Below are 57,671 nucleotides of genomic sequence, written 5' to 3'. Positions count from 1 at the left end.
AATATACTGCGTTTGCAAATCATGAAACGTTTAGATTGTGACATTACGTATGGCAGTTGCACAACACCGAAACGAAAAGAGTTAAGTTTAGCCAAAACACATATAAATGACGCTATTGCGATCACAAATCCAAAACGGTTACAAGAATATGACCAAAGTGGCGAATTTCGCATCAAACAATTTAGAAAGAAAAAGCATTCTCTCCATGAAGCAACTGCAAGAAAAGGAAGAAAAACGAAAAATACAAGCGCAAAGCGAAATAAGAAAAATACATCACATGTAGATGGAATTCATTTAGGTGATAAGGTGAAAGGATTTGGGCAAATAGGATTCGTGACGGGGTTTACAGGGAAAATGGTGTACGTACAAGATATCGATGGACACTATATACAAAATCCGTCTAAATCTTATAAGCAGATAAAGATATTGGATATAGAATGTATCCACCATAATACCAACTGGTTGTTTTTACAAGTGAGTTAGGCTGTACCTAACCGAAATTCATTCCCATCTTACCGTTGGGCTACTACCCGTTACATGTTTGAAGATGGGGACTTCTTTCGGAAATAGGTTAAAGTTTTGTAAGGGAATAATCTCTTAACTGAAGAATCTTATTTAAGAAAATCTCAACAATGTAAATCAATATAAAATAGTAATAAGGAAGAAACAGGAAGGATAGATGGAAAATGGGGAATTTTTCAATATTAAACATTGTTTCAATTATTCTTTTCTTCGCTTTAATACTGTTATTTTTTATTTCGCTTGGTGCATTTATACGTTCACGACTCGTCAATCAATCTAGTCAAAGAGCTTCTTTAGTTGAAATTGAGAAGAAATTAGATAGAGTTATTGAGATGTTGGAGGAAAAAGAGAAAAATTGACAACATGCTTAATAAAACAAGTAAGAAAATATATGAAATTAGAAAAGAACAAGTAATGTGGATAATGCTTATTACTTGTTCTTATATCGGTAATATAAATGCTGTCTGAATGTTTAATTTATAATAGTATTATATAATTCTAGAGCTTCTTTTACATTCAATCCATTTTTTACGATGCCATGAATAGATTGAATCATAGCAACTGGATGATCGGATTGCCAAATATTCCGTCCCATATCTACACCGATTGCTCCTTCTTGCAGTGCGTTGTATGTAATTGTTAGCACTGCTTCTATTGTATCTAATTTTGGTCCTCCAGCAATAACGACTGGGGCAGGACATGTACTTGTGATTTTCTCAAAGCCTTCACAGTAATACGTTTTAATAATATCAGCGCCCATTTCAACACATACGCGTGAAGCTAGTGCTAAAAAGCGTGCTTCTCGTTTTTGAAGTTCTTTTGCTACTGCAGTAATTCCTAATACGGGCAAACCGTAATCATGCGCTTCAGATACAACATTGGCAAGGTTTGTTACAGTTTGTGTTTCATAATCAGATCCTACAAAGACAGATACGCCAACTCCAGCCACGTTATGGCGCAGTGCCTCTTTTATTGGAGTAACAATTGTTTCATTAGCAAGATCCTTTCCAACTACAGTGGCACCACCTGACACACGAAGGACCATTGGAGTTTTACAATCTTCCGGTATACAAGAATTAAGAATACCGCGAGTTAAAAATAGGGAATCTGTGTATGGGAGTAAGCTTTTTACTGTTTCATGAGGCTGTTCTAAACCGTGAATTGGTCCTAAAAAGTATCCGTGATCAACTGCCAACATAACTGCTTTTCCGTCAGGTAAAATAGTATTTAAGCGATTTTGAAATCCCCAAGTCATAGGATATCACTCCTTAATTACATTTTGGATTTTCTGTTTGTACAGTATCTTTTTCTTGCAAGTGAGGCGATTTAATAAAGAGCGCTTTAAAATTTTGAGAAGAACGATTGATGAGATAGTGGGATTCATGAGGACGAACTTGTAAGACATCGCCTTGTTTAATAGGAACTTTTACATGATTAATATAGAAATCTATTTCACCTTCTAATGCGTAGAAAATTTCTTCACAAGTTGTATGATAATGGTTTTGAAAATCTTGCCCTGGTTTAATGACAACAACACCTATATCAATATTAGGTCCCTTCACTAAATATTTTGGTCCATTATCACCGAAGCGATAAGAAAAATCTTCTTCATTTACTTTTAGCATGCTTTTCACTCCTTTATGTAACAATTTACAGAGCGCCAGGTGCAATCCACATATGAGAAGTAAATCCTTGATCAGCTAATTGTAGTTGCTGCTGATATACAATTTTCCAGTTTTGATATAATTCTTGATACTGTTGATGGTTTTCGATATTTGGTATATACGTTGTTTCCCATTTTACAAATTGTTCAGAAACGGCTTCCATTGAATGATAAATACCAGCACCAACTCCTGCAACTATTGCTGTTCCTAAAGCAGCAGCTTCTTTTACTACTGGAACTTTTACAGGAACACCTAATACATCAGCTACAATTTGACACCATAACTTTCCTTTTGAAGCCCCCCCAGCAAAAACTACTTCTCTTGGGAAATGTCCTGTTAATTCTTCAATTAATTTTAAATTTCCATATGTTACAAAAGCAGCACTTTCTTCAATTGATCGAAACAGTTCTTTCTTCCCGCATTGTTCAGAATCTAAGCTTAAATTTATAAAAGAGGGAGATGCATGGCGCCAAGAAATATAGTTCATGACATTAGAAAAAATCGGAATGATACCGTGTGATCCAACTGGGACATGCTTTGCTTGTTCCTCTAATAATTCGTAAGCATCGATACCTAGTTCTTTTGCTCTTTGTTTTTCTTCTTGACAGAAAGCGTCCCGAAACCAGCGCATAACAAGGCCGGGAAAAAAGGCAATTGTTTCGTATTGCCAAAGAGTAGGAAGAACGTGACAATTTACACGAATGCGAGCATTTGGATCTGGTACAGGATTGTTTACATTCACTTCTTGTTGCCAAAAACTTCCTCCGCAAATGAATGTTTGCCCGTTTTTGACAACTCCAGAACCGAGAGAAGCCATTTGCGCATCTCCACCTCCAGTAACAACAGGCGTTCCCTCGAATAATCCAGTTTCTGCTGCGCTTTGTTTTGTTACGTTTCCAATAAGAGTTCCGGCTTCATTTATTTGTGGTGAGAGCACAGAGGAAAGTTTGCATTGGGCCACTAATTCTGGAGCCCAATTTCTATTTTGTAAATTGAAAATTCCCGTTGTACATCCATTGGAAGGGTCAACTTGTAATACGCCGCACAGTTTATATAAAATCCAGTCATTTAACATGGTAATAGAATGTACTTTCTTATAAATCTCTGGTTGGTGTTCCGCAATCCATCGTAACCTTGGTAATGCACCTAGAGCGAACGTTTGCCCTGATACCGTATATAGATTATGCTCAATGTGAGGGTGTAGTTGTTTAAGTTGTGTAACTTCAGCAACAGCACGGTTATCAACATTTGCACACGCCCAAATTTCAGTACCATCTTTGTCATATAAAACAAATCCTTCGCGCATACTTGTTGCACTAATTCCTTGAATAGAAGAAGGAGGAATACCACTTGTTTGTAGTACATCTTTTGTACATTCTTGAATAAGTTTCCAGTTTTCCTTTACGTCAAAATCCATTGAACCTGGGTATCGTGGGTTTTCTATGTGAACCCATTCTCGTTGACTAACAGCAAGTTGATTACCTTGTAAATCAAATAAAACAGCTCGGATACTACCAGTTCCGGCATCATAAGCTAATAGAGCAGCCATTATATTCCACTCTCCTTTTCCAATAAAGAAAGGGCAGTTTCTTCATCGATAATCAATGTATGAATGTACCTGCCTTTCAATGCCCCGTAAATCGCATCAACTTTTTGTTTACCGCCAGCTACTCCAACGACGTGTTTCATATTCCGAAGTATAGAAAGAGGCGTACCGATAATTCGTTTATGATGAGATAAACTTAGGATGTCTCCATCGATGGTATAAAATTGTCCTAGAATATCACCAACACCATGTTGATTTCGAATATATGTCATTTCCCGAAGGGTCATTTTTTCTTCTTTTAAAATAGTCGCATCAGAAGATAAGCCGCCAATTCCAACAACAGCAGTATTTGCGAGCGATGCAACATGCAACATGTCTTTCACAGATGGTTCAGATAGTATGCTGTCTGCCATTTTTTGTGTAGAAGCTAAAAATGGAGAAGGGATAATATGGAGATTTCCATGTACTTGATTAAGGTAATTTTGTTTTTTAGGAAGATAGTAACTTACGCCGCCGGTTAACGTGACCATAGAAATATTCATAGTTACATCAAAATTAATATTGTCCAGCGTTTTTGAGATAGTTTCACCCCAGCCAATACCGAGTAAATCGCCGTGTTGTAAATGTGTTTCTAAATATTGCGCAGCTGCTTTACCTAATGAATCAGAAAGATTATCTTTCGGCGTTGGAATAATGAAAGCATCTATTAGTTGAAACGCTTTTACAAGCTCTCTTTCTATACTTAAACAATGTAAACCAGTGCCTTTAATATGAAATGTAACGATTCCTTCAGTCCGTGCTTTTTCTAATAAACGGACAACTTTGTTCCGGGATATATGTAGTAATGAGGCGATTTCTTGTTGGGTAAGGTGATCTTTGTAATAATACCAAGCAGCTTTTGTTAACAAATTTTCTTCAAAGTTCAGCTGTGTCATGCTTTTCATCCTTTCAACAAATGACCGATGTTTAAACATATGTAAGTATATTTTTATTTATACCGTCTGTAATAGGAGGTTTACTTGAGAAAAATAAGTTCTAGATATGAGGAAAAGGATATACAATGCTACAAAACAAGTAGAGCAAAAAATTAACGGTTGAAAAATTGTTTCCTGTTAAAGGTAGGTGAAAGAAGCTTGGAACAAGTTCCTTTATTGGAAGTTAAAAATGTAAAAAAAGCATTCTTACAGCAACCTGTGCTAAAAGGAATCAATTTAACAGTAAAGAAAGGGGATATTTTCGCATTAGTAGGTGGTAACGGGGCTGGAAAGTCAACGTTAATGAAGATATTGACAGGGTTGTACACTTATGATGAAGGAGAAATCAAAATAAAAGGGAGATCTGTTACATTTTCCAATCCATCTGAGGCTCATCGAAACGGTATTTATTTAGTTCCGCAAGAACCGCTTATTTTTCCTAATATGACTATTGAAGAAAATATTTTATTAGGCATGAGGCAAAGTAAAAGAGAGCTTCGGACGAAATTAGATGTACTCATGAGGCAACTTGGCTGGAATCTAAGGCTGGGTGAGCGTGCTTCATTGTTGCCTATTGCACAGCAGCAATTAGTAGAAATAGTTAGAGGATTAATAAGAGAGGCAGAGATTCTTATTTTAGATGAACCTACATCGACGTTAACAGAAAATGAAATTAAGAGTCTATTTGTTGTGATGAAAAATTTGAAAGAACAAGGAATTGGCATGATTTATATTACTCATAGGTTTCCAGAGATTTTTGCAATTGCGGATCAAGTAGCTATTTTACGAGACGGCGTAATTTCTAACCAAGGTAATGTAAATGAATTTACTTACGATATCCTATTACAGGGACTACTACCAGAAGATTATCAGCAAATTCAAAAGAGAGAGAGTTTATATAACGAGACAGCGTCGTTAAAGCAAGTATTACAAGTAAATCATTTATTTAGTCATAGATTTCGAGATATTTCATTAGAAGTAAAAGTAGGAGAGATTGTTGGAATTGCTGGTGTTGTGGGAGCGGGAAGAACGGAATTAGCTGAAGTATTATATGGTATTACATCTGCAACCGAAGGAAACGTTCTATTAGATGGGAATGAAATTACAACGTGGTCAACAAAAAAGAGAATTGATGCAGGAATTATATATGTACCTGAAGACCGAGCGAGGCATGGGATTTTTTCAATTGCTTCTGTACAACAAAATATGACCTCTGTTCTCTTATATCGTTTAAGTGCATTTTTTTTAAATCAAGAAAAAGAAAGCGCTTTAACGGATGGGTATATTAAAAATTTTCGAATTATGGTTCACGATACAAATCAAAGCATAGAGTCTTTATCGGGAGGAAATCAACAAAAAGTAGTGTTAGGGAAATATCTTGCTTGTCAGCCTAAGCTTATTATTTTAGATGAACCAACACGTGGTATAGATGCAAAAGCGAGATTCGAAATATATGAAACAATTAAAGAACTAAGAGAAAATGGTTTAGCGGTATTGTTAATTTCCTCAGATTTAGAAGAAATCATGAATTTAGCAAATCGTGTGTATGTAATGCGAAATGGTAATATCGTGTCACATTTAGAACAGGAAGACATTTCATTGGATCGTATTACACGTTCTGCTTATGGGGGAGAGGAGGTTTCAAATGGATGAAATATGTTACATATATATTGAAAATGCGTGAAACCTCTATTGTAGGGCTGTTATTTCTTTATATTATCTTTGTTAGTGTAATGAACAAAGATTTTCTTCAATTGGATTCTTTTTCGATTATTTTAAAATCAAGTCTTATTTTAATTGTTCTCGCAATTGGTCAATCATTCGTGTTATTCACTAAAAATATTGATGTCTCGATAGGATCGATAATGGGTTTATGTGCTGCTTCGTGTGGAATGTTTTTGACCAGTGGAAATAATCCTTTTAGTGCAATTATAATTACATTTTTGCTCGGTGCGTTTATCGGAATTGTAAATGGCGTAGGTGTGACAAAGTTTCATGTTCCAGCAATTATTATGACACTAGGAATGCTAGGTATTATTCGAGGTTTGATGATTATATATACAGAAGGGAAATGGATCGAAGATATTCCAAATGACTATAAAAAATTGTCTTCCGTAACATGGTTAGAGATTCCGATAACAGTTTGGTTCATCGGACTATTATTAATAGCTGCTTATCTTTTCCTAACAAAGATGTCGTTCGGAAGATATTTTTATGCGGTAGGAGATAATAAAGAAGGTGCAAGACTGATTGGGATTCCGGTATCGTTTGTGCAAATTTTAGCCTTTATGATTTCGGGCATTACTGCTGCAATTGCTGGATGTCTATTTGTTATGAATATTGGGTTTGTACCGAATCAAACAGGAATAGGAATTGAACTGCAAGTAATCGCTGCTGCGGTGCTTGGTGGTATTAGTTTAAAAGGTGGTACGGGATCAGTTTTTGGTGCAGCTTTAGGAGCATTGTTTTTAGAGGTGATTAGTAGTTCATTAGTATACTTAAAAATCCCAGCCTTTTGGAACAACGCAATTTCAGGATTTTTATTATTACTTATTATTATTCTAGATAGTGTAGTACAGAAATGGAGGAAACAGAGGCAGAGGGAGGTGGAAATATGAAGTCTAATCACTGGCTCTTTTGCTGGGAGGGAGCACTCCTTCTTTTGTTATGTATGGAGTTTATCGTTTTTAGCTTATTAAATGTAGATTTTTTAAATATAGGGAATTTATTGTTTAGTATTAATGATTTTATTTTTATTACAATAGCCGCGATACCGATGACATTTGTCATTATGACGGGAGGAATCGATGTTTCAGTTGGGGCAGTTATGGGGCTTACATCTATTCTTATCGGTGTATTATGGATAAATGGGGCATCTATTGGTATTGCGGTAATAATTGCTCTTATTATAAGCGTATTAGCTGGTTTTTTAAACGGTGTTATTATTCAAATGACATCTGTTGAACCGCTAGTTATAACATTAGGAACAATGTTTTTATATTCGGGTATCGCTCTTGTAATTTCGGGTGGATCTAAAGCAACTGGATATGAAGGAATTAGCGGATTGCCAGATTCATATGTCCAGTTTGCAAATGGAATATTCTTAGGAATTCCTAATTTATTTTGGTTACTCCTTATTATGACTGTTTTATTCTCTATTCTGCTGTGCTATACAAAATATGGTCGATATGTAATTTTAATAGGCATGAATGAAAAAGCAGCTAAATATTCTGGAATTCAAACGAAGCGAGTTGTTATTTTAGCATATATGCTTTCTGGTCTAGGCGGTGGATTAGGTGGAATATTTCTAACGGCTTACTTTGGTTCAGCTCGAGCGGATTTAGGAAACGAAGCAATTTTACCAGTCATTACAGCAGTTGTATTAGGCGGTGCTCTTATTACTGGTGGAAAAGGAAGTATTGTAGGAACTGTTCTTGCAAGTATTGTTATTGGAATTATGCAATATGGGCTACAGATGACAGGATTAACAAATGAGCAATCCAATGTTGTAATCGGTATTATTTTAATTCTCTCTGTTATGGTACGCCATTCCAAGATAAGATACTTCTTTATCAAAAAAATTGTTTCACATAGGGAGGAAACAACATGAAAAAGAAGATAAGTGTATTCATCATTTTATTGGTGTTTGTTGTTTCTATGATGGCATGTACAAATACAAAATCAGATGGGAATAAATCAAAAGATGTGAAATTTGCCTTTATTCCTAAATTAACTGGAGTCGGTTTCTTTACATCGGGCGGAGAAGGCGCAAAAGAAATGGCGGATAAGCTCGGTGTAAATTTAAAATACGATGGACCTTCTGAGGCAAGTGTATCAGGACAGGTAAAATATATTAATAACTTTATTAATCAAAACTATGATGCGATTATGGTTTCATCTACTTCTGTCGACGGTTTATCACAAGCTTTGCAACGTGCAAAGAAAAAGGGGATTACAGTATTAACATGGGATTCTGACGTTAATCCGAAAGATCGCTCTTTCTATATAAGTCAAGGAACACCAGAACAATTGGCCAATTTGCTTATTCAAATGACTGCTTCACAAATTGGTGATAAAGGAAAAGTAGCATTCTTCTATTCTAGTCCAACAGTAACAGATCAGAATCAATGGGTTACAAAAGCGAAAGCAATTATAAAAGAAAAATATCCGAATTGGGAAATTGTGACGACCCAGTATGGGGAAAACAATGCTCAAAAATCACTAGCAGTAGGTGAAAGCATTTTGAAAACATATCCAGATATTAATGCAGTCATTTGCCCTGATGCAACTGCATTACCAGCAATGGCACAAGCTGCAGAAAATTTAAAAGTGGATAAGAAAGTTGTTATTACTGGTTTTTCAACACCTAATGTCATGCGAGATTATGTGAAGCGTGGTACAGTTCAACAGTTTGGCTTGTGGGATGTAAAACAACAAGGTGCACTTGCAACCTATGTTGCAAATGAAATGGTTGTAAAGGGTAAAAAGTTAAAAGTTGGTGATAGCTTTGAAGTTCCTGGTATTGGAAAAGTGAAAGTGGAACCAAATTCGATTCAAGGATACGATTATGAAGCAGAAGGAAATGGAATTATTGTATTGCCAGAACGGGTTGTGTTTACAAAGGATAACATTGAAAAATATAATTTTTAATAGTGTGTTTTTAAAGAAAAATTAATTATAATGATGAATATTTTCAAGTGAAGAGCAACCTAATATGGTTGCTCTTTTTTATGAAATAAAAATGAAACTTTTTTGAAAATCGAGAGAATATAGAGTGAAAGCTTTGAGAAAGGAGCCCCGATGCGAGTGAAGTAGAATTACAAGAATGATTGCTGTCCAAAGGGAAAAATAGTTGTAGACTGAAAAAGGGGGCTAGATATAGAAACAAAAGGAGCAGATGCAGCCCCTTTTATTTCTTATCATAAGGCTCTGTTAAACTAAAATGTTGATAAGTGAATATGAACAATGACTGTCTAAATTTCACAGTCATTATTTTTTTAAATCCTTTCTAATTGTTTCTTTCCATTTATTGATGTTGTTTATTGCATTTTTTTCTCCACCATTATATAAATCTTCAATTGTCATTGACCATCTTCTATATATACGTTTTCTTTTGTGGTTTGGCAGTGGATTGGTTATTTTACCTACTTTTGAAACGAGTTCCCTATTTTTTCTAAGAATATAACCAGTATCCCAATTATTATCATAAGCTCCAGTGAATAAGTTTATCAAATGATTATATCCATCTTTAGTATAGTTAGATGGGTGTTGAATCATATAACAAGAAACAAGCCAAAAATGTAAATCATATAATTTAGAGTCGTTATGCTCCCAAACCAGTGGGAATTGAAACATCTCGTAACAGGAAAGTCCATCTATTTCATTTGCTCCACATTCAATACATTTACCAGATTCCATTATTGTATTATTGTCAACCATTGTCGTTAAATCCTCCACTGATATACTTGTTCTTTTTGGGTATGTGGTAATTTATCAATGTGCTTAAGTAGATTACTAAATGCTTTGCTCATTCTTGCTTCCTCCGCGAATGTTTGTTCTTATAACAAATATACTAAGGATTCGAGAATGTATTAAATATCAACACTATACTTTAACAGAGCCTATCATAAAAACGGACAATATTTTATCACCATTTTTACCTTTGATTGTCCCAAAAGTATGATTTTCATTTATTCTCTAGATTTTTATGTTTGCTCATGAGTTTCTCGGTATATTCAATCGATTTTCCTCTAGGAACAGAAAGGCATTTCCATTTCTCATTTTTAAGTAACTTCCCTACATATACAATTTGGCCAATATGATAGGAATAATGTGATATTTGCCTTTCAATAGCTTCAATTACAGAGTGAGCCTCTCCGCGTATATGAATTGTCTTTTCTAAATCGTTTTCTTTCAAACTATTCAATGCTGTAAATAAAACTTTCCATCCTTGATTCCATGCCTCATATAAGGCTGCTTTAGAGGGAAATTCCCCAGTAAATTCATCATCACGGTTTCTAGTTGATTTTTCCCCATCTGTTGTTAAAAAATCAGTCCATCTAGAAAGCATGTTTCCCCACATGTGTTTGACGATAATGGCGATACTATTAGATTCTTCATTCGGATATATATGGAGTTCTTCATAACTTAATTGATCGATAGCATCTTCGCCTAACTTTTTCATAGAATGAAATGTTTTTAATACACAGCGTAAATACTCTTTTTCAATTCCCATTATAAACACCTACCTAAAAAATACTTTTATAAAGGATTCGATATTTACCTGTTGTAACCTTTTATTTGAACGTAGTGGAATATAAAGTTCTTAACAGCCCTTTCTTTCATAAGGAAGGGTTGTTTCGTTATAAGTCGAATACAGTAATGTTGCAAGAGAGGAGTAATCATATGTTATTTCAACAAGGAGAGCTATCTATTCGATACATAACGGAAGATGATGTTCAAACATTATCAAACTGGTTATCAAATCCTGAAGTTTTACGTTTTTATGAAGGGCGAGACAAACCACAATCAGTAGAACAAGTTCGAGAGCGTTATATAAGTAGTTCTGAAGATAAAGAGAAAAAGTGTATTGTGGAATATAAAGACCGAGCTATTGGCTATGTACAAATGTATCCTTTAGATGCAGAGTGGAAAGCGTTATATGGATATGGTAAGAAAGAGAATGTATGGGGGATGGACCAATTTATTGGAGAAACAGCATACTGGAACCGAGGAATTGGTACAGAGCTTGTGCAAGCTGTAATTACATATATCAGTAACAAATTAGGTGCAGTCGCAATTGCGATGGATCCAAGGGTAAGAAATGAACGAGCAATTCGTTGCTATGAAAAGTGTGGTTTTCAAAAAGTGAAATTGTTGAAAAAACATGAATTACATGAAGGAGTATTGGAAGATTGCTGGATGATGGAGTATAAAAATGAGGGGAGAGTTGGTTGATGAAACAAGCACTTATAGTAATTGATGTGCAAGAAGGAATGTATACAGCAGGTGTGCCTGTACATAATGGCTCTGGCTTATTGCAAAATTTACAGGAAGTAATTCAAAAATGTCGTACACATGATATACCTGTTATCTATGTACAACATAATGGAACTGAGGGTCATCCGCTAGAAAAAGGAACACCGGGTTGGCACATTCATTCTAAAATTACTCCGATGTCAAATGAGGTTGTAGTGGAAAAAGAAACACCTGATTCTTTTCATGAAACAAATCTTCGTGCAGTTTTGCAAGAAAAAGGAATTAAACATCTTTTCATTTGTGGACTGCAAACCGAATATTGTGTAGATACAACCGTTCGCCGTGCCTTTAGTGAAGGGTATAAAGTAACACTTATTCATGGTGCACATAGTACGTTTGATTCAGAGCAATTATGTGCAGAAGATATCATTCAGCACCACAATAAAGTGTTAGGCTGGTTTGCGAATATAGTAGATGTAAAAGATATAAAGTTAAATTAGAAACATAGTATGTAGAGAGAAATATTTCATAATCTAAGTGTATTTTGATGAAAGTTAAGCCACCATTTTTAGAGTGAATTGTGGATTTAAAACAAAGTTCAACCGTTTATATATGAGTGCAGTGACATAACTAGGAGGTTTCCACTATGACAGCTTTCTTTGAACCTATGGCGTTCCAGCTGAAAACCGAACGACTTGACCTGAGTATGTGGGAGGAATCCGATGCAGCCTGGTTGAGAAAACTAATTGGTGAACGTGGTGTGGACATGCCGACTCTTGACGCCGCCCGTAGCCGGATTATCGAGATGCGCAAGAGAGCAGTCGAAAATGGCATTTCCCTTCTCACTATTCGCCGCCGAGACGAAGGCGATTTCATCGGATACTGTGGCTTGATTATCGGTCGTTCCACACTTGAAGAGCCGGAGATCGCATATGAGCTGTTCCGCAGCGTTCACCGTAAAGGCTATGTGACTGAGGCAGCATCCGTGGTCCTGGACGCTGCGATTGCTACCGGGCGCAACAGGCTTTGGTCGACTGTAGGCGCTTGGAATTTTGCGTCCTTCCGAGTGCTAGAAAAGATAGGATTTGAGCGGCACCACAGCACGTGGGACGAGCGCGGTGAGATAGTTTGGAACGTACGCGATCTTTAGAGATTTCGACCTTTTCCGAAACTATGGAAAAGGAGAAAAGGTCATTACTTTAGGGGAGAATCCAGATACAGGTAAAAGGGCTGGTTTATAACCCAAATAGTGACAAACTATAACCAATACGAAGCATTTACTCCTGCTGAAGTAGTGACAAAAAAAGGTGGCTGGACAAAAATCTTATTGCACTAACTGAGTGCTTATCTTGAATAAGATTTAAGCGACGATCTTCAAGAATCGGGCGTGGTTGTTGAACGACATAGGTAGAAATGATCAAACTTTTTTATAAAAACCAAACTTAAATCTGCTTAGAAGAATCCATTTTGATCAATCTTCTTTCAAAATGGATTCTGTTTATTTATCGTAAAATTTGGGATTGCGAGGTATTTTTGATCAAACTTTTTTTCAAAGCTACATAAATCCCTAGAGATGATGCTTATTTATAAGTAAATTTAGTTTTTCATTAAGTCCTTACACAGTTCTTCTCGCCGAAATTAGTCAATGTCATGCGGAGTTAAAAAGTAGGAGGAGTAATTGCAAAGATTACTACTGCTTTCTCCTTATACGGATTTTCCCATTTATGCTTCATATAAGATGGGATTTTTACACTATCACCTGTGTATAAAGTTAATGTTTCTTGATTTAAATTTAGAGTAACAGTTCCCTCTAAAACAAATGCGATTTCTTCACCTTTATGCTCTATTAGTTTTTCGGAAGAAGAGGCTTGAGGTAATAAAGTCATAAGAGCAAGTTCAAGGGCTCCCGTTAAATCTGGAGATAGTAATTCATATGACAAATGTTCACTTTCAGGAAAACTAATCTTTTTTCGTTGGTCAGCTCTTACAACTAAGCTTTGTGCACTTGTATCTTCCAAAAAGAAATTAAACATAGGAATATTTAATGCGTTAGATATTAATTTAAGGGTTTGCAAGGATGGGTTTGCAGATCCTTTTTCGATTTGACTTAACATAGAAGGTGTGACATTGACGAGTGTTGCCAGTTCTCGACTACTCAAGCCTTGTGCTTTTCGGTATTCTGCTATTCTTTGTCCGACATTTATATCATTCATGTTGATTCTCCTTGTATATGAATTATTAAAGATTTTTATTAAATTTAATTTAAATTTATTAATATATATTTAATTAATTTCGTTTGTGTGTTAAATTTAGTTTAATTATAATAAATAAAATTAAATTTTAAAATGCTAACATCTAACATTAATTAAATAAGGATAAAGAAGGGAGAATTCACAAATGAAGAAGTATGATAGCACAGCTATACAAATCTTAAAAGAAAAGCACCCTTTACTAAATCAACTCGTTTTGACGGAGGAAGTATTTTGGGTCAATCCTAATAAAGAAGAGTTTGAAACCGGAATTAAAAAAGCACCTCTTACTAAAGACGATGTAAAAGATGCTGAGGAAAGATTAAAACGTTTTGCACCGTATATTGCGAAAGCCTTTCCTGAAACAAAAGATACGAATGGGATCATTGAATCTCCTTTAGTGACAACGCCTTCTATGAAACAACATTTAGAACAAGAGTATGAGCAGCATATAGTAGGGAATTTATTACTAAAATGTGATAGTCAGCTTCCGATATCAGGATCTATTAAAGCAAGAGGCGGAATTTATGAAGTTCTTAAACATGCGGAAGATTTAGCTTTAGAACATCATTTATTAAATAAACAAGATGATTATTCCACTTTAGATAGTGATCAATTCCGCACGTTCTTCTCGCAATATTCAATCGCAGTAGGTTCAACAGGGAATTTAGGGCTTAGTATTGGCATTATGAGTGCAAAATTAGGATTTAATGTGACAGTTCATATGTCCGCTGATGCAAAGCAGTGGAAAAAAGATTTACTTCGAAGTAAAAATGTCACAGTTATTGAATATGCAGCGGATTATAGTAAAGCAGTAGAAGAAGGAAGAAGACAAGCCGAAGCGGATCCTATGTGTTATTTCGTTGATGATGAGAATTCAAAAAATCTGTTTCTTGGATATGCTGTAGCTGCTTCTCGCTTGCAAAAACAACTGCAGGATCAAAATATTGTTGTTGATGCTGACCATCCATTATTTGTTTATTTACCATGTGGTGTCGGCGGAGGTCCTGGCGGCGTAGCATTTGGTTTGAAATTATTGTTTGGTGATCATGTACATTGCTTCTTTGCGGAACCAACTCATTCTCCATGTATGTTACTCGGTTTGCTGACAGGTCTTCACGATGAAATTTCTGTCCAAGACTTTGGCATTGATAATGTGACAGAAGCTGATGGCCTTGCGGTAGGAAGAGCATCTGGATTTGTTGGAAAAGTAATTGAACCGTTGCTAAGTGGCTGTTACACAGTTAGTGATCAAGAATTATATAGACTATTAAAAGCTTTTGTCGATACAGAAGGAATCAAGTTAGAGCCGTCAGCATTGGCAAGTGTATACGGGCCGGTTCAGTTGTTTAAACAACAGCAATATATACAAGAAAATCATCTACAAGAAAAAATGAAACAGGCAACGCATATCATGTGGGGAACAGGTGGAGGAATGGTTCCACCTTACATTATGGAAGAATATTATAAAAAAGGATAAATAGCTTATAAAATCAAGAAGATTTTTTAAGTAATCTTTATTGTAGATTAAAGTAACTTATTTGTATGAGTACATCACTTATCTAAAGTGGTGTACTTTTTGTTTTTATAAGTTTCTTTATGTTTTCATATATTGCCATAACAAAACTGTAGCAATAATGGTTTACCATAATCTTAGATTCAGTTATAATGTAATTGTTTGTAAAATTTTGAAAATTCTCACTGGCGGGGAGGAATTAATTTGAATACATCTCAACTATCCGAACGATTTAAGAACTTTGCCCAAATTGAATGTAGAGGTTCAAGTGAACTGTATGAGTATTTATCTATAAAGATTTCAGAAGATGATGAATTAATGGAGTTATGTGCAAATTCTCGAGAAGGGCAACCAGTTCCTAATTTATTTTTAGGAACTGTTCATTATCTTTTGTTAAAAGGAAAAGAACATGTTTTAAAAGAGTATTATCCAAGTATGACTAAGCATCCGAGAGAAATAGAAGATTCTTTTATTCATTTCAAGGATTTTTGCCGAATATATAGAGGCGAAATCATTTCTATCTTAAAAAACAAGCTAGTACAGACGAATGAAGTAAGACGTTCTGCTTATCTATATCCAATTTTTTGCTATATTTACAATGTTGTAAAGAAGCCCTTATCACTAATAGAAATTGGAACAAGTGCTGGTCTGCAATTGTTATGGGACAAGTATAGTTATTCATATGGAACAAATGAGATTTATGGAGATAAAGATTCAAATGTCCATATAACATCTGAAATAAAAGGAAATCATACACCACCATTTCTTTTAGCTAGTCCTCCAGTAGCTTCAAAGGTAGGATTAGACTTACATATTAGTGATTTAAACGATTCAGAAGACTATTTATGGTTAAAGTCGCTTATTTGGCCTGAACATGAAGAAAGGTTAGCGCTTTTTGAAAGTGCAGCTAAATGCCTTATCGAGAATCCAGTAAAACTTGTAGAAGGGAATGGAGTGGCATTACTTACAAATGTTGTAGAAAAACTTTCAAATGATAATGCTATTTGTATTTTCCATACTCACGTTGCAAATCAAATACCAGAAGGTTCTAAGTATGAACTAATAGAAAAAATAAAAACGATTGGAAGTAAAAGAGATGTTTTTCATATTTACAACAATATGTGGGATAGAAAACTTCATCTTGATTATTTTTTAAATGGTATAGAATATAATCAAACTATCGGAGAAACAGATGGACATGGTAGATGGTTTGATTGGGACTTGAAGTAGATTTTTACTTAATGTATTAAGGAGAAAATTTTTATGGCTAAAATCGCCATGAAGAAAAGATCTTAGTAACTATTGGAGCAGAACATTGTTATTACATTCAGCAGGAATTAACTAAGATAGGCATAAACGTAATTTTCCCGATTGAAATTAAAATTAGTAACTACCGATAACTATAACTTACAGTAACCCCAAAAGTGATTCTGTGTAAGAACACTTTTGGGGTTATTTTTGATAAAGGGCTATCGCCGGTCTGTACGTACTCTGGAACTGTCATGTTGGTAATACATTTGAATATGAACGAAATGAAACGAGTAAAATATGTTAAATAATTGTGTTGATTATAGTAAAAAAACTTGGTATGGTTATACATTGTTATAGCTAATATGGGAAAAAGAAAAGGAAAGCGAAATCAAGATAAGGATTGCTATTCTACTGTGAAGGATTTTAAAGGAACGCTGTTTTTGTATAAATAGAATATTAACTATAAATGAATATTTTCAATATAAGGTACAAGGAGATAATAATATGAAAGACAAACTAAGTACAATCCCCTCATTATCTTCAAACTCTGTTTATTTGGGTGTTTTGCTAGCTGTAGTTGGAGGGTTTTTAGATGCTTACACTTTCATTAGCAGGGACGGAGTATTTGCTAATGCACAGACAGGAAATGTAGTACTACTCGCTATAAGAGCAGCTAATGGGGAATGGGGAAGTGCTTTGCTTTATATCCCGCCTATTTTAGCTTTTATATTAGGTGTTTTAATATCAGAAGTAGTAAAGATTCCTCATATAAGGCATTTATTACATAGTTATAGACGCTCTATTCTTATGCTAGAATGTATTGTTTTAATCATTGTAGGTATCTTGCCAAAAAGTATACCTAACATAGTGGTAACAGTATGTATTTCGTTTGTATCATCTTTACAGATCTCTACTTTTAATAAACTAGACAAGTGGGCCTACAATTCAACGATGACAACAGGTAATCTTCGAATTGCAACGCAGGCAGCATATTTAGCATTCAAAGAACATGATCAGGAAGAGAAAAAACGATTTAAAGAATTTCTTGTTATCATTTTTTCTTTTATATTTGGTGTACTGTTAGGGACTTTTTCCACCACTCATATAGGGATCAGATCTATTTGGATTGCATCTGGAATTTTAGTGATTGCTCTTATTTTGTATCATAAAGATAGAGGTTATTGGAGAAAATCCTTAACGTTGAAATAAAAAAATTTGAAAATGCTGCTTTGATAATCCCTCATGTGGAGTGCAATACGTTGGTAACATTTAAATCGTAGATCGGTAAAAAATCCTGAGAAATAATGGTTCTCAGGATTTTTTCAATTGAATTTAAGGTTAGTAACTACTGACGACTATAACTTTTTCGTTATTTCTGATGGAGTATTATCGTAACTAGCTGTGTGAAATGTATTAGCAGATGTTGTTGTATATTGTATGGAAGTAGAGAGAATGATGCAAAAAGGTTATATCATTTCCGTTTTTTCGCATCTGTAACATTCTGTTCTTCAGCAAACTCTGTTCCATAAGCTAGCGATCGGTGGAAATTAATATCTTTTCTATTGCTTGTTTGCTGAGTAGAAATACGACTGAGTAAATAACTATGAACAAAGACTTCTGCTACTGTAACTACTATTGCTGATAAAATACTTCCCCAAGCAATTTGCATATAATTATCTAGAAGTACGCTGCCGAAAATCCATACACTCATATAAGTGAAAAGAAAATCAACCATGATTGCAGCGGTATTTCCCACCCGTGGTAAGAAGATTAGGTCTCCTAACATATACGAGGCAATCGTGATAAATAGACTGAAGGAAAAGATGTCAACAAATGTTGCATCAAAGAAAAAATCCAAGCCAATTGCAAAAGCAATTATGCAGGATACAAACTTTATAAGCAGAATAGTAATATGATTCATCATCTGAACCTCTCTTTTTCTATTTAGTTTGAATGAAAATAGGAAGTTTATGCATGGAAATTTAAAGTTCAAATTGTAAGGTGGAGTTAAATTAACAATGTATCATTGTAAAAAAGATAAACACCTAATTCAAATACCTAAATAGGAGGAAGATAATGACTCAATTATTAATCAATCCGATGTTCTTAGTACTCATTCTGTTTCCGGTTGTTACGGTAATTTTAAGTGCAATCGCTTATGTAGGGTTAAAAAATTTATTTGTTATGCCCTTAATCATTTTTCTGCTTTCAATAGTCTTTATGATTATGTATGCAAATGAAACATTTCTCTATTGGATAATTTTATATTCAGCTTTATCAATATTGGTTGGGCTTTTGTTCAAATTTATTTTGTCTAAATGAATTTAGTGATTTGAACTGCTGTTTAACTTTAAGTTGAAGGATTTTTGAATGAACTGAAAGGAAAATGAAATATTATTCTCAAAGGTAGAACTGATTTTTAAAAGTAAAAATTTTTATCACCTTTCATTTATCTGAATGTTAAAAAAACACAAAAAATGTTATATTAAAAAGAGGAAATTAACATTTTTAGGTAAGGAGGGATAGAGATGTGGATTACTTCAGAGGTAGAAATTCCAGATGAATTATTTGATAAACTCGAACAAGGGAAATTGGTGGTATTTGTTGGAGCTGGAGTATCTATGAAAGGTAATTCAAACTTACCGAATTTTGATGACTTAGTTGATTATATTGCGAACGCTCTATATGTAGAAAAGCGTGAGGAAAATGAACCGCACGATTATTATCTTGGAAAAATTGCGAAAACGAAAGATGTTCATCAGATTGCTAAGAATCTTGTTCATGTAGCGTATTCAAAGCCAAATCCATTGCATGATTCTATTTTACAATTATTTGCAGCTGATGAAAATGTTCGTATTGTAACTACAAATTTTGATCAACATTTTACAACTTTACTCGAGGAATCGAAGCGTAAAGTAAATATATATTATGCTCCGGCACTTCCAACTGGAAGAGCTTTTAAAGGATTGGCATACATTCATGGTAATGTGGAACAAGAAAAAGAAAATTTAATCTTGACAGATGGTGATTTTGGAAGGGCTTACTTAACAGAAGGATGGGCAAGGCGGTTTTTAGTAGACCTATTTTCTAATTATACCGTTTTATTTATTGGTTATAGTCATAATGACCCTGTTATGAAGTATTTAGCAACTGGATTACCACCTAGTACGAGAAGGTATGCCTTTGTTGCTCATGGAGAAAATACATATCACTGGGAGCATTTAGGGGTTAAGCCGATTGTATATCCGAATAAGATGCAAAATCATCAGTCATTAGCAAAAGCAGTACAGCGATGGGCAGAGCTAATGGGTGATAATTATATTACAAAAAGAACACGGATTCGTGATATCGTAACGGTTCCACCATCTTTAGAGCAGGAGCAGCTGTCTTATATTAAACAATCTGTAAAAAAGATTGAAACACTTCGATATTTTGTAGAGTTTGCAAGAGACTACGAATGGGTGGAATGGCTAGAAAAAGAGGGGCAGTTACGGAATTTATTTTCAGAAGAAGCTGATACTTCTGAGAAAGATCAGTTGCTTGCACAGTGGATTGTTGATCATTTTTTATTAAGTCATCAAAATGAATTATTTCAGTTAATGTATAAAAATAATACGAAGATATCTGCCTTGTTATGGAATACGATATGCACGTTTTTAGTAGATATGGAACAACCGATACATACGATTTCCTTTGCAAAATGGCTTATATTATTGTTAGAAAAGGCGAAAACAAAAGAATTTTTTATTGGCAATTTGCCTTCTTTACTTCATAAATGTACGTACCCGGAGCATAAAGAAATTATGGTTCTTTTACTAACTTGTATATTAGATGGAAAACTGAAATTGAAGCGACTTCGGCAATGGGAACAAGAGACGCAAGATGTTGTAGAGTTAGCGGAAACAAATCACCTGTCAGCTGCAACTTTTTCAAAAATGCAGCACATATGGGAAGTGAAAATAAAGCCGCATCTTTCTTATTTTGCTATACCAATTTTGCAGATTGGATTAGAAAAATTACAGAGATTAGCTCTAAAACAAAAGACCCTTCAAATCCATGATACAATCAGTGAATTACGAAGTGCAATCGAACCGCATGAGCAAGATAGCCAGCCGCGTGAATTTTCTTTTTTAATTAATATTGTTAGAGATTGTATGAATTATATTTGTGCACATGATGAAAATAAAGCAAATTTTTATATTGCTTATATGCTTGAATTTGGAAACACACTGCAAAAGAGAATTGCAGTGCATAGTATGAACCATACTGTGTTCCGAACGCAAAATGAAAAAATTGAATGGTTATTACAACATAAATTGCTTATTGAAGACTCTTGCAAGCATGAGGTATTTCAACTGTTAAAGAATCATTATGAACAGGCATCTGAATCTTCAAAACAAAAAGTGTTAAAAAACGTAATGAAACACTTTGAAGTAAAAACTTGTTACGCGGCTTGTAACTTAATAGATTGGCTTTACATGTGCGCTCCAGATAACGAGTCTACGAAACAAACATATGAATTTATGAAACAGAAATTCCCTCATTTTTTATCGAGAAAGTATCCCGATTTACAAGAAGAGCGGACGTTACAGCCGATTACATGCAATTTAACAGCAGATGGTTTGTTGCATATGAGAGAGGAAGAAATGGTAAGGCAAGTTCTTCAATATTCACATGAAGGATTGTTTGAGAAACATCATTTTTTAGAAATGCTTTCCAAGGCTTGTAAAACAAATGCACAATGGAGTATTTCTCTTGCATATCAATTAGTTAGATATAAAGAAGTGAGTAAAGAAGTATGGTTTGTATTAATGAGGGAGTGGCGCAATAATCGAAAATTAACAAATGAGCAAATACAAGAGATTTTACCATTGTTACATCAATTTGTACGATATGCTACTTATCAATGGCTTATTAGTAGTTTTCTGTATGAAAAGAGCAATCGGTTAGAGGAATTTCAAGAAGACACAATTCGAGCAGTAAAGCAGCTTGCTTTTTCGTTGTTCCCTCATGTTATGAAAGGTGAGCAAGGAGGAAGAAAAGAGCAAACGGATTACTACAATGAGGCTGTTCAGCATCCGGTAGGGAAAATAACAGCAGTTTTATTAAAACTTCTTGCATATGAACATCTATATGATCGAAATATACATGCTTATTTGTATGTATTTGAAGAGCAGATGCGAAAAAAATCATACTACGTAAATGTTATGCTTGCTAGGCTCACAGCTGATTTAACATTTCTCTATCATATCGAGAAGCAATGGTGTAGAAAGCATATGATTCCTTATTTAGATTTGCAGAAAAATGAAGAGGAAACAAAGTATGCATGGGCTGGGTTTGTAAATACTCAAATTAATTTGCCTTTATTTATACAAACAAAGAAATATATTGCTTTTGCTGTTCGCCATTTACATTTGTTGAATGAACAAACACAAGAAGTATTTATGAAGTGGCTGAGTCTCGTCTTTCTAAAGTGTATTTTATATTGGGATGAACAAATAGATTGGTTATACACTCTTTTTATACAGGGAGAAGAGCTAGAAAAAGTAAAGTTTGTCGGAAATGTATCTTACTATGTAAAAACATTAAGTATAAAAGAACAACAAAAGTTTTGGCAAGACTGGCTTGCAGATTTTTTAGTAGAACGTCCCAAAATGAGTATAATATTAGGGAAAGAATATATCATCTTTCTGCGGTTTGTGTTACACATGGATGCTATTGCTGAAAAAGGGATTGAAGCTGTTTTATCGTATTTTTCTATATCTTCACTGCATAAAGAGAAACAAGAAGTGAAATATTTGTTCAAACAGATGCTGGAAAAAAGTGAGCTAATTCATCAAAATCCTAAAGTGTATGCAAATTTATTTTTCGTTTTATTAACAAAGCTAAATGATGCAGAGTGTATTGAAAATGAAATCATTAATCTTCAGAAAATATTTGATGAAACAAAGCTTGAAAATACACTATTTGAATGTATTCAAAATGAGATGATGCGCATCGGATTGATCAATCGAAATGCAAATGATTCACATTTGTTATTATGAAACATACGATGCAGTGTGAGTAGAATTTTTAAAAAATAATGAAAAAGTGTTGACATGGTTAAAAATAACACTTTATAATACAAATCAATACTTAATAAAAATAAAGCATTGAAGGGAACATAGTAGTGTTTATCTCCCTGTAACAGAGAGCTGATGGTTGGTGGAAATCAGTACAAAGGTAAACGTGAATTACAGTCCTGGAGCATCTTTTTCGTAGTAAAGGCAGATGTCTTTATAAAGGAAAAGACGGTCGATATGATCGTTAACAAAGAAGAGAGGTAGACATATTTGTCTACAACTAGGGTGGTACCGCGATAATAATCGTCCCTACTGATTGAATCAGTAGGGATTTTTTGCATATATGCGGACCTATATGACAATAAAATAATAAGCGCGATGATAGGAAAAATAGTAGTGGTTGTTTCCCTGTAACAGAGAGCTGGTGGTTGGTGTGAACCAGTACATAAACAAACATGAATTACAGTCCTGGAGCATCTTTTTCGTAGTAAAGATGATGTCTTTATGAAGGGAAAGACGGTCAGTGTGATCGTTAACAAAGAAGAGAGGTAGACAATTTTGTCTGCAACTAGGGTGGTACCGCGATAATAATCGTCCCTACTGATTGGATCAGTAGGGGTTTTTTGTATATTTTTCACAAGGAATCGTTACCAACCTTCTTTTGTTACAAATATTAGGTTCAGAAAATAGGGAATTTTCAATCCCTTATTATAAATTTTCAAATGATACAAGGAGGAATTTTCAATGGGAAATCATGAATTAGAACAATTACGTAAACAGGTGGATGAAATTAACTTACAACTTCTGCACTTATTAAATGAGCGTGCAAAGGTTGTTCAAGAAATTGGTCAACAAAAGAAACTGCAAGGTACGAAACGCTTCGATCCTGTTCGTGAGCGTGAAGTACTTGATATGATTGCTGAACATAACGAAGGGCCATTTGAAACATCTACAGTGCAACATATTTTCAAAACAATTTTTAAAGCAAGTTTAGAATTGCAAGAAGATGACAATCGTAAAGCATTATTAGTTTCACGTAAAAAGAAACAAGAAAACACAGTTGTTGATGTAAAAGGTGAATTATTAGGTAGCGGTGTACAAACATTTATTATGGGACCTTGCGCAGTTGAAAGTTTAGATCAAGTTCGCCAAGTTGCTCAGGCAATGAAAGAACAAGGTATAAAATTAATGCGCGGCGGTGCGTTCAAACCGAGAACATCCCCTTACGATTTCCAAGGATTAGGAATAGAGGGTTTGCAAATTTTACGCCAAGTAGCAGACGAGTTTGATTTAGCAATCATTAGTGAAATCTTAAATCCAAATGATGTAGAAATGGCGCTTGATTATGTTGATGTGATTCAAGTAGGCGCTCGTAATATGCAAAACTTTGATTTATTAAGAGCTGTTGGAAAGGTAAATAAACCAGTATTATTAAAACGTGGTTTAGCAGCGACAATTGATGAGTTTGTCCATGCAGCAGAATACATTATTGCACAAGGAAACGATCAAATTATTTTATGTGAGCGTGGTATTCGCACATACGAAAAAGCAACGCGTAATACACTTGATATTTCAGCAGTACCAATTTTAAAGAAAGAAACACATTTACCGGTTGTTGTGGATGTAACACATTCAACAGGACGAAAAGACTTACTTCTTCCAACTGCGAAAGCAGCACTAGCAATCAGTGCAGATGCAGTTATGGCAGAAGTGCATCCAGACCCAGCGGTTGCATTATCAGATTCCGCACAGCAAATGGATATTCCACAGTTCCATGCATTCATGGAAGAGTTAAAAGGATTTAAAAATAAGTTATCATAATTAAATAGATATTGCGTTGAAAGGAAAACAGTAGCATTTATCTCCTTGTTACAGAGAGCTGATGGTTGGTGGAAATCAGTACAAAGGTAAATGTGAATTACAGCCCTGGAGCATCTTTTTCGTAGTAAAGATAGAAGTCTTTATGAAGGGAAAGACGGTCAATATGATCGTTAACAATAAAAAGAGATAGACATACTTGTCTATAACTAGGGTGGTACCGCGATATCATCGCCCCTACTGAGCTGAATCAGTAGGGGCTTTTTTATAGGGTGAACTTCCAGTAGTGGAGAGGCTACATATAAGCTTTCGCTGTCTAAAAGTAGCAGGATAAAATCGTAAAGGGGAAACAAAGATGAGATATATAACAGCTGGAGAATCACATGGTCCGCAGTTGACAGTTATTTTGGAGGGTGTTCCTTCTGGTCTTTCTTTAACTGCGGAAGATATTAATATAGAGTTATTAAGACGACAAAAAGGTCACGGCCGCGGAAGACGTATGCAAATTGAAACGGATACTGTTGAAATTGTAAGTGGTGTGCGTCATGGCTATACGCTTGGTTCGCCAATTACATTAGTTGTGAAAAATGATGATTTCAAGCATTGGACAAAAGTAATGAGCGCTGAACCGATTTCTGAACAAGAAAGTAAAGAAATGAAACGAACGATTACAAAACCACGTCCAGGGCATGCTGATTTAAATGGAGCAATTAAATATGGTCATCGTGATATACGTAATGTATTGGAGCGTTCTTCAGCAAGAGAGACGACTGTGAGAGTAGCGGCAGGAGCTATTGCAAAAAAGATTTTAACAGAATTAGGAGTAACTATCGCAGGGCATGTGCTTGAAATTGGTGGTGTGAAAGCCAAGCAAGTTCCACATGTATCATTAGCAGAGCTGCAGGTTATTTCAGAAAACTCACCTGTTCGCTGCTTAGATCAAGAAGCAGAGCAAGCGATGATGGAAGCGATTGATACAGCGAAGAGTAATGGAGATTCCATTGGCGGAATCGTTGAGGTAATTGCTGAAGGAATGCCGATTGGTGTTGGGAGTTACGTTCATTATGACCGGAAATTAGATGCAAAATTAGCTGCAGCCATCATGAGTATTAATGCGTTTAAAGGTGCTGAAATTGGCATTGGTTTTGAGGCATCCTGGCAACCAGGGAGTGCTGTTCATGATGAAATTTTATGGGATGAAGAAACGGGTTACACACGAAAAACGAATAACGCTGGCGGGTTAGAAGGCGGGATGACAACAGGTATGCCAATTGTTGTGAGAGGTGTTATGAAACCAATTCCTACATTATATAAACCACTGGCAAGTGTAGATATTGACACAAAGGAAACGTTTCAAGCAAGTATTGAACGTTCAGATAGCTGTGCAGTACCAGCAGCAAGTGTAGTAGCAGAATCAGTTGTTGCGTGGGAGCTGGCAACTACATTAGTAGAACAGTTTGGGAAAGATCGTATGGATCTTATTAAACATAATATTGCTCAGCATAACAAGTACGCAAAAGAATTTTAAAAAGGAGGGATTTTCGTGAAAGTAAAAGAACAATTAGGAACACTGCAACCATATAAACCGGGTAAATCGGCAAAACAAATGCAAGAAGATTATGGTTTTCACTCATTTGTAAAATTAGCTTCAAATGAAAATCCATTTGGCTGTTCACCTCGTGTTATGGAAGGGTTACAAGGAGAGTGGAATGAACATGCTTTATACCCAGACGGGGGAGCGGTTGAACTCCGTCAAACAATTGCGGAAAAACTACATGTTAAAAAGGAAGAAATTTTATGTGGAAGTGGGCTTGATGAAGTGATTCAAATCATTAGCCGAACGATGCTTTGTCAAGGAGATAATGTCGTTACGGCTGGAGAAACATTTCCGCAATATCGTCATCACGCAGTAATCGAGGGGTGTGAGGTGAAGGAAGTTCCGTTGCAGAATGGAACTTATAACTTAGATGAAATTGCGTCAGCAATCGATGGGAAAACAAAGATTGTTTGGATTTGTAACCCGAATAATCCAACAGGAACATATGTAAATGACCGAAAATTACGTGAATTTATGAGGGAAGTTCATAAAGAAACATTGGTTGTGATTGATGAAGCATATTATGAATATGTCACAGCGAGTGATCTTCCAGATACAATTTCATTACTAAAAGAGTATAAGAACCTTCTTATATTAAGAACATTTTCAAAAGCGTATGGATTAGCTGCATTTCGAGTTGGTTATGCAATTGGGAATGAAGCAATAATTGAGAAATTGAATGTCGTTCGCCTTCCATTTAATGTGTCAGCACTTGCACAAAAAGCAGCAGTGCTTGCATGGAACGATAAACAGTTTTTACAAAAGACAATTCGTGCAAATCGAGAAGGCTTGGAGCAATATGAAAGATTTTGCAAAGAAAATGAAATTTCGTTTTATTCGTCTCAAACAAATTTTATCTTTCTACCGTTAGAAGATGCACAAACAGTTTATGAACTTTGTGCACACGCTGGGTATATCATTCGTCCGTTTCCGAATGGTGTTCGGATCACGATTGGCACGAGTGAGCAAAATGAAGGAGTGATTGCAGTGTTAACACAACATTTTAATAATAGTAGGTCTCGAGATGAGGCGCATGTGTAAAAAAGTTGTATTAATTGGAACAGGACTAATTGGCGGTTCACTTGCTTTAGCAATTAAGCGAGAACATAGTGTAACCATTACTGGTTATGACATTCAAAGTGAACAAGTAAAACGTGCAAAACGATTGAATGTAATCGATGAAGTGGGAGTGGACTTAAAGACAATGTGTGAAGAAGCACATTTAATTATCTTTGCATCTCCTGTCGAAGAAACAACAAAGTTGCTTAGAAAACTTGCTTCATATCAATTGCGTGAAGATGTTATCGTTACGGATGTCGGGAGTACAAAAGGAACAATTATGAATGAAGCTGAGACGTTACTAGAAAACGGTATTACGTTTATTGGTGGGCATCCGATGGCAGGATCTCATAAAACGGGTGTAGAAAGTGCGAAGGCACACTTATTTGAAAATGCCTACTACATTTTAACGCCAATGAATACTGTTCAGACGGAGAAAGTCGAACAATTAAAGGATTGGTTAAAGGGAACGCGTTCGCATTTTCTTGTGTTAAATACAGAGGAACATGATTATGTAACAGGTGTTGTGAGTCATTTTCCGCATTTAATTGCTGCAGGCTTAGTTAAACAAGTAGAAAAACATGCGGGTGACAACCCATTGATTCATATGCTGGCAGCTGGCGGTTTTAAAGATATTACCCGCATCGCTTCTAGTAGTCCGAAAATGTGGAGTGATATTGTAAGACAAAACCGTACTCATTTATTACAGTTATTAGAGGAATGGATTATGGAAATGAAGCAATTACAGCATACAGTCGCAGAAGGAGATGCAGAAGTACTACACACTTACTTTGCGAATGCAAAAGAATACCGTGATTCCATGCCTGTTCGTAAAAGCGGTGCGATTCCTGCTTATCATGATTTATACGTTGATGTTTTAGATAAAGTAGGGGCGTTAGCGCATATTACAAGCATACTTGCAAAGCAAGAGATTAGTATTACAAACTTGCAAATACTAGAAGCGCGTGAAGGATTACTCGGGGTGTTACGTATTAGCTTTCAAACAGAAGAGGATCGTATGAGAGCAACGCAATCTTTACAGCATGAACAGTATCAAACATATGAAAATATTTAAATGAAAGAAGGTGCCGTAACAAATATGAAAACTGTACAAACAGCTATAGAAGGTTTGCAAGGAAAGATTATTATTCCAGGTGATAAATCAATTTCGCATCGTTCTGTCATGTTTGGCGCAATCGCCCACGGAAAAACAACGATTAAAGGTTTTTTACCAGGAGCAGACTGTCTAAGTACTATTTCTTGTTTTCGTGAGATGGGTGTATCGATAACGCAAAACGGAGATGAAGTAGAGGTAATTGGAACAGGAATTAAAGGATTACAAGAAGCAGAGCGCGTACTTGATGTTGGAAATTCTGGTACAACGATTCGTTTATTGCTTGGAATATTAGCGAATACAAATCTTCATTTTTGTTTGCAAGGTGATGCTTCAATTGGAAAACGACCAATGAAACGCGTTACAAAACCGCTTAGTCTAATGGGAGCAACAATTGATGGAAGAGAAGACGGAACGTATACACCGCTAACGATACGAGGAGGAAATCTTCAAGCGATTGATTATATTTCACCTGTTGCAAGCGCTCAAGTGAAATCTGCTATTTTATTAGCAGGCCTTAGAGCGCAGGGTGTAACAAGTGTTACAGAACCTCATATATCACGAGATCATACGGAAAGAATGCTTCAAGCATTTGGTGTACAAGTAAAACGAGATGGAACAAAAGTTTCAATAGAAGGTGGGCAACAGCTAAAAGGTACGAACATTCATGTACCAGGAGACATTTCATCGGCTGCGTTTTTCCTAGTAGGCGGTGCCATCACTCCGAATAGCAAACTTACATTAAAAAATGTTGGAATCAATCCAACAAGAACAGGAATTATCGATGCTCTTACAAAAATGGGAGCAAAGTTAGAAATTGAACAATATGATACAGATGCTGCAGAACCTGCTGCTAATCTTATAATTGAAACATCAAAGTTAAAAGGAATTGAGATTGGCGGCGATATGATTCCAAGATTAATTGATGAAATTCCAATTATCGCTCTTGCAGCAACGCAAGCAGAAGGTATTACAATTATTAAAGATGCACATGAATTAAAAGTGAAGGAAACAAATCGAATTGATACCGTTGTAGAAGAATTAACAAAATTAGGGGCGCGTATAGAAGCAACGAACGATGGTATGATTATTTATGGGAAAACATCATTAAAGGGAAATACCGTAAATAGTCATGGTGATCATCGGATTGGAATGATGCTTGCAGTGGCTGGATGCATTGCTGAGGGAGAAACATTAATTCAGGATGCGGAAGCTGTTGGAGTATCGTATCCGGGATTTTTTGAAGAAATTGAGAAATTGAAGTTAGAAACCCGGTAGATTGATATAAAATCTATCGGGTTTTCATTTGCAAAATTTATGTTTTCTGATTATTATGTTATATTTTATTGTGCATGTGCAGTTAGTAATACGATGGAGGGAGAGCGGGAGCATGGAAGTAACTCAATTATTAGAAGAACAACATCGAGAGGCAGTCAGACTATCTGAATATGCCTTTCAATATAAAGTACCAGAAGATCAAATTGAAAAACGTCTTCAGCTTTTTAAAAAGTATCATCAAATATTTGGGATATTAGAAGGAAAAGAGCTTGCCACAAAATTACACCTAATTCCGTTTGAAATCTTTTTAGGTGAAGAAAAGTTCAAAATGGGTGGAATTGCAGGAGTAGCTACATATCCAGAGTTTAGGCGAAATGGGTATGTAAAAAAACTGTTAAAATATGTATTAGAGACGATGAAACAAGATGGTTATAGCGTTTCAATGCTGCATCCATTTTCTGTTTCTTTTTATAGGAAGTATGGATGGGAATTGTTTGCGAATCGCCTTGTTTGCTCATTATCAAAAGCTGATTTAATCATGAAAGAACACGTACCAGGAAGTATAAAACGTTTTAAGAAGGAATCACATTTGAAAGAGGTTGAAATTGTATATGAGCAATTTGCAAAAAGATATTCTGGTATGTTAGTTCGTAATCAGGATTTCTGGTTAGATTTTGTTTATGGTGATCTGCATGCAGCTGTTTATTATAATCAAGTTGATGAACCTACAGGTTATATACTTTATAAAATAGAGAGTTCTAAGATGAAAGTAGAAGAATTTGTGCCATTAAACAGTGAGGCTAGAAGCGGTTTATGGAATTTTATTTGTCAGCATGATTCGATGATTCAAGAGCTTGAAATGATTGTTCATGAAAAAGAACCATTGCTGTTTTCACTGCAAGAGCCTCGTGTTAAGGCTGAAATAAAACCTTACTTTATGGTTAGAATCGTAGATGTTGAGCGTTTTATTAAGCAATATCCATTTGCTTGGGAACATAACGAGGAAGAGCTTATTTTACATATTTCTGATTCATTTGCACCTTGGAATAATCAGACAGTCTTATTACGAGATAAAGAGGTAGTTATGGTAAAAGAAGAAGAAGCTATAGCATTGAAAGAAAAAGGCGTACACCTAAATATTAATGCTTTGTCTACAGCTCTTTTTGGCTATAGAAGTCCATGGGAATTAAATCAAATAGGTATCATTTCCGGAACAGAAGAAGACATAAATCAATTTGAAAACTTGATTCCTTCCCAGCAACCATTTATTTATGATTTCTTTTAATTGTTGTAAATAGATAAAGAACATAAAAAGTGCTATGTGAAAGTAGCGCTTTTTATGTTCTTAAAATTAAGCAGTTCATCAATATTTTCTATATATTGAAGGAATGTGATGGAAATGATAGATGACTTGTGGATGTGTTACCGATAAGTGGATGGGTGGATATGGCCAGATGAATGGCGTTACAATTCCTACAACGGGAGTTGCCGTATGAATAGCGGCAACGTGAACGGAAGGGGTTACTACAGGAGTACCAGTAACAACCCTTGTTGGAAAGAGGTTCATAATATGTTCACTCCAATGGATCATGTATGAAATAGTATATTCATTTGTTTGTTTGAAATGTGCAGGTGAATTTTAATTAGGATTGTAAAGGTTCTTTTTCTTGTTTGTAATCTCTACCTTCAGGAAGTGGTTATTTCACTTTTACTCCATCGATAAGAGCATTCAATTGTTTACAGTTCATTAAAAAAAATGCTATGTACTCATATCTTCAGTTTGTATTCTGAATATATATAGCGCCCGTTCAATTCCTATTTATTTTTAATAATATTTATTTTATAATAATTATAATTAAATTGTATTTCTTATTTGGAGGTGGCGATGAAAAATTATAGATTTTATTCATTTTGGATAGCTCAAACAAGCATCTCATTAGCTGATGTCGTATACATCATGGTCATTATGACTTATATTTATCAGAAAACAGAATCTGTATTATTCGCTTCTTTATTTCCTTTTTTTAAGGCCCTTACAAGATTAATAGCTGGCTTGTCAGCACCACTAATCCTACAAAATACTTCTATGTCAAAAACACTTGTAAACTTACAAATTACTAAAACCATTTTGATCACTTTATTACTATTAGGATTTACATTCTTAACTTCTCATATTTATATTTTATTCGCTTACATATTGATACTTTCTTTCGTAGAAGGATGGGGGAGTCCTTTATTAATGTAGTGTAGTGCTTTCCGAGAGGAAAATAAAAAATCCCTCTTGGAAATAGCACTGTTTTTATACCGTAAACAGTTGTTTTTTATCTTTTAAAACACTTACAGGAAATTAGTTTTTTTAAGTCTTAATCTACCTCTGTTTCAATTAATTCAACATCGTCAGATGTTGAATCCCCTGCAAGCTTTAATGCTTCTTGATAAAACTTCTCCGAGTTGACATTTTTTGTTCTTTTGTCGTAAACAGAATCCCAAGGAATACCTGTTGCTTGTGCATGTTTTACAGGGTCATACTTTTGCCCTGTTTTAAGCATCATATAAAGGATTTTGGCAATCTTGCCACACATATGCCCAATTGCTGTTTTTCCATTCATTTTACGCTCTACAAGACGATGATAATAGGAGCTGAATACGGACGGTTGTGATTTTGTCGCAATGATAACCATTGCCATTTGAAAGAGAACTCGACGTGCATCTCGAACACCACTAAAGGTCATTCTCGTACCCTTTACTGATGTCCCTGATTGTTTATTTTCAGCCGAAACACCAAGATACTTTTTGAACTCTTTATATGTATTAAACCGTTCAACATCACCAATGGCTCCGATAAGGGCACAAGCCCAATTATCGCTCATAAAAGGGAAAGAGTATAATAACTCTGTATAAGGGTGAGCTTTAATACCTTTGCTTGAATTTCCGTGAAGTAGTTCTTGAATGTGATTGTCAATCCCTTTAATACTTTCTTCAATACGTAACGCTTCTTCAATTACCCAATTTTGTCTTCCAACTAAATGAGGGACATCAATTGTTATAGACTTTGCTGTAACTTCTGCTAGTGCCTTAGACGCCTTCGTAGCTATTCGCTTTGCACCAGATTCAATCATTGTTTGTCGTAGTTCTTCCTGTGTGGCTAGCTTTAGATCTTTACCAGTAGGATACTTCAATACGAACTTCATCACAGAAGTGGTACCAAGCTTTTTAAATGCTACTTTGAGGTCTGGGTGCGTAACAGTTAAAAGTTGCTGCACCTGATTTTTACGCCGTGTTAACTGAGTATTTAATAACCATCGATCACGGGTTAACGAACGAAAAATAGATTGAGTTACAGAAGCTGGTTTAAGTAGGCTAACCCCTCTCATATGAGGGTGTAAAGTCTTATGCCATCCCATATAGGACATTACCCTTGCGTCTACCGCATCTGATTTTTCAGTAATTCCTAAATGCTTTTCGCGGAAGTCTTTTACTGCGGAATTTTCCACTAAGTATACATCAAAATTTTCGTTCAAAAGGACTTGTTGAAGCAGATAAGAGTAGTGACCACCTGTTGGTTCTAGTAAAACTAGGAAATCCGCCCTATGAATTCCTAGTTGTTTTTCCATTTGTTCTAAGGCTTGTAAAAACTGTGTCATTCCCAGGCTGTCCGCATTAAACTTCATTGTTTTTGCCCGTTTCCATTCACGTCCCTTTGGGTCTAAAAAGGTTTGGAAGGGGATACAACTAGCAACGTGAAAAGAGGCACCAATGTCAATTCCCACAAATAACTGGTACATTATCCTCTTAGTTTCTTTTTCTTTTTCTTTGGATTCCTCTATAAAACTAAAGGGTACTACTGTGTTTTCACTCATACGTAAATCCTCCTAGCGATATATACATCTGACTGTCCAATTTTCCGTTAGAGCTTAATGCCCAATGTAGTATGTCAGGACTATAACGCCAGATGGTAAATCTCACATTAAGTAAAGAGGTCTGGCCAAGAACCAGCCCCAAATTATCAAAGAGTTTCAATCGCTAATTTAATTAAATACTATATACGTTTTTGAATTTCACTTGCATATAGTCTTTTAAATTTCTAAAAGAAAAATTCTTTATCTAGTATCCTATTCCCTGCCTAATTCACAGAATTTTTTTATCTTTTTTGTTTAATTTGTTATAATGAGTGTGTGCAGTGACCTTTTAAGGTGTTTCCGACCATAACTGGATTGGGGCTAGCATTATATATCCTAGACCTCTTATATGCAATTGGGGCACTCCACTACTTGTGGGTACAAGGCTCTGCACACCTTAGATAAATCTCTTATCTGTTTAACTAATTTACTGGGATAATGAGTTTACTACCAATAAAAACCTTTGTCTATATTCATTGTAAACGAACCTATTTTCTTATGATAAGTAAGAAACATAGAAAAAAAGACCCCTTTTTGAAGGAGTCTTTTTTTTATGTACGCCAATGCTCCAAAACTCTTTTAAGAGTTACTGCTCGAAAGCGTACCCACATTAAAAAAAGAGATGTATTGGCATTATTATTATAACTCACTTTTTATTCTATTGCCTAGTTCTAGTTGTTAGCACTATCATTGGAATAAAAGGCATAAAAAAAGACCCTCTTGTACAGAGATAATAAAGTTGTTTAATTTACAATAAAGTCGTTTAAAACATAATAAAGTTGTTTAAAAAACGCCAGTCATGTTATTCAACAATCGGGCCATATTGTGGAATAAGATTAGGAGGGTAGTTAAAAAGCAGGATGTATATTTAAAAATGTAGAATCTCAACAGAGTTATAAGGATTTTTTTGAAACTCTAACTATTTAGGGAGGAGATTACTTTGAAACGAATTGACTTGCTTTTAAACGTGCTAGATTCAACATTCGATAAAGAAAGTTGGTATGCACCGTTTAAACATGCTATAGAAGGACTTACAGCCGAACAGGCTATCTGGAAACCATCTGGAGAGGCAACTAAAACCATTTGGGAGAACGTTAATCATCTCATTTATTACAAAGAGAGACTTGCTGCAAACTTGGAAGGCCGTGAATGGACACATAATCTCGACGGTGATGAAACCTTTTATCTTACCAATCAATCTAATGATGATAAGGAATGGAAGAAAGTCGTTGAACGTTCTGAAAACGCTCAAAGTAATTTAAGACAGGTATTGAGTGCAATTTCCGAAAAAGAGCTTGAGCAAAATTCACTTGAGGGGAAATTACTGGACATCATGCTTCATGATGCTTATCATACAGGTCAAATTATTCAATTAAGGAAAATACAGGGGTCATGGCCATCAAATCGTTGACTGAACGTTCTAGTTATTCCATTAAAGGGCGCGATTGTGAAACAACATAGATAGAAAGGATCAAACTTTTTTATAAAAACCAAACTTAAATCTACTGGAAAATAATCTATTTTGATTAATCTTTTTTCAAAATGTGTTGGTTTCTTCTATTATCTAAAATGAGAGGAAAGGTTTTAAAAGGTGACCGCCAGGGTTTAGAAATTTACTACAGCATTAAATATCCAAAAGCTGAAGAAATTATGGGGTTATTAGGTCCTATACAATAGATTTTTGTTTTTATTAATTACTAATGTTGATTTATAATAAAGTTCGATAATTTATAAAAAAGATTGATAATTTAAAACAAAGTTTGATAAAACCCTGTATAATAGGGTTTTTCTTTTGACCCTTTAACTTCATCTGGAATGTTCAATTAAAGGGCCAGTTTGTAGAGGATTTTAACAGGTTTTTTTAGAGTTATTATTTAAATAAGGATTTTGAAGTCTTTTGGTGAATATTAAATGTTAATCTAAAAGATGGAGGTTGTTGTGATGTTGAAACTGTTTCAATATAACTGGCACGTTCGTGATGATTGGTTTACATTGTACGAAGACATACCGGATGAAGAACTATTAAAGAAACGGGTCGGTGGGTTCGGCAGTATCCTACATACCCTATTTCACATTGTAGATGTGGAATATATGTGGATCTTAGGTTTGCGAGGTGAACCAGTGCCTGAGGAGCCATTGTTTGAAGATTATGCTAGCTTACAAAAAGTGAAAAATCTTTCAGCTCAATACCACGAGAAAGTGAAGCCATTTGTGACATCTTGGACAAATGAAATGGATTCTCGGAAACTTTCAGAAACTGATTTCAATGAAGAACCGATTAGCTCTAGAGACGCACCAATCAGGCGCCGAGTCATTGAATGTACACACGGAGAGATCATACGTCATGTCATTGTCCACGAAATCCACCATATCGGCCAGTTATCTATATGGGCACGTGAAATAGGAAAGGAGCCTGTTTCCGCAAATCTGAGAGGAAGAGGGCTATTCGATAATTAGACTGCCTTTGCCAATTTCACAATCGGGCGCTTTAATGGCACAAGGATCAAGAAATGATCAAACTTACTTATAAACGAATGGTTTAATTGAATATATTTAAAGCGTGTTTTGATCAATCTTTTTTTCAAAACACGCTTTTTCTATTTACTATTTTATCAAGATTTATAGAGTTAATTTAATCAAACTTTTTTCAAAGCTACAAAAGGATTATTCGTAAGTAAATCGAAGTTAATCAGAAAATGTTTTTTTAAAAAAATTTAGCATCGGGTAATTTACCAATATTGCAAGGTCATAAAAATATTCGAGGAGGATATATGGGAAAAATAATTGCAAACGTGAGCAACACATTGGACGGTATTTTTACGGGACCGAAAGGCGAAGAAAGTAACATGGTAAGCTGGGCGATGCCTGGCATCATGGATGCCACAAATGATGCTTTAGAGATGTTCCAGAAGGCTGAAGCAATCTTGATGGGTCGAGTCACATATGAGGGTTTTGCAGGTTATTGGCCGTTTCAAGAGGGAGATTGGGCTAACGCTATGAATAAGACTCAAAAGTTTGTAGCAACAAATAATAGTGAGTTTACGGAAGTTCACTGGGGGGACTACGATGATACAATTTCTCTGCTTAACTCTGATGTAATGACGAAAGTAAAGAAGTTGAAAAGAGAAATCAATGGTGATATCATTGTTTCCGCGAGCGCAGGTCTTGTTCAGAGTTTGATTAATGCTGGATTACTAGATGAACTACGAATCATCATTCATCCGGTCATATTGGGAAGTGGCAGAGGCTACTTCGAAAACATTAAATCACGTCACGACTTGAAATTGATATCCACCAAGCTTTACGAAACAAGTGGTTCAATACTGATGAGGTATGAGATCATCAAATGATAGCTATTGGAAGCAAGAGTAATCTTTTCGGAAAAATTGATCAAAATGAATTCCACAATTATGAAGGATGATTTATAAAGGAGTTTGATAATTTTGTATGCTTATTAAAGTAAAGAGGGCTTTACTTTAATAAGGTCTTTGAAACGATCTTCAGCAATCGGGCGCGATTGTGGAGCAATATAGTTAGGAAATGATCAAACTTTTTTATAAAAGAATGAACCAACTGAAAATATTAAGAGCGTGTTTTGATCAATCTTTTTTTCAAAACACGCTCTTTTCTATGATTGTTTATCAAGATTATTAGTATCAATTTGATCAAACTTTATTTTAAAGCAACAACTAACTTCAAATAATACAATTAAAAGTAAAATAATATTCCATTTGAGAGCCAGAACTAAAAAAAGACGCCAGACATAGCGTCTTTTTTTAGTTTAGGATACCTTACTTAAGTTAAATAGTTTGGAAAGATTGAATCTACTTGCCAAAATCCTTAGTGGGAATAATCATTCTTGATAGAATGTAGGCAGTAAAAAATAATACATATCTCAGTTAGGAATCTGTTTGTAGAACTTTGTCCTGTCCGTAAAGATAAATTTGTTGTCACTGATGCAGTTCCATGGCAAACATTCGATTTATATAAGTATTCGGAATTTTATCTGCCTGATGATTTAGAAGAAAATAAACGATATGAAATTGAATCTATAGATGGAATGAGTTTACTATATACTGCAACTGACTTTTACAGGTTAAAAAACTTTTGAAAAGCAAATCGGTTTAAGAAAAAATTGCTGACATTTCCGGTGATAATTCTGAATTTTTTTATTGTTAAATAGATTATGTGGGGTTCCGCTTGATATAATTATATAAATATATAATAACAGAGGTGTGGAAATGGCAAAGTTGTCTAGTACAAAATTAGAAAGGTTAGCTGTAGAAGCAATAAATGTGCTTGCGAATAAACCAGATGCTCTACTTAGAGCGAATATTCCAGTAGGAGATAAAGGAATATCGTTTGACGGTGATATTGAAGTTTTTAAAGATCATTCAGAATCTGTAGGATCACTAATTGGTAAAGTGCCAGTACAAGTAAAAGGAACGGAAGTAAAAGAGTTTACTAGGGGAATTCGAACATTTTCAATTGGTTTGGATCATTACCAAAATTACTATAACAGTCATGGTGTAGTATTTTTTGTGGTTGAAATAAAAAGAAATGGGGACTCAAAGATTTTCTACAAACAACTGTTACCTACTGAAATCAACGAAGTTCTTAAAAAGTATGGAGAAGAAAAAGGTCAAAAACAAAGACGCATTGAGTTGAGAGCTCTAAGTGAAACGGATTTAACGAGTGTATGTAGCATGTTCTTGGCTGAATCAAAAAAACAATCAATCATTCTTATTGAAAAAAGTCCCTTTAGTCGAGAGGAATATCATTCATTTGAATTAACAAGTTTAACATACAATCCTACCAAAACACCGACAAGAAATATATTCGAGCATGATTTTACTATGTATGGTATACGTGGTGAACTCTCAGTCCCGCTTAATCAAGGTCGCATAGAGACTCTTTTACTTGAAATGCAGGAAAATGTAATGATAGATGGGTCTACATATGAATTACAAGTAAAGGTAACAGAAGAGTTTAATAAAGTTATCCTACTAGTTGAAGGTTCTTTGGAAATTTCATATGAAAAAGGATCTACAAAATTCAATTTTAAAATTATAAAGTTGCACTCGCTAGCGAGTCAGCTAAAAGTATTACCGTTGCTACTACATATTTTTTCTGGAAATACCATCACATTTGAAGAATTAAAGTTAACGTTCGATATTGGGACAATGAAGAAACGTGATGAGACTCAAAGGGCCTTTAAGAATCTGCATGCTACGTTTTTGACTTTGAAGGAAATCTATCAACAATTAGAAATTAATGAGGAGACTCCATTTGGAGAAGAAGGTACGAATATTAATCGATTTGTTGATCAAATTAGGGCATTTAATAAGATGATACAAGAGGATGATATATCGAATTTCAAAATTGAAAATCCTAAAGAAGCAAAATTTGTAGTATTTAATATTGGTTCCATTAAAATCATCTTATTCTATAATCCATCAGCAACGCCAAAATTAACAAATGCATTTTCAGAACAGATTATAGACGGGCGAACACATGTCGCTTTTGATGATGCAATCTCATATTATACGCCTTATGTATTATTAAATTCGTCAGGGTTGGCATTTGGGGCAAATGTAAAGAAAGAAGTGATCAAAGAGTCGTTTAATCGCATAGATCCATTTGAAAACCCAGAACTAGCAAACTATACAAATCATTTTTGTTTGTTGTGTGTGACCGCATTCGATCTAACAGAGGACGTGGAATGGCTTGAATTAGCAGAGCATCTGTATAGTAAGTATGCAGGGGAATACATAACAGATGCGATTGTTTTCATTAATCAACTTCAGATCAAACTACGAAGAGAAGGTGTTATTTCTGAGGAAGATAGCAAGCAACTATTTACAATTAAGCAGAAGAATGCGGAAAATATAGAGATGCAGTTTTGTACAAGCGTATTGTTAGGTAGTGCTCTTGAATCAAAAATATTATTTGGGCAGTTTGAAAGTGACAATCAGGAACGATATAAGGAGTTTCCGATATACAAACTCTATGAACATCTTTGCATATCGATTGGTGCCGTTTAAAGGTTGTAGATTTCGTTTCTAAATTGAGTTTTTTATTTGCATGAAATGATGAAACGTACTGAAAATCAGTAAAGAGAGGGAGAGGATGATTTGTTTACAATCGAGAATTTCACATGTTCTTTAAAAAATGATCTTCAGGAAACATCCGATGAATTAATACAGAATATAAAAGAGACAATAGGGCCAGATTGTTGAAGAAAATATCTTGAAATTAAATCAAATAAATAAACCATTTAGGAGGTGACAATCATTAATGAAACAACAAGAACACGTTATCTTTCGTGAGGTTCAGCGACCACAACAAATTTGGGTATGGATACTCATATTGGGGATCGCCACATTGATGTGGTATGGACTCATTCAACAAATTATCCTTGATACCCCGTTTGGAGATAAACCAGCTCCCAATGGTGTATTAATTGTTTTGTGGTTGTTTTTTGGGATTGCCTTTCCTGTATTAATGCTTGGGGTATTGAAACTGATCATTGAGGTCCGTGAAAAAGGTCTTTATGTTCGTTTTGTTCCTTTTCATTTTCAATATAAGCAGTACCTTTTCAAAAATATACGTCACTATGAATGCATTACTTACAGTCCACTAAAACGATTTGGAGGATGGGGAATTCGTTTTAACCTTAAGGGTGAAAAAGCCTATAACATGAATGGAAAGAAAGGTATAGAGTTAAAGTTGAAATATAACACAGTGGTAATCGGCACTCAAAAACCGGACGAATTAAAAAAAGCATTGGACTCGGCACAAAAAGCATAATGAAAATTAATCTTCAACAAACGGGCGCTTTTGTTGAAGAACTTTTTTGAAGTAGATTCCCAAACTTGGAAATCTACTTTCTAGATATTTGTATAATTGTAAATATTATATATCTTTATGGAAAATTGGTTTACTAAGGAGGTTGTTATATGAGTTACAAGAACACACTTATTACCATTTCAGAGGATTCAAAAGCTACTTCTGCCATAGTACCTGTCACCAGAAACGGAAAACCTACTATTGCTTCTATTGAATATGATTTAATTAAGAATAATCCTTATAAATTTACACAAGAAGATGTGCAATTTAAAACTTATTTAATCAAAAATCAAATAGAAGAAGAAAATACAGATGAACTGCGAAAACAATTTTTTTCAAAATCTATGGCTTGCTTCAGAGCTTCTCCTTTAGTGAAAAATTATGGTTGGGGAATACACTATAACGATCAAGGGGAAATTTCCATTTATGATGTTAAGAGTGAAATATATAACCAATTGCTTAATCAAGATAAGATTACTAAATTAAAAGGTATGCGTTCGAAAAGAAAATAAAACAGTATCTTATTATAAATATCCTTTATTAAAGTAAACGGTGCGTTAGTAAAATAACTTAGAGGATATTTTTGCAGCTCTTTCGCATTTTCAATCTTCCACAATCGGGCGCTATTGTTGAATAAAACTTAGATTTTTAAACGACTTTATTGTTATATTTTTAAGTACAGTGAAGTATCTTATATCGAAAATTAAACAACTATATTTTAACCCCGTCCTAAATTTAGAACGGGGTTATGCTTGTTTTAGGTTTTAAAATTAAATAACTTTATTGTCTTTTTACAAAACGAATATTAAATCATCCTCCGACTCTTGAAGAGTACATTAAAGTAGTATCTCGTTTAGATAATTACTCCAAGAAGATAATCGCAGATATTGTTAATGAAATAAAACATAAAAATCCTTCAAGATTTGATGAATCAGCAGGAACCTTTCTTCAGTTGATATAAAAAGTAATTTTCATCTTAAACAAAACTTTCTATGTCATTTATTGAGTTAGCACCACAAACTGGAACCATTTGTGGTGCACAGCAGCTTTTTATTAAAGTCCTCTGTCTACCTAGATATTAAAAAAGGTTCTAGTGAAAGTTCCAGGTATATGAAATGTATCTCCACCTCCAGTAAGAGTAACATTAGAGTACGTTACGGATACTAACACTCTTCTTTGCCCCCCTGGGCAAGTTAAATCTGATGGCGGTGGATCGAGTTGAAGTAACCCTTGAAATGATCCATTTTTACCAGAGGTAAAATCACCTGAAGCCATTACAGTTCCAGTTTCGTCTGTTTTTTTGGGGTCGGAAGGAAAATTCCCACCTTTATTTCGGCACGCATAAACAGCAGATGCACTAGCCGAGGCTGTTACTGTGATGGTAACGTTAGCCCCTAATCCACTAAATTTAAAATTAATGTCTAGTGATCCGTCGCTGTTTGGTCCTGTTGCACTAGCAGAGTTGAAATGTGGTCTTGGCATATAAAATCACCTCCTTCTATACACAGATTATGAAATAATAGTTAAATAGTGTGGACAAGTGTATTTAGTTAAAAGTACATTTTTTCAAATCTTATTTTGGGATGATATGTTTATGGCAGAAGGATTTATATGAGTAAGGAATAGAGGCAATGCTTATAAGGCATCGCCTTTTATTGTTTGATTTATGTAGAAGATTGTGAAGTATTGTACTTAAAGTAACGGGTGCAAGAGTTAAAGATCCAGCTGCCAATGCACCGTTTCCAGCTGGTTCATAGCCCTTGAAGGAAGCTAATACAAGATCCACACCCTCAGCCATTTTTCCGCCAAGCTGATACATATTGTCACTTCTGAATTTTTCTACTTTTTTACTTACTAGTCTCATACATTCAAAAAAGAGAATTGAATAGATTAATAATATAACTCAGCTATGCTGAGTTTTTGTTTAATACAAAATGTATAATGCAAATTTAAAGGTGTTTTCAATTTACTGAAAACACCTAAGTTTGGAAATTAAAATTTAATACTAATATTAGCGGATTGGTATCTTTAACTTTTTAATCTGCATCTCTCCGTCAATGATGTTAGCTTTATAAAAATTAAAGTTATCCCTATTATTTTCCTTACATTTATTTCTAATAATGTTTATGACTATAATTTGGTCCTCTATGGAAGTTTTCATACCAAAAATAATTGCTTCTAGGTCCTCAAACTTATATTTTAATTTTCTATTTTGGGGTTTATCAAATGTATTTAAAGAACTATGTAATAAGAGCCTATATTCTCTTTCATTTTGCCAATCTGACGTTTTATTTAAATATGGGGTAAAGAAATTAGACCAATACTCTTTCCTCCATTTTTCAATAACTCCGTCGTGTAAATAATTTGCTAATTCGCTTTTTTTACCACTTGAATCCGTATACGTTTATAGTTCTTTTTTTAAATTCCCTATATACAAAGGGTTACATTCCGCTTACCATTGCCATTATCATAAATATCTTTTTATTTTTCCTTGCGTATTCGTATCGTATAAAAATTGAAGAGAGAAATCTTGTTACACTATTTGGTGAACAATATAAACAATATCAGTCCAAGACTTGGCGAATTATTTCGTTTCTATACTAGAAATTATAGGAGAAAGTTCAAAATTAGTTACTAAAGTCATTTTGCCTTCTTCAGCTAACGGGTGCGTTAGTTCCAGAAAAAATAAGCTGATTCATATCTGTTGTTCTAATTTTCGTTATTCCATTAAAGGGCGCGATTGTGGAGCAATACAGGTAGAAAATGATTAAACTTTTTTATAAAACCAAACTTAAATCTGCTGGAGAAGAATCCATTTTGATCAATCTTTTTCAAAATGGATTCTTTTTATTTACCGTAGAATACGGGTTAACACGATATTTTTAATCAAACTTTATTTTAAAGTTACAGTTAACATTAAATTTTATACATTGTTCATAAACATAATAAAAATAAGACTTAGATTAATTAGAATGTAATTGTATGAGAGGGGCGCATTTTATGAAATATTGTACTAAATGCGGAAATGAAAATAATGATAGCAATAGGTTTTGTGGACATTGTGGGGAGGTTTTTAGTCATAAAATAGTTAAGGAAAATGTTATGAGTAATTCAAATAATGGTATCGAAATTTTCTCTTTAGTTAGTTTTATAACTGGATTAATATGTTGGTTTATTAACTTGTGGGGGATTGTTGGAATTATAGCTATTGTATTTTCAATATTGGGTTTAAATAAAAAAGTGATAGGTGCTAGCAAAGTATTTGCTATTATCGGAATGGTTTCTGGGATAATCAATGTTTTATTAAACTTTATAATAATTTGTTTTATCAAGTAGGGTTACCGTCAGGAAAAGCCATTTTCCTGACGGTAACCCATTTAGAATTCTTTGATTAAAGGGATAAAGCATCCCATCTTTTTTATAAACGTCGCAACTTTATTCAAAACTTCGCGTCTTTCTTGTAAACATCGCGACTATATTTCAAATCTACATTTGAAGGAGTCTTTTTTTTCTATGTACGCCAATGCTCCGAAAATTCTATAAGAGTTACTGCTCGAAAGCGTACCCACATTAACAAAAAAGATGCACTGGCATTATAATTATATTTCATATTGTATTGTATCGTCTAATAGTTTTCTAGACAGCTGATTATTTTATTAAATTTATAATCCTTTGTTTAGTTGATTATTCTTATTTTTAAGGTCCTCGATGCTTCACATCTGCGGATACGCCTCCCGCTATGGGCTATGTCCTCCTCCAAAACTAATTAATCCCTTATATAATTCCTCTGTTTTATACTCTTTCGCGTATAGTATGTAGTCTTTTATTTTTAACTAATTTATTCTGAAAAGACTACGGAAAATTCTATAGTTCCCCAAATTGTTTTAAAGGAAGAGCTCGTGAAAGCTAATAGCTTGTTAAGTATTTCTAATCAAGCGGTACAAATTGGCGGTTATACTCTGACAGGACTTATTGTCGTAAAAATAGGACATATTCCTACTTTACTAATAACGGCTGTCATGTTATGGATTTCTATCGTTTGTTTGTATATAGCAATTCGCTCTTTTTATGATCAGATAACACAAAATCATGAGGCATCCAAATGGACCCTTATGAAGGAAGGGTGGATTTACCTTTGGAGTAACTCAACCTTGCGATTGGTTACGTTAATGGATGTAATTGAAGGGATTGCAGGTCAAATATGGGTTGGTGCGATTACATTGGTTTATGTAAAGGAAGTACTTCACAAAGGAGAGCAATGGTGGGGTTACATTAACGCTAGTTATTATATCGGTACAATTGTAGGAGGGTTTATAACAATATATCTAGCGAAAAAGATTCAAAAAAATCTTATACTCAGTATGGTAGCAGGATCTTTTTTATTTAGCATTCTTACTTTGTTATATGGGCTTAGTAGTATTCCTGTCTTATCACTTATACTCTGTATTGCCATGGGGCCGGCATATCAAATACGGGATGTAGCACAGCAAACTGCATTTCAAACAAATATAGAGGTGTCATTACTTCCAAAAGTATATGCATCTCGTAGCGTGCTGCTATCAACGATTTCGAGTCTTTCTATTTTTATAATTGCCCTTATAGCTGAATACCTGGGTATCAGAATGGTTTATATATTTGGAGCTATACTTATTTGTATTTCGGCTGGACTATCTTTTGTTTTACTTAAAACAAAAAACGAGAAAATGAATGTTCATAATACAATTGGATAGAGCCGAGAAAATATGAATTTACAATGTAAAGGAAATCCTAATTCCTCGTTTATAAAACCGAGAAATTGACAACGGAAACGACTGAGCGTTCCGGCACAAAAGCCAGAAACAAGGGTTGGGAGGCTGCTGTTTCGACTATTGAGATGGCAAATTTAAATCGCCAACGCCCGTCTTTATAATAAAGTGAATGGATAGATTTCTTCAGATTATCGGCACCCCCATTTCATTGAGAGACTTGAATGGGGGTATTGTCGTGTATAGGGCAAGTTTCAAGTTGAATATGTTTCTTCCATATCTAGCTTGTCAGTTTCTTTAAATTCGTGGCAACAATCGTTAAACATTACTTAATATTAAAGAGCGAGAAGCAAGATTCTAATGAGAGTGTTCTTTTCATGTAAAGAGTGGCTGGGCAACAATTGGATAGAGCTTCCCATTTAAGGCAAAGGAAATCGCTCGTGTCTCCTCAGATACAACTAGTGCAAGAGCATCGCTTTGTTCCGTTACTCCCAGCGCGGCACGATGCCGTGTCCCTACTTTCTTTTTCCCTAGATCTTTTATCGTTAAAGGAAGAACGTTCGCTGCTGAAACAATTTCATTAGCCCGGATTAAAACAGCACCGTCATGAAGAGGATTTCCAGGATAAAATATGGACTCCAATAGAGTTGAAGTTACAGCAGCTCCTACCATTGTTCCTTTTTGAATGATGGCATCAAGTGGGTCGCGACGTTCGACAACAATCAAAGCGCCATGCCCCTGTTCAGATAGATGTTGAACACAGCTAGATAAGTCTTTGTACGTGTCAGTATAAGATGATAAATAACAATTTAGATAAAAAGAAGCGGCTATTGATTGAGTATGTAAAAAATTTCCCTTAATCTCTTGAAGGTTGCCTAGTGTGCAATAATTTTCATTTCCCAGCATGTTTAAGTTATGTTGAAGTGCTTGGATAATTTGTTGTATATTTTCTGCAATCCGTTGTTTCATAGGTGAAAAATCGCAATCTGTATGCTTCATGTGCATATACCTCCACTTGTTATTTATGATAGTGTGTAGTTGCTTGAATTAGCATCATCGAACGGTAAATTTCTAAGCAACACATCTTCTTTTTTAGGTATGGTGATACCTAAATGCCTATATCCTATCTTCACTAATTCATACTTCTTAACAAGGAGGGACTTGGCAGGAAGTATCCAGGGATCTTCAAATCATATCTTGTGGGTTCCATTCTTGTTCAATTTAGTGTAGTTGAAGATAGTATCAGTAAGTTATTCGGTTAATATAACTTGTTAATTTTAACCGAATCATTCAATGAGGTTGAAGTAATCGCGGCCAGCATTAAAGGAGGAGAGGCATATAAGAAAGAGACAGGAAGAGATTTAGGAGCATGATTTTGGATCGGGATGTCTACTTGATTTCCATTAATTTTATATACAATATGTTATGATTTAATAATTTTAATCATCGGAAGCTGACCTTTTCTTCTAGGTGACAATTTTTTAGTATCTCTTTTTGCTTAAGAGCTTCATGGGGAAGTACTTGGATATATTTTATATATTTGATTAAATTAGATATTTTCGTCTAGAAATAATCTTTTGATTTCGATGTGCCTTTTAAAGTCTGCTTCAAAACTTATGAATTATTGATCTGTTTCATCAAGTCCATTAAATTTCAATGTCATATCTCCTTTCCCTCATTAATATAATTAACTTTTCCTCATTAATAAGTATTTTTAGAATGAACCAAGTTTCGATTAAGTATAAAAAGTTCATGTGTATTTATAATAACACTATAATGATTACTCTAAAAGTGAAGGCGGCACCTGTGAAAGCCATCAGTATCGTCATGTTAATTCTACTCGCTTCATTAAAAAGCGAGTACGTTCTATGATAGGATTCAAATCTTTTCAGACAGCCAAAAAGAACAGATTGATTTAAGGGATTAGTCTGTCCAAAATCAGAAAGAATCCATCCATCAATAATGGGGATGCTATTGCGAAAAGAGGTGAGGAAAATGTTCCGAGTTATGATTCAGTTATTAATAATTTTTCTTTCTTCAATTTTATTATGTGTTGCTTATAATGTTTTTCTTATACCTAATAAAATTCTTAGCGGTGGGTCACTGGAGTCGCAATGATTCTAGGACATCTGTTCCCTTTAAATACAGGGATTATGATTTCTCTTCTAAATTTACCTATTTTTATCCTGGGATATTTTAAACTTGGAAAGAAATTTATCTTTTACAGTATATTTTCGGTTGTTACAACAACTATCTTTATGCAATATATCCCAGTTTATAAGATAACATCCAATCCTCTTCTTGCTTCAGTATTCGGAGGAGTTTTTGGGGGAGTTGCTATCGGATTAATATTTCGATCTTCAGGATCAACAGGCGGATTCGACATCATTTCATTCGTAATTAGAAAAAAACGCGACATTCCAGTAGGAGCATTGGGTTTCATTCTAAATACAGTGGTTATTGCAATTTCTGGTTTTATTTTTGGGTGGGAAAATGCGTTATATACTATTATATTCATTTATGCAACCGGGCGGCTCGTTGACGTAGTTCATACTATCCAATTAAAGTTAACACTGACTATAATTTCATCGAAGCCAAATAACATCAAACAAGAACTGCTTCCTCATTTTAATCGGGGAATGACAATTTGGGAAGCGAAAGGGGCTTTTACTGACGAAAAAAAGGGAGTTATCATGATGGTAATTACTCGCTACGAGTTATCAGATGTAAAAGATTTTATTCGCAAGATTGATCCAAAGGCTTTCGTAAATATTACACAAACAGTCGATGTGGTAGGGGTATTTCGAAGAGAATAATGAGCTGGTCATTTATGCAACCTAGAGCCGCATATAAGGATAGGAAGAATTTATCTCTGACGGTATGTCTTAGATCTTATAAGCATTGTGTTTATAATTATAGAAGCTAAGTTATTTCCATAAGGAATAAGGGCTGCACTTGAAATAATTTCACCCTAATCTATTTTATGCCCATATACAATACCTACTGACATAATTGTATTGATTTCATTCTCATCATAATCCCAACCAACTGAAGCTGAAAGAGCAATAAGTCTAGGTATTTCTTCTTTACAAAATTTATATATTTGAAACTTAATTTGACTCTGCACTACAAATCCCTCCGCCTTCTATAGGTCTCAATACATGACAATTCCATTTTATCAATAACTTTTAAAACTTTAATATCCAAAAGCTAGATAAACAAAGCTAATAGAGTAATTTTATATTTAAGACTCTTTAGTAGCGTAAAGATGAGTTAATTGTTTACTTATAATAGTTTTCTTCATATCAATAACTTTAGCTATTTAATTTTTTGTTATTTGTGGAAAAGATACGAAAAAAAGTTTTGAAAAGCTTTTTATAAGAAAATAGAGGAGAATATTTATAAATAGACTCATATTTCCAAGCATCAAAATTAGAAGTTTTGTGTTGTATCTTTAAACCATTGGAATCATTTCGATTGTTATGATAGCTCATACATTCACATCTCCTTTGATGGTATTGTCTACGCGTTTTGAACAAAAAGTTATGCTTCCTGAGCTTCTTTCAGAATAGTAATATACATTTGTAGGAAGAGAATCGTATTTAGACGACATTTAATATATAGGATAGTGAAGTGGAATTTATGAGAGAAAGACGAGGAATTGCTGCAGAAAGCTCTTTGATTTCCTTGCAGAAAATGAATCTATCGTTGCTATTCATTCAAGTTCTACTATATAATAGCAATAGTCTAAAATAAGTGAGTCGTAAGCTGCGACTTTTAAGGCAATTGGCGAGAAAACGCTGAAAACAGCGGTATTACTAGGAGGAACTACATGATTACAGTAAGTAACGTAAGTTTACGTTTTGCAGATCGTAAGCTTTTTGAAGATGTTAATATAAAATTTACACCAGGTAACTGTTACGGTTTAATCGGAGCAAACGGTGCTGGTAAATCTACATTCTTAAAAATTCTATCCGGTGAAATTGATCCATCAACAGGAGATGTTCATATTACACCAGGTGAGCGTTTAGCTGTTTTAAAACAGAATCACTTTGAATATGAAGAATTTCCAGTTTTAGAAACAGTTATTATGGGGCATACACGTCTTTATGAAGTAATGCAAGAGAAGAATGCGATTTACATGAAAGAAGATTTCAGTGATGAAGATGGCATGCGTGCAGCTGAGTTAGAAGGCGAATTTGCTGAGTTAAACGGTTGGGAAGCAGAATCAGAAGCTGCAATTCTTTTAAAAGGATTAGGCATTGGAGAAGACCTTCATGCAAAAAAAATGTCTGAGTTAACAGGGGCAGAGAAAGTAAAAGTATTACTTGCACAAGCATTATTTGGTCAGCCAGATATCTTATTACTAGATGAGCCTACCAACCACTTAGACTTAAAAGCGATTCAATGGTTAGAAAACTTCTTAATGAACTTTGAAAACACAGTTATCGTTGTATCCCATGACCGTCACTTCTTAAACAAAGTATGTACGCACATGGCTGATCTTGACTTTGGTAAAATTCAACTTTACGTTGGTAACTACGACTTCTGGTATGAGTCTAGTCAATTAGCATTAAAATTAACACAAGATGCTAATAAGAAAAAAGAAGAGAAAGTAAAAGAATTACAAAACTTTATTGCACGTTTCAGCTCGAACGCTTCAAAAGCGAAGCAAGCAACTTCTCGTAAGAAATTATTAGATAAAATTACATTAGATGATATTAAACCATCTTCTCGTCGTTATCCGTTCGTTGGTTTTACACCAGAACGTGAAGTAGGTAATGATTTATTAACAGTAGAAGGCATCTCAAAAACTATTGACGGTGAAAAAGTATTAGATAACGTGTACTTCACTTTAAATAAAGGTGATAAAGTTGCATTTATCGGCCGCAATGATATTGCGATGACAACATTATTCAAAATCTTGATGGGTGAAATGGAGCCGGATAGTGGTTCATTTAAATGGGGTGTAACAACATCTCAAGCATACTTCCCACGAGATAACTCTGAGTTCTTCAAAAATAGTGAGTATAACTTAGTAGAGTGGTTGCGTCAATTCTCACCACAAGACGAGTCTGAAAGTTTCTTACGCGGCTTCTTAGGTCGTATGCTATTCTCTGGTGAAGAAGTAAAGAAAAATGTATCTGTTTTATCTGGAGGAGAGAAAGTGCGTTGTATGCTTTCTAAAATGATGTTAAGCGGTGCAAACGTATTAACATTTGATGATCCAACAAACCATTTAGACCTTGAGTCTATTACAGCATTAAACAACGGTTTAATGGCATTTAAAGGTACAATTCTATTTACATCTCATGATCATCAGTTCGTTCAAACGATTGCAAACCGAATTATTGAAGTAACGCCAAGCGGTGTTGTTGATAAACAAACGTCATATGATGAGTATTTAGAAAACGAAGAGCTTCAAAAACAAGTAGCAGCGATGTATAAAGAAGCAAAATAAATGCTAGCATCCCCTTATATGGAGGGGATGCTTTTTTATGTTTTATGGAATAGGTAAAATTGATGCTGCATAATAAGAGGAGTCTTTGCTTTTTTAAAAGAATAGATAGTAAATGTTTTAGAAAGTTGAAGGGAATGAAATGCATGAAAGATTTGAAAGAAAGTGCACAACGGGTACAAAATAAATTGTTAGAGCTAGGATATGCAAATCAAGTAATAGAATTACCAGAAAGCGCAAGAACTGCTCAAGAGGCAGCAGAAGCAATTGGCTGTAAAGTTGCGCAAATTGGTAAATCGATTATTTTTAGGCTCAAAACGATTGATAAACCACTGTTAGTTGTCGCGAGTGGAACAAATCGAATTAATGAAAAGCAAATTACGAAACAGCTAGATGATACATTAGGAAAAGCTGATGCTGATTTTGTACGTAAGCATACTGGATTTGTAATCGGAGGTGTTCCGCCATTAGGACATACAGAGCCTATTATGACATTCATTGATGAAGATCTTTTGCAGTACGATGTGATTTGGGCTGCTGCAGGGCACCCGAAAGCAATATTTCGTTTAACACCTGATGAACTAGTACAAATGACAAAGGGTCAAGTAATTTGTATAAAGTGAGCTATTAAAATGGAATGCACATTAAAACAATAAACTACCTGTTTCTATATTCAGTGGAGGGACAGGTAGTTTATTGTTTCTTAATTTCACCTTTCAATATGTCACAAGTCAGGAGGTCAAATCGTTTTAAGGGTAAAGGGGAAATTAAAATGAAACATATTGTTATTTTAGGCGGAGGCTTTGCTTGTATTATTTGAACAATTGAATCCAATTGAAAGAGCAATCTTTATACTCCGTGAAATTTTGGAATATGACTATGAAACAATTGCTGAAATTGTACAAAAAAAGGAAGTGAATTGCCGTAAGATTTTAAGTAGAATGAAAAAAATGCTTCCAGAACTTGAAAAGCACATTGAGGTTGAAAATGTAAAGGTAAATCATGAACAAGTTATCACATGTTTTATAAATGCTATTCAGCAGGGAAATACAAATCAAGTTATGGAAGTTCTTCGGGAAGATGCTGCTTACTATGCAGATGGCGGCGGAAAAGTAAAAGCTGCAGTAAAACCTATATACGGTGCAGTGCGTGTAAAACAACTTCTTATTTCTTTAGCAACTAAATTTCTTACGAATCAAGAAGACTACTCTATGATGCAAATAGAAGTAAATGGTTGGAGTGGAATTGTAATAAGAAATCATATAGGAATACAGGCAGTACTGAGTTTTGAATTTGAAGGAAATAAAATTAAATCCATTTATACTATTTTAAATCCTGATAAGTTAAGACATTTGCATATTGATACGCATTCAGCCAGTTAAGAAATGAATTATATTACTAGGAATTGTTAATGATGGTTCATTTGCTTTGCGAACTGGATATGATTTAATTTCACATACTGTATGGAAAATATAATTTTATCCGTATTAAAGAGCAATAAGTCCTCTACTGATGAAAGTTTCACTTTATTATGAAAATATAAAAGGCTTACATTCTTTATAATAGAATGTAAGCCTTTTACCATGTTAAATTCGTTTATCGTGCCAAAAATTTAATGGGAAATGTTCATTTTCATTATAACTATCAAGCTCATAACCTTTTTCCTTTAACCCTTTAATAATAGCAGGTACAGCAGAAACAGATTGCGGATGAATATCGTGTAAAAGAATGATTTCATTGTTTGATTTTGCACCGTCAAGTACATGTTGTACAATTTGAGCAGAAGCAGCATCCACTGGTATTTTATTATATTTCCAATCTAAAGAATCAATTGTCCAGTCCCATACTCGCAAATCATTTTCAACGACTTGATTTCGTTCGGCTTCAGTAAGACCTGGCATTGAACCGTATGGTGGACGTGTTAATTTTGGTGCATATCCAATAATATTGGCAATTAATGCTTGATCCTCTTTCATTTCATTTACGTAACCGCCTTGTTTGTACAATTTATTATAGTTATGAGACATACTGTGCATCCCAACATAGTGTCCTTCTGATATTTCACGTTTTACTAAATCGGGATATGCTTTAACATTGGAACCAACCAGGAAAAAAGTAGCCTTCGCATCGTTTTGTTTTAATATATCCAATAATTGAGCTGTGTACTTTCCTGGTCCATCGTCAAAAGTAAGATAAGCAACTTTTCTAACTTGACCATTATATTGTTCGGGTGCTTGCTTTGGAGCCAGTGAAGTTTGTATTTCACTTACTAGCTGAACTGATTGTGAGGAATCTTCTGTACTCGCATTTACAATGTATTTTGCTCCTCCGGATACTCCATATATGCACGAAATTCCTACGCACATAATAAAAGCTCTTTTAAATAAGGTTACAAGAGATGGTTTGCTACGCATACATGTCCTTCTTTCTATTTCTATAATTCCATTCCATTCCATTCTATTATATTAGTAATTTTATGTATAGTGTTGTAAAAAAATATGTTTACATACATGAAAGGGATTTATGGAGTGTATGTGAGATTTTTTTGGTTTTTATTTATTAATTGGATAGTAAAATCATATATTATTTTTTAGAATCTACAAAAGGTTGGAATGGAGGGGGAGAGGTTCAATTGTTCGAATTTCGTACGTTAATTACTTTATCATGAAGAGAGGATTGTTCGCTCAATATAGAGACGAACATCCTCTCTTTTTACTCATACTAAAATATAAACTGTACCTTTTAACTATATTTCATTCTATTTTGGTAGAAACATATAAAGTACCATAAACGTCTGTCTTTGGTACTCATACTACAGGTTCTTTATGTAACAAGGGAGAGCATTTGCGTACAAAATCTGCGAAATAATGGCGCTACACCTATTAGAGGTAGCGCATTAACAATGTTCAGTTATATGAAACCTAAGAAAAATTCTTGTTAACTAATATGTTAGGGAATCACCTTATAGAAATAGCTTGATGTGTTTATCATAGATGCAAAAATAGTTCCTAGCCCTAGGAAGGCTTTAAGCTTGATGATAAAGGCTTTTTCAATATGAATGATAGCAAAATTGGGAATTTCCAAAGAGTATAGTGCGTAAACCAAGCGGTTTTACAGGAGAAATTAGTTGGCATGGTTTTTGCTTTATATAAATGAGGAGTAAATAGAGAAAGGAGGAAGGAAATAAATTACCGACTACTCTCCTTTGGTGGTGAGAGTCTCAGGAAAGAATGACAATGATTCAAGTGTTCCTCTCTATTGTTTCAGAAACTATTGTCGGATTCGTACTTGGTTTGCTCGGCGGAGGTGAATCAATTCTTGTTGTTCCTCTTTTGCTTTACGTTGTTGGCATGAAAGATCCGCATGTGGTAATTGGCACGACAGTGTCAGCCATTACCATAAATGCCTATGCAAATCTTATTCCACACGTACGAGCTGGCACAATGTGCAGTGGAAAGTGGCAATCATTTTTGCTGTACCCGGTGCCATGAGTGCGCCTATTATGGCACTGCTTGCAGATTTAGTGCCATTACACGCCAAACAGTAGTATTATCCTTTTCATTTGCGGATGGTCTTGGAAGTATAATTTTTCCGACAGGTGGTACACTGATGGCCGGATTGGCAATTGCGGGAATGCCTTGGATAAAGTGAGCGAAATGGATTCTCCCTTTGATTTTCATTCAATACTTAATCGGTTTATTAGCAGTCATAATCGCTCATTTTATATTTAATATAGGACAGGCAGTAAGTCCTTAATTAAAGGAAATAAAGCACCAAAATGGAGTTCTTGTTACCGATACACAAACAAAATAGATAGAATGACTCATTACATGCGGAGCTAATCAATCAAACCATTGCTGTTTAACATTGGCGGTCACTGTTTAAGAAAAAATGAAATGATACATGTTTTGGAAGGGAATTTCAAATAACTTAAATTCAAATTTTGATGAAATTGTCTTAAGATGTTTTTCTTAATCTTGAAAAGATTTTTCTCAATTGTGATAGGAAATGGGACTGATTAACCTATATAACGGTTATGAAAATAGTGACTTTACAGAATATTAAAAATTGGTATGGAAATTGCTTATAAATATTCATGAATAAGAGATTAGTATAACGAGGAGGTAAGTGATGTATAAAACCGTTATTCTAGGGACTGGCCCTGCTGGGTTGACCGCAGCAATCTATCTAGCACGTGCTAACATAAGTCCTTTAGTCATTGAAGGGCCTGAACCAGGGGGGCAATTGACTTTGACGACAGATGTTGAGAATTTCCCTGGTTTTCCTGAAGGGATTATGGGGCGAGAGTTAATGCAGAACATGCGTAAGCAAGCTGAGTGTTTTGGAGCAAAGTTTAAAAGGGGATGGGTTAGAAAAGTCGACTTTTCTAATAACCCTTTTACCTTAACGGTGGAAGGAATAGGGGAGCTCAAAACGCAATCTTTAATCATTGCAACGGGTGCTTCTGCGAAACTTTTGGATATTCCAGGAGAAAGGGAAAATATTGGGCGTGGGGTAAGCACCTGTGCAACGTGTGATGGATTTTTCTTTAGGGGAAAGAAAATTATCGTTGTAGGCGGCGGAGATTCAGCTATGGAAGAAGCAAATTTTTTAACGAAGTTTGCTTCGGAGGTTCGTGTTGTTCACCGCAGAAAGGAGCTTCGTGCTTCCAAAATTATGCAAGATCGCGCCAAAAATAATCCGAAAATTACTTGGAGTTTAAATTACATTCCTGAAGAAGTTATTGCAGGAGAACGACACGTTACTGGCTTGAAAGTAAAAAACAGCGAAACCGGAAAAAATGAAATTCTGGAATCTGATGGTATTTTCATAGCAATCGGGCATAAACCGAACACGTCTTTTTTAGGCAATCAAATCAAAACGGACGATATGGGATATATCATCGTGAATCCTGGTACAACAGAAACAAATATTCCCGGTGTATTTGCATGCGGGGATATTCAAGATCATAAATACCGCCAAGCAATTACTGCTGCAGGAAGTGGTTGTATGGCTGCTCTGGATTGCGAAAGATATCTTGATGCAAGAGAGCGATCAAGTAGTGAAGACAATCAGTATAACATTGAGAACAAAATATAGGGAGGAATGTAATTATGAAAGAGATCAAAACAAGACAAGAGTTTGATGAGGCGATTTTATCAGCAAAACCAGTTGTTGCCAAATTTTATGTTGAATGGTGCCCAGACTGTCAGCATACCGATTTATTCATGCCAATTGTGGAAGAAGCGTATAAAGAAAAAATAGATATGATCGCAGTAAATCGAGATCATTTTCCGGAACTATTAGAGAAGCTAGATGTGTACGGAATCCCAAGCTTTATTGCTTTTCAAGAAGGGAAGGAACTTAATCGCTTTGTAAGTAAACTTGGAAAAAGCCAGGAAGAGGTTGAACAGTTTTTCAATCAAATCGTAGAGGCAAGTGGAAAATTAGTATAGATAATCATTTACTAGTATTTAATTGGGAGGACGCCTATCTAAAAAGATTTCGGCACTGCTTCCAAACACATCCAAAACTGAAACTCTAATAGAGCCGCTCTACTTTGACATTTATATTTAACGATAATCATGGTTACAACAATCTGTATCACCCGCATTAATCTGAAGCCAATAAATATTGAGTAGTCACTCAATATTTATTGGCAACATATTCAAAATCACCGATTTATTCCGCATTAAAGGGCAGTAAGACCCACACTGATGGAAGTTTCACTTTATCACAGATGCAAAAATAGTTCCTAGTTCTAGGGAGACTTTAAGCTTGATGATAAAGGCTTTTTTAATATGAATGATAGCAAAATTGGGAATTTACAAAGAGTGCAGTGTGCAAATCAAGCGGTTTTACAGGGGGATTTAGTTGGCATGGTTTTTGCTTTATATAAATGATGAGTAAACAGAGAAAGGAGGGAGGAGATGAATCGTCAACTACTCTGCTTTGTTGGTGAGAGTCTCAGAAAAGAATGACAACAATTCAAGTGCTCCTCTCCATTGTGTCAGGAACTATTGTCGGATTCGTACTTGGTTTGCTCGGCGGAGGTGGATCAATTCTTGCTGTTCCTCTTTTGCTTTACGTTGTTGGTATGAATGATCCTCATGTGGTAATTGGCACGACAGCGTCAGCCGTTGCCATAAATGCCTATGCAAATCTTATTCCACATGCACGGGCCGGCCACGTGCAGTGGAAAGAGGCGATTGTTTTTGCCGTCTCTGGTGCTCTTGGTGCCTATGCGGGATCAACTATCGGAAAGCTGATACCTGGTAAACAGTTGTTGTTTCTTCTTGCCATTCTGATGATTGTTATGGCTGTAAAAATGGCTATGCCAAAGAAAACGAGGAGTCAAGCAGACGATCTTAAAAATCAAGTAAAACTGCCACAGCTGATCATCATGGCTATTCTGGTGGGACTGTTATCCGGTTTTTTCGGAATTGGCGGTGGATTTTTGATTGTTCCCGGTTTGATCTTTGCGGCGAAAATGTCGATGATTTCTGCAATTGGATCTTCCCTGGTGTCGGTCGGTACATTTGGACTTACAACAGCGGTAAGCTACAGCTTATCCGGGCTTGTAAACTGGTGGATTATGTTCGCGTTTGTTGGAGGTGGAGTTGGCGGCGGGCTGGTGGGTGCCTGGCTGGCGGCGCGCTTAAGTAAACAGCAACGCATACTCCATTATGTATTTTCCGGTGTGGTTATGTTGGTCGCCATCTACATGTTGATTATTAATGCCGAAGTCTTAGATTTATGAGTTGTTTTACTAAAATTGAGATGAGGTGATTCGAATAGAAAATGTAAAGAATAAGACACATTACAAAATTTTGATTGTGGGCGGTGGGAGTGCCGGAATTACGGTTGCAGCCCGTCTTCTGCGTGAATCACGCCTCCTGAGTGGACACATTGCTATCATTGATCCGACGACGAAACATTATTATCAGCCGTTATGGACGCTTGTCGGAGCTGGCGAAGTTGATAAAACTGTCACGCAAAGGGAGGAAGCGTCCGTTATTCCGAGCGGAGCGGTGTGGGTGCAGGATGCAGTTACTACATTTCAGCCAGATGAAAATGCTGTTATAACAGCAT

General features: G+C 35.0%; 53 protein-coding genes, 2 pseudogenes and 3 other annotated features (2 of these 58 cut by a window edge). Of the genes and pseudogenes, 40 read left to right on the top strand and 15 right to left on the bottom strand.

Features of this window, described 5'->3' with window-relative positions; all coding sequences use genetic code 11:
- Positions 1–483, top strand: the 3' end of a protein-coding gene (gene iscB / locus NKR74_RS12230; RefSeq protein WP_253629721.1) for an RNA-guided endonuclease IscB. It extends 765 nt beyond the left edge of the window; the window shows 483 of its 1,248 coding nt (coding positions 766–1,248); its start codon lies beyond the left edge, outside the window; it ends in the stop codon at positions 481–483.
- A gap of 203 nt (positions 484–686) precedes the next feature.
- Positions 687–881 (top strand): DUF4083 family protein, encoded by a 195-nt coding sequence (locus NKR74_RS12225; RefSeq protein ID WP_253629720.1) that lies wholly within the window; start codon positions 687–689, stop codon positions 879–881.
- 113 nt (positions 882–994) lie between these two features.
- Here the strand turns inward: NKR74_RS12225 and lsrF are convergent, their stop codons facing one another.
- The 4 genes from lsrF to NKR74_RS12205 are packed head-to-tail and all read right to left on the bottom strand — an operon-like array spanning position 995 to position 4,667.
- A complete protein-coding gene (lsrF, locus tag NKR74_RS12220; protein ID WP_253629719.1) occupies positions 995–1,777 on the bottom strand; it encodes a 3-hydroxy-5-phosphonooxypentane-2,4-dione thiolase in 783 nt (260 codons plus the stop codon).
- Between the two features lie 13 nt (positions 1,778–1,790).
- Complete coding sequence (locus tag NKR74_RS12215) at positions 1,791–2,147, bottom strand: cupin domain-containing protein (RefSeq protein WP_098307047.1); 357 nt, start codon at positions 2,145–2,147, stop codon at positions 1,791–1,793.
- A gap of 25 nt (positions 2,148–2,172) precedes the next feature.
- Positions 2,173–3,735 carry an autoinducer-2 kinase gene (lsrK, locus tag NKR74_RS12210; protein ID WP_098307049.1) on the bottom strand — a complete coding sequence of 521 codons (1,563 nt, stop codon included), beginning with the start codon at positions 3,733–3,735 and terminating at the stop codon, positions 2,173–2,175.
- Entirely contained in the window at positions 3,735–4,667 is a 933-nt protein-coding gene (locus NKR74_RS12205; protein ID WP_141524973.1) for a sugar-binding transcriptional regulator, read from the bottom strand. The genes lsrK and NKR74_RS12205 overlap by 1 nt, the downstream gene beginning before the upstream one ends.
- A 198-nt stretch (positions 4,668–4,865) precedes the next feature.
- Between NKR74_RS12205 and NKR74_RS12200 the strand changes: the two genes are divergently transcribed.
- From NKR74_RS12200 to lsrB, 4 genes are read left to right on the top strand one after another with little or no spacing between them, the layout of a single operon-like run.
- Complete coding sequence (locus tag NKR74_RS12200) at positions 4,866–6,359, top strand: sugar ABC transporter ATP-binding protein (RefSeq protein ID WP_253629718.1); 1,494 nt, start codon at positions 4,866–4,868, stop codon at positions 6,357–6,359.
- A complete protein-coding gene (locus NKR74_RS12195) occupies positions 6,356–7,324 on the top strand; it encodes an ABC transporter permease subunit (RefSeq protein WP_253629717.1) in 969 nt (322 codons plus the stop codon). The genes NKR74_RS12200 and NKR74_RS12195 overlap by 4 nt, the downstream gene beginning before the upstream one ends.
- Positions 7,321–8,316 (top strand): ABC transporter permease, encoded by a 996-nt coding sequence (locus NKR74_RS12190; protein ID WP_253629716.1) that lies wholly within the window; start codon positions 7,321–7,323, stop codon positions 8,314–8,316. Before NKR74_RS12195 ends, NKR74_RS12190 begins: the two co-directional genes overlap by 4 nt.
- Before the next feature lie 47 nt (positions 8,317–8,363).
- Complete coding sequence (gene lsrB / locus NKR74_RS12185) at positions 8,364–9,356, top strand: autoinducer 2 ABC transporter substrate-binding protein LsrB (protein WP_375337697.1); 993 nt, start codon at positions 8,364–8,366, stop codon at positions 9,354–9,356.
- A gap of 339 nt (positions 9,357–9,695) precedes the next feature.
- Here lsrB and NKR74_RS12180 read toward each other — a convergent pair whose 3' ends face one another.
- Both NKR74_RS12180 and NKR74_RS12175 read right to left on the bottom strand, forming a co-directional pair.
- Positions 9,696–10,145, bottom strand: coding sequence for a DUF5946 family protein (locus NKR74_RS12180; protein WP_098307061.1), 450 nt, complete (start codon positions 10,143–10,145; stop codon positions 9,696–9,698).
- 247 nt (positions 10,146–10,392) lie between these two features.
- Positions 10,393–10,941: a DUF1572 family protein gene (locus NKR74_RS12175; RefSeq protein ID WP_098307063.1), complete on the bottom strand. Its 549-nt coding sequence runs from the start codon at positions 10,939–10,941 to the stop codon at positions 10,393–10,395.
- Between the two features lie 170 nt (positions 10,942–11,111).
- Here NKR74_RS12175 and NKR74_RS12170 point away from each other — a divergent pair, with 170 nt between their 5' ends.
- From NKR74_RS12170 to NKR74_RS12160, 3 genes are all read left to right on the top strand, one after another.
- Positions 11,112–11,663, top strand: a complete 552-nt coding sequence (locus NKR74_RS12170; protein WP_253629714.1) for a GNAT family N-acetyltransferase — start codon at positions 11,112–11,114, stop codon at positions 11,661–11,663.
- On the top strand, positions 11,663–12,184 hold the full coding sequence (locus NKR74_RS12165; protein ID WP_098307067.1) for a cysteine hydrolase family protein: 522 nt from the start codon (positions 11,663–11,665) through the stop codon (positions 12,182–12,184). The genes NKR74_RS12170 and NKR74_RS12165 overlap by 1 nt, the downstream gene beginning before the upstream one ends.
- 146 nt (positions 12,185–12,330) lie before the next feature.
- Positions 12,331–12,834, top strand: a complete 504-nt coding sequence (locus tag NKR74_RS12160) for a GNAT family N-acetyltransferase (RefSeq protein ID WP_253629713.1) — start codon at positions 12,331–12,333, stop codon at positions 12,832–12,834.
- 508 nt (positions 12,835–13,342) lie between these two features.
- Here NKR74_RS12160 and NKR74_RS12155 read toward each other — a convergent pair.
- Complete coding sequence (locus tag NKR74_RS12155) at positions 13,343–13,897, bottom strand: helix-turn-helix domain-containing protein (protein ID WP_098307071.1); 555 nt, start codon at positions 13,895–13,897, stop codon at positions 13,343–13,345.
- A gap of 184 nt (positions 13,898–14,081) precedes the next feature.
- Between NKR74_RS12155 and NKR74_RS12150 the strand changes: the two genes are divergently transcribed.
- The 3 genes from NKR74_RS12150 (at position 14,082) to NKR74_RS12140 (ending at position 17,909) form a co-directional block, all read left to right on the top strand.
- Entirely contained in the window at positions 14,082–15,413 is a 1,332-nt protein-coding gene (locus NKR74_RS12150; RefSeq protein WP_253629712.1) for a D-serine ammonia-lyase, read from the top strand.
- A gap of 240 nt (positions 15,414–15,653) precedes the next feature.
- Positions 15,654–16,679, top strand: a complete 1,026-nt coding sequence (locus NKR74_RS12145; protein WP_253629711.1) for a DUF2332 domain-containing protein — start codon at positions 15,654–15,656, stop codon at positions 16,677–16,679.
- Between the two features lie 525 nt (positions 16,680–17,204).
- Positions 17,205–17,909 carry a YoaK family protein gene (locus tag NKR74_RS12140; RefSeq protein WP_253629710.1) on the top strand — a complete coding sequence of 235 codons (705 nt, stop codon included), beginning with the start codon at positions 17,205–17,207 and terminating at the stop codon, positions 17,907–17,909.
- 262 nt (positions 17,910–18,171) lie between these two features.
- On the opposite strand, the gene NKR74_RS12135 is transcribed toward NKR74_RS12140, so the two are convergent.
- Complete coding sequence (locus tag NKR74_RS12135) at positions 18,172–18,621, bottom strand: YndM family protein (protein WP_253629709.1); 450 nt, start codon at positions 18,619–18,621, stop codon at positions 18,172–18,174.
- A gap of 155 nt (positions 18,622–18,776) precedes the next feature.
- On the opposite strand from NKR74_RS12135, the gene NKR74_RS12130 reads away from it, so the two are divergent.
- The 8 genes from NKR74_RS12130 (at position 18,777) to NKR74_RS12095 (ending at position 30,913) form a co-directional block, all read left to right on the top strand.
- The gene (locus NKR74_RS12130) at positions 18,777–19,022 is read left to right on the top strand and encodes a DUF2651 family protein (RefSeq protein WP_253629708.1); all 246 of its coding nucleotides are present in this window, start codon (positions 18,777–18,779) and stop codon (positions 19,020–19,022) included.
- Between the two features lie 206 nt (positions 19,023–19,228).
- On the top strand, positions 19,229–22,744 hold the full coding sequence (locus NKR74_RS12125) for a DUF4020 domain-containing protein (protein ID WP_253629707.1): 3,516 nt from the start codon (positions 19,229–19,231) through the stop codon (positions 22,742–22,744).
- A 99-nt stretch (positions 22,745–22,843) separates the two neighbouring features.
- Positions 22,844–23,076: a binding site (T-box leader), on the top strand.
- Between the two features lie 55 nt (positions 23,077–23,131).
- Positions 23,132–23,364: a binding site (T-box leader), on the top strand.
- A 142-nt stretch (positions 23,365–23,506) separates the two neighbouring features.
- Positions 23,507–24,583, top strand: coding sequence for a bifunctional 3-deoxy-7-phosphoheptulonate synthase/chorismate mutase (locus NKR74_RS12120; RefSeq protein ID WP_253629706.1), 1,077 nt, complete (start codon positions 23,507–23,509; stop codon positions 24,581–24,583).
- A gap of 7 nt (positions 24,584–24,590) precedes the next feature.
- Positions 24,591–24,822, top strand: a binding site (T-box leader).
- A gap of 113 nt (positions 24,823–24,935) precedes the next feature.
- Positions 24,936–26,108, top strand: coding sequence for a chorismate synthase (gene aroC, locus NKR74_RS12115; protein WP_253629705.1), 1,173 nt, complete (start codon positions 24,936–24,938; stop codon positions 26,106–26,108).
- Between the two features lie 15 nt (positions 26,109–26,123).
- The gene (gene hisC / locus NKR74_RS12110; RefSeq protein ID WP_253629704.1) at positions 26,124–27,218 is read left to right on the top strand and encodes a histidinol-phosphate transaminase; all 1,095 of its coding nucleotides are present in this window, start codon (positions 26,124–26,126) and stop codon (positions 27,216–27,218) included.
- Positions 27,211–28,311: a prephenate dehydrogenase gene (locus NKR74_RS12105; protein ID WP_253629703.1), complete on the top strand. Its 1,101-nt coding sequence runs from the start codon at positions 27,211–27,213 to the stop codon at positions 28,309–28,311. Before hisC ends, NKR74_RS12105 begins: the two co-directional genes overlap by 8 nt.
- A 24-nt stretch (positions 28,312–28,335) precedes the next feature.
- Positions 28,336–29,628, top strand: a complete 1,293-nt coding sequence (gene aroA, locus NKR74_RS12100) for a 3-phosphoshikimate 1-carboxyvinyltransferase (protein ID WP_253629702.1) — start codon at positions 28,336–28,338, stop codon at positions 29,626–29,628.
- 112 nt (positions 29,629–29,740) lie between these two features.
- Positions 29,741–30,913, top strand: a complete 1,173-nt coding sequence (locus tag NKR74_RS12095; RefSeq protein ID WP_253629701.1) for a GNAT family N-acetyltransferase — start codon at positions 29,741–29,743, stop codon at positions 30,911–30,913.
- Positions 30,914–30,991: 78 nt separating this feature from the next.
- Here the strand turns inward: NKR74_RS12095 and NKR74_RS12090 are convergent, their stop codons facing one another.
- Positions 30,992–31,195: a hypothetical protein gene (locus NKR74_RS12090; RefSeq protein WP_253629700.1), complete on the bottom strand. Its 204-nt coding sequence runs from the start codon at positions 31,193–31,195 to the stop codon at positions 30,992–30,994.
- Between the two features lie 318 nt (positions 31,196–31,513).
- On the opposite strand from NKR74_RS12090, the gene NKR74_RS12085 reads away from it, so the two are divergent.
- Positions 31,514–31,873: an MFS transporter gene (locus NKR74_RS12085; protein ID WP_253629699.1), complete on the top strand. Its 360-nt coding sequence runs from the start codon at positions 31,514–31,516 to the stop codon at positions 31,871–31,873.
- A 118-nt stretch (positions 31,874–31,991) separates the two neighbouring features.
- Here the strand turns inward: NKR74_RS12085 and NKR74_RS12080 are convergent, their stop codons facing one another.
- Positions 31,992–33,488, bottom strand: a complete 1,497-nt coding sequence (locus NKR74_RS12080; protein WP_253629698.1) for an IS110 family transposase — start codon at positions 33,486–33,488, stop codon at positions 31,992–31,994.
- Between the two features lie 979 nt (positions 33,489–34,467).
- Between NKR74_RS12080 and NKR74_RS12075 the strand changes: the two genes are divergently transcribed.
- The 7 genes and pseudogenes from NKR74_RS12075 (at position 34,468) to NKR74_RS12045 (ending at position 40,888) form a co-directional block, all read left to right on the top strand.
- Positions 34,468–34,938: a DinB family protein gene (locus NKR74_RS12075; protein ID WP_253629697.1), complete on the top strand. Its 471-nt coding sequence runs from the start codon at positions 34,468–34,470 to the stop codon at positions 34,936–34,938.
- Between the two features lie 149 nt (positions 34,939–35,087).
- Positions 35,088–35,204, top strand: a pseudogene (locus NKR74_RS12070) (transcriptional regulator); the annotation flags it as partial.
- Positions 35,205–35,468: 264 nt separating this feature from the next.
- The gene (locus tag NKR74_RS12065) at positions 35,469–35,984 is read left to right on the top strand and encodes a DinB family protein (RefSeq protein WP_253629696.1); all 516 of its coding nucleotides are present in this window, start codon (positions 35,469–35,471) and stop codon (positions 35,982–35,984) included.
- A 314-nt stretch (positions 35,985–36,298) separates the two neighbouring features.
- The gene (locus NKR74_RS12060) at positions 36,299–36,877 is read left to right on the top strand and encodes a dihydrofolate reductase family protein (protein WP_253629695.1); all 579 of its coding nucleotides are present in this window, start codon (positions 36,299–36,301) and stop codon (positions 36,875–36,877) included.
- 891 nt (positions 36,878–37,768) lie between these two features.
- Positions 37,769–39,571 carry a DUF4365 domain-containing protein gene (locus NKR74_RS12055; protein ID WP_253629694.1) on the top strand — a complete coding sequence of 601 codons (1,803 nt, stop codon included), beginning with the start codon at positions 37,769–37,771 and terminating at the stop codon, positions 39,569–39,571.
- Between the two features lie 253 nt (positions 39,572–39,824).
- Positions 39,825–40,337, top strand: a complete 513-nt coding sequence (locus NKR74_RS12050) for a DUF6141 family protein (protein WP_253629693.1) — start codon at positions 39,825–39,827, stop codon at positions 40,335–40,337.
- Positions 40,338–40,486: 149 nt separating this feature from the next.
- Positions 40,487–40,888, top strand: coding sequence for a DUF6157 family protein (locus NKR74_RS12045; RefSeq protein WP_253629692.1), 402 nt, complete (start codon positions 40,487–40,489; stop codon positions 40,886–40,888).
- A 559-nt stretch (positions 40,889–41,447) separates the two neighbouring features.
- Here NKR74_RS12045 and NKR74_RS12040 read toward each other — a convergent pair.
- Entirely contained in the window at positions 41,448–41,858 is a 411-nt protein-coding gene (locus NKR74_RS12040) for a hypothetical protein (protein ID WP_253629691.1), read from the bottom strand.
- A 91-nt stretch (positions 41,859–41,949) separates the two neighbouring features.
- Complete coding sequence (locus NKR74_RS12035; RefSeq protein WP_253629690.1) at positions 41,950–42,195, bottom strand: hypothetical protein; 246 nt, start codon at positions 42,193–42,195, stop codon at positions 41,950–41,952.
- A gap of 1,181 nt (positions 42,196–43,376) precedes the next feature.
- Here NKR74_RS12035 and NKR74_RS12030 point away from each other — a divergent pair.
- The gene (locus NKR74_RS12030; protein WP_253629689.1) at positions 43,377–43,712 is read left to right on the top strand and encodes a zinc-ribbon domain-containing protein; all 336 of its coding nucleotides are present in this window, start codon (positions 43,377–43,379) and stop codon (positions 43,710–43,712) included.
- 500 nt (positions 43,713–44,212) lie between these two features.
- On the top strand, positions 44,213–45,106 hold the full coding sequence (locus NKR74_RS12025; protein WP_309247653.1) for an MFS transporter: 894 nt from the start codon (positions 44,213–44,215) through the stop codon (positions 45,104–45,106).
- 390 nt (positions 45,107–45,496) lie between these two features.
- Here NKR74_RS12025 and cdaS read toward each other — a convergent pair whose 3' ends face one another.
- The gene (cdaS, locus tag NKR74_RS12020; protein WP_253629687.1) at positions 45,497–46,120 is read right to left on the bottom strand and encodes a sporulation-specific diadenylate cyclase CdaS; all 624 of its coding nucleotides are present in this window, start codon (positions 46,118–46,120) and stop codon (positions 45,497–45,499) included.
- 1,115 nt (positions 46,121–47,235) lie between these two features.
- On the opposite strand from cdaS, the gene NKR74_RS12010 reads away from it, so the two are divergent.
- A complete protein-coding gene (locus NKR74_RS12010) occupies positions 47,236–47,937 on the top strand; it encodes a YitT family protein (protein WP_309247634.1) in 702 nt (233 codons plus the stop codon).
- A 155-nt stretch (positions 47,938–48,092) separates the two neighbouring features.
- Here the strand turns inward: NKR74_RS12010 and NKR74_RS12005 are convergent, their stop codons facing one another.
- Positions 48,093–48,248, bottom strand: coding sequence for a hypothetical protein (locus NKR74_RS12005; RefSeq protein WP_253629686.1), 156 nt, complete (start codon positions 48,246–48,248; stop codon positions 48,093–48,095).
- 705 nt (positions 48,249–48,953) lie between these two features.
- Here NKR74_RS12005 and NKR74_RS11995 point away from each other — a divergent pair.
- The 3 genes from NKR74_RS11995 (at position 48,954) to NKR74_RS11985 (ending at position 51,961) form a co-directional block, all read left to right on the top strand.
- On the top strand, positions 48,954–50,582 hold the full coding sequence (locus NKR74_RS11995) for an ABC-F family ATP-binding cassette domain-containing protein (protein WP_098307101.1): 1,629 nt from the start codon (positions 48,954–48,956) through the stop codon (positions 50,580–50,582).
- Between the two features lie 143 nt (positions 50,583–50,725).
- Positions 50,726–51,202, top strand: a complete 477-nt coding sequence (locus NKR74_RS11990; RefSeq protein ID WP_098307103.1) for a YbaK/EbsC family protein — start codon at positions 50,726–50,728, stop codon at positions 51,200–51,202.
- Between the two features lie 180 nt (positions 51,203–51,382).
- Positions 51,383–51,961: a sigma factor-like helix-turn-helix DNA-binding protein gene (locus NKR74_RS11985; RefSeq protein ID WP_253629685.1), complete on the top strand. Its 579-nt coding sequence runs from the start codon at positions 51,383–51,385 to the stop codon at positions 51,959–51,961.
- A gap of 204 nt (positions 51,962–52,165) precedes the next feature.
- On the opposite strand, the gene NKR74_RS11980 is transcribed toward NKR74_RS11985, so the two are convergent.
- Positions 52,166–52,993, bottom strand: coding sequence for a peptidoglycan-N-acetylglucosamine deacetylase (locus NKR74_RS11980; protein WP_253629684.1), 828 nt, complete (start codon positions 52,991–52,993; stop codon positions 52,166–52,168).
- Positions 52,994–53,809: 816 nt separating this feature from the next.
- Here NKR74_RS11980 and NKR74_RS11975 point away from each other — a divergent pair.
- The 6 genes and pseudogenes from NKR74_RS11975 to NKR74_RS11950 all read left to right on the top strand — a co-directional run.
- Entirely contained in the window at positions 53,810–54,070 is a 261-nt protein-coding gene (locus NKR74_RS11975; protein WP_309247633.1) for a TSUP family transporter, read from the top strand.
- Positions 54,067–54,335: pseudogene (locus NKR74_RS11970) on the top strand (hypothetical protein); the annotation flags it as partial. The gene NKR74_RS11975 and the pseudogene NKR74_RS11970, both read left to right, overlap by 4 nt.
- 375 nt (positions 54,336–54,710) lie before the next feature.
- Positions 54,711–55,679 carry a thioredoxin-disulfide reductase gene (gene trxB / locus NKR74_RS11965; RefSeq protein WP_253629682.1) on the top strand — a complete coding sequence of 323 codons (969 nt, stop codon included), beginning with the start codon at positions 54,711–54,713 and terminating at the stop codon, positions 55,677–55,679.
- A 14-nt stretch (positions 55,680–55,693) separates the two neighbouring features.
- Positions 55,694–56,035, top strand: a complete 342-nt coding sequence (locus NKR74_RS11960) for a thioredoxin family protein (RefSeq protein WP_098308661.1) — start codon at positions 55,694–55,696, stop codon at positions 56,033–56,035.
- Between the two features lie 521 nt (positions 56,036–56,556).
- Complete coding sequence (locus tag NKR74_RS11955; RefSeq protein ID WP_253629681.1) at positions 56,557–57,339, top strand: sulfite exporter TauE/SafE family protein; 783 nt, start codon at positions 56,557–56,559, stop codon at positions 57,337–57,339.
- A gap of 25 nt (positions 57,340–57,364) precedes the next feature.
- Positions 57,365–57,671 carry the 5' end (the start) of an NAD(P)/FAD-dependent oxidoreductase gene (locus NKR74_RS11950; protein ID WP_309247632.1) on the top strand. 911 nt of this gene lie beyond the right edge of the window, so the window shows 307 of its 1,218 coding nt (coding positions 1–307); its start codon is at positions 57,365–57,367; its stop codon lies beyond the right edge, outside the window.

Origin of the sequence: Bacillus sp. 3103sda1, assembly GCF_024159135.1 — a bacterium.
GTDB lineage: Bacteria > Bacillota > Bacilli > Bacillales > Bacillaceae_G > Bacillus_A > Bacillus_A rhizoplanae.
This window is presented reverse-complemented; position numbering and strand designations above follow the sequence as displayed.

Excerpts from the sequence above, each read along its gene's own strand:
- NKR74_RS12225 (WP_253629720.1), top strand. The coding sequence starts at position 687 with ATGGGGAATTTTTCAATATTAAACATTGTTTCAATTATTCTTTTCTTC.
- lsrF (WP_253629719.1), bottom strand. The coding sequence starts at position 1,777 with ATGACTTGGGGATTTCAAAATCGCTTAAATACTATTTTACCTGACGGA.
- NKR74_RS12215 (WP_098307047.1), bottom strand. The coding sequence starts at position 2,147 with ATGCTAAAAGTAAATGAAGAAGATTTTTCTTATCGCTTCGGTGATAAT.
- lsrK (WP_098307049.1), bottom strand. The coding sequence starts at position 3,735 with ATGGCTGCTCTATTAGCTTATGATGCCGGAACTGGTAGTATCCGAGCT.
- NKR74_RS12205 (WP_141524973.1), bottom strand. The coding sequence starts at position 4,667 with ATGACACAGCTGAACTTTGAAGAAAATTTGTTAACAAAAGCTGCTTGG.
- NKR74_RS12195 (WP_253629717.1), top strand. The coding sequence starts at position 6,356 with ATGAAATATGTTACATATATATTGAAAATGCGTGAAACCTCTATTGTA.
- NKR74_RS12190 (WP_253629716.1), top strand. The coding sequence starts at position 7,321 with ATGAAGTCTAATCACTGGCTCTTTTGCTGGGAGGGAGCACTCCTTCTT.
- lsrB (WP_375337697.1), top strand. The coding sequence starts at position 8,364 with ATGATGGCATGTACAAATACAAAATCAGATGGGAATAAATCAAAAGAT.
- NKR74_RS12180 (WP_098307061.1), bottom strand. The coding sequence starts at position 10,145 with ATGGTTGACAATAATACAATAATGGAATCTGGTAAATGTATTGAATGT.
- NKR74_RS12175 (WP_098307063.1), bottom strand. The coding sequence starts at position 10,941 with ATGGGAATTGAAAAAGAGTATTTACGCTGTGTATTAAAAACATTTCAT.
- NKR74_RS12170 (WP_253629714.1), top strand. The coding sequence starts at position 11,112 with ATGTTATTTCAACAAGGAGAGCTATCTATTCGATACATAACGGAAGAT.
- NKR74_RS12165 (WP_098307067.1), top strand. The coding sequence starts at position 11,663 with ATGAAACAAGCACTTATAGTAATTGATGTGCAAGAAGGAATGTATACA.
- NKR74_RS12160 (WP_253629713.1), top strand. The coding sequence starts at position 12,331 with ATGACAGCTTTCTTTGAACCTATGGCGTTCCAGCTGAAAACCGAACGA.
- NKR74_RS12155 (WP_098307071.1), bottom strand. The coding sequence starts at position 13,897 with ATGAATGATATAAATGTCGGACAAAGAATAGCAGAATACCGAAAAGCA.
- NKR74_RS12150 (WP_253629712.1), top strand. The coding sequence starts at position 14,082 with ATGAAGAAGTATGATAGCACAGCTATACAAATCTTAAAAGAAAAGCAC.
- NKR74_RS12140 (WP_253629710.1), top strand. The coding sequence starts at position 17,205 with ATGAAAGACAAACTAAGTACAATCCCCTCATTATCTTCAAACTCTGTT.
- NKR74_RS12135 (WP_253629709.1), bottom strand. The coding sequence starts at position 18,621 with ATGAATCATATTACTATTCTGCTTATAAAGTTTGTATCCTGCATAATT.
- NKR74_RS12130 (WP_253629708.1), top strand. The coding sequence starts at position 18,777 with ATGACTCAATTATTAATCAATCCGATGTTCTTAGTACTCATTCTGTTT.
- NKR74_RS12125 (WP_253629707.1), top strand. The coding sequence starts at position 19,229 with ATGTGGATTACTTCAGAGGTAGAAATTCCAGATGAATTATTTGATAAA.
- NKR74_RS12120 (WP_253629706.1), top strand. The coding sequence starts at position 23,507 with ATGGGAAATCATGAATTAGAACAATTACGTAAACAGGTGGATGAAATT.
- aroC (WP_253629705.1), top strand. The coding sequence starts at position 24,936 with ATGAGATATATAACAGCTGGAGAATCACATGGTCCGCAGTTGACAGTT.
- NKR74_RS12105 (WP_253629703.1), top strand. The coding sequence starts at position 27,211 with ATGTGTAAAAAAGTTGTATTAATTGGAACAGGACTAATTGGCGGTTCA.
- aroA (WP_253629702.1), top strand. The coding sequence starts at position 28,336 with ATGAAAACTGTACAAACAGCTATAGAAGGTTTGCAAGGAAAGATTATT.
- NKR74_RS12095 (WP_253629701.1), top strand. The coding sequence starts at position 29,741 with ATGGAAGTAACTCAATTATTAGAAGAACAACATCGAGAGGCAGTCAGA.
- NKR74_RS12090 (WP_253629700.1), bottom strand. The coding sequence starts at position 31,195 with ATGAACCTCTTTCCAACAAGGGTTGTTACTGGTACTCCTGTAGTAACC.
- NKR74_RS12085 (WP_253629699.1), top strand. The coding sequence starts at position 31,514 with ATGAAAAATTATAGATTTTATTCATTTTGGATAGCTCAAACAAGCATC.
- NKR74_RS12080 (WP_253629698.1), bottom strand. The coding sequence starts at position 33,488 with ATGAGTGAAAACACAGTAGTACCCTTTAGTTTTATAGAGGAATCCAAA.
- NKR74_RS12065 (WP_253629696.1), top strand. The coding sequence starts at position 35,469 with ATGTTGAAACTGTTTCAATATAACTGGCACGTTCGTGATGATTGGTTT.
- NKR74_RS12060 (WP_253629695.1), top strand. The coding sequence starts at position 36,299 with ATGGGAAAAATAATTGCAAACGTGAGCAACACATTGGACGGTATTTTT.
- NKR74_RS12055 (WP_253629694.1), top strand. The coding sequence starts at position 37,769 with ATGGCAAAGTTGTCTAGTACAAAATTAGAAAGGTTAGCTGTAGAAGCA.
- NKR74_RS12050 (WP_253629693.1), top strand. The coding sequence starts at position 39,825 with ATGAAACAACAAGAACACGTTATCTTTCGTGAGGTTCAGCGACCACAA.
- NKR74_RS12045 (WP_253629692.1), top strand. The coding sequence starts at position 40,487 with ATGAGTTACAAGAACACACTTATTACCATTTCAGAGGATTCAAAAGCT.
- NKR74_RS12040 (WP_253629691.1), bottom strand. The coding sequence starts at position 41,858 with ATGCCAAGACCACATTTCAACTCTGCTAGTGCAACAGGACCAAACAGC.
- NKR74_RS12035 (WP_253629690.1), bottom strand. The coding sequence starts at position 42,195 with ATGTATCAGCTTGGCGGAAAAATGGCTGAGGGTGTGGATCTTGTATTA.
- NKR74_RS12030 (WP_253629689.1), top strand. The coding sequence starts at position 43,377 with ATGAAATATTGTACTAAATGCGGAAATGAAAATAATGATAGCAATAGG.
- cdaS (WP_253629687.1), bottom strand. The coding sequence starts at position 46,120 with ATGAAGCATACAGATTGCGATTTTTCACCTATGAAACAACGGATTGCA.
- NKR74_RS12010 (WP_309247634.1), top strand. The coding sequence starts at position 47,236 with ATGATTCTAGGACATCTGTTCCCTTTAAATACAGGGATTATGATTTCT.
- NKR74_RS11995 (WP_098307101.1), top strand. The coding sequence starts at position 48,954 with ATGATTACAGTAAGTAACGTAAGTTTACGTTTTGCAGATCGTAAGCTT.
- NKR74_RS11990 (WP_098307103.1), top strand. The coding sequence starts at position 50,726 with ATGAAAGATTTGAAAGAAAGTGCACAACGGGTACAAAATAAATTGTTA.
- NKR74_RS11980 (WP_253629684.1), bottom strand. The coding sequence starts at position 52,993 with ATGCGTAGCAAACCATCTCTTGTAACCTTATTTAAAAGAGCTTTTATT.
- NKR74_RS11975 (WP_309247633.1), top strand. The coding sequence starts at position 53,810 with ATGACAATGATTCAAGTGTTCCTCTCTATTGTTTCAGAAACTATTGTC.
- trxB (WP_253629682.1), top strand. The coding sequence starts at position 54,711 with ATGTATAAAACCGTTATTCTAGGGACTGGCCCTGCTGGGTTGACCGCA.
- NKR74_RS11960 (WP_098308661.1), top strand. The coding sequence starts at position 55,694 with ATGAAAGAGATCAAAACAAGACAAGAGTTTGATGAGGCGATTTTATCA.
- NKR74_RS11955 (WP_253629681.1), top strand. The coding sequence starts at position 56,557 with ATGACAACAATTCAAGTGCTCCTCTCCATTGTGTCAGGAACTATTGTC.